Annotated in this window: 42 protein-coding genes (1 of these 42 running past the window's edge); 25 read left to right on the top strand and 17 right to left on the bottom strand. The window is 53.6% G+C overall.

Annotated elements, in window-relative coordinates; all coding sequences use genetic code 11:
- The 7 genes from BMZ14_RS05650 to BMZ14_RS05620 all read left to right on the top strand — a co-directional run.
- On the top strand, positions 1-1103 hold the 3' portion of the coding sequence (locus tag BMZ14_RS05650; protein WP_074795695.1) for a deoxyguanosinetriphosphate triphosphohydrolase. 19 nt of this gene lie to the left of the window's left edge; 1103 of the gene's 1122 nt are visible here — the last part of the coding sequence; its start codon lies off the left edge, out of view; its stop codon occupies positions 1101-1103.
- A 307-nt stretch (positions 1104-1410) separates the two neighbouring features.
- Entirely contained in the window at positions 1411-2490 is a 1080-nt protein-coding gene (hemE, locus tag BMZ14_RS05645) for a uroporphyrinogen decarboxylase (protein ID WP_074795693.1), read from the top strand.
- 112 nt (positions 2491-2602) lie between these two features.
- Entirely contained in the window at positions 2603-3286 is a 684-nt protein-coding gene (locus BMZ14_RS05640; RefSeq protein ID WP_074795691.1) for a response regulator transcription factor, read from the top strand.
- A complete protein-coding gene (locus BMZ14_RS05635; RefSeq protein WP_074795689.1) occupies positions 3273-4541 on the top strand; it encodes a sensor histidine kinase in 1269 nt (422 codons plus the stop codon). Before BMZ14_RS05640 ends, BMZ14_RS05635 begins: the two co-directional genes overlap by 14 nt.
- A gap of 367 nt (positions 4542-4908) precedes the next feature.
- Positions 4909-7659, top strand: a complete 2751-nt coding sequence (locus tag BMZ14_RS05630; protein WP_074795687.1) for a YbcC family protein — start codon at positions 4909-4911, stop codon at positions 7657-7659.
- Positions 7656-9545, top strand: coding sequence for a proton-conducting transporter transmembrane domain-containing protein (locus BMZ14_RS05625; protein ID WP_074795685.1), 1890 nt, complete (start codon positions 7656-7658; stop codon positions 9543-9545). The genes BMZ14_RS05630 and BMZ14_RS05625 overlap by 4 nt, the downstream gene beginning before the upstream one ends.
- A 627-nt stretch (positions 9546-10172) precedes the next feature.
- Positions 10173-11816: a SulP family inorganic anion transporter gene (locus BMZ14_RS05620; protein ID WP_074795683.1), complete on the top strand. Its 1644-nt coding sequence runs from the start codon at positions 10173-10175 to the stop codon at positions 11814-11816.
- Positions 11817-12082: 266 nt separating this feature from the next.
- Here BMZ14_RS05620 and rsgA read toward each other — a convergent pair whose 3' ends face one another.
- The 3 genes from rsgA to BMZ14_RS05605 form a co-directional block, all read right to left on the bottom strand.
- Positions 12083-13000, bottom strand: a complete 918-nt coding sequence (rsgA, locus tag BMZ14_RS05615) for a ribosome small subunit-dependent GTPase A (RefSeq protein ID WP_256208476.1) — start codon at positions 12998-13000, stop codon at positions 12083-12085.
- Positions 13001-13020: 20 nt separating this feature from the next.
- Positions 13021-13362, bottom strand: coding sequence for a 4a-hydroxytetrahydrobiopterin dehydratase (locus tag BMZ14_RS05610; protein WP_074795679.1), 342 nt, complete (start codon positions 13360-13362; stop codon positions 13021-13023).
- A 153-nt stretch (positions 13363-13515) separates the two neighbouring features.
- Entirely contained in the window at positions 13516-14772 is a 1257-nt protein-coding gene (locus BMZ14_RS05605; protein WP_074795677.1) for a M48 family metallopeptidase, read from the bottom strand.
- A gap of 85 nt (positions 14773-14857) precedes the next feature.
- Between BMZ14_RS05605 and orn the strand changes: the two genes are divergently transcribed.
- Together orn and glgP are read left to right on the top strand one after the other, a co-directional pair.
- Complete coding sequence (gene orn, locus BMZ14_RS05600; RefSeq protein WP_074795675.1) at positions 14858-15403, top strand: oligoribonuclease; 546 nt, start codon at positions 14858-14860, stop codon at positions 15401-15403.
- Positions 15404-15492: 89 nt separating this feature from the next.
- Complete coding sequence (gene glgP, locus BMZ14_RS05595) at positions 15493-18048, top strand: alpha-glucan family phosphorylase (protein WP_074795673.1); 2556 nt, start codon at positions 15493-15495, stop codon at positions 18046-18048.
- A gap of 64 nt (positions 18049-18112) precedes the next feature.
- Here the strand turns inward: glgP and glgA are convergent, their stop codons facing one another.
- Positions 18113-19600 (bottom strand): glycogen synthase GlgA, encoded by a 1488-nt coding sequence (gene glgA, locus BMZ14_RS05590; protein WP_074795671.1) that lies wholly within the window; start codon positions 19598-19600, stop codon positions 18113-18115.
- Between the two features lie 101 nt (positions 19601-19701).
- Positions 19702-21942, bottom strand: coding sequence for a 1,4-alpha-glucan branching protein GlgB (glgB, locus tag BMZ14_RS05585; RefSeq protein ID WP_074795669.1), 2241 nt, complete (start codon positions 21940-21942; stop codon positions 19702-19704).
- 154 nt (positions 21943-22096) lie between these two features.
- On the opposite strand from glgB, the gene glgC reads away from it, so the two are divergent.
- The 8 genes from glgC (at position 22097) to mltB (ending at position 35589) form a co-directional block, all read left to right on the top strand.
- On the top strand, positions 22097-23374 hold the full coding sequence (gene glgC, locus BMZ14_RS05580; protein WP_074795667.1) for a glucose-1-phosphate adenylyltransferase: 1278 nt from the start codon (positions 22097-22099) through the stop codon (positions 23372-23374).
- Between the two features lie 86 nt (positions 23375-23460).
- Complete coding sequence (locus BMZ14_RS05575) at positions 23461-25161, top strand: glycoside hydrolase family 57 protein (protein WP_074795665.1); 1701 nt, start codon at positions 23461-23463, stop codon at positions 25159-25161.
- Positions 25162-25389: 228 nt separating this feature from the next.
- On the top strand, positions 25390-27411 hold the full coding sequence (locus tag BMZ14_RS05570; RefSeq protein WP_074795663.1) for an alpha-amylase/4-alpha-glucanotransferase domain-containing protein: 2022 nt from the start codon (positions 25390-25392) through the stop codon (positions 27409-27411).
- A gap of 234 nt (positions 27412-27645) precedes the next feature.
- Positions 27646-27969 carry a ferredoxin FdxA gene (gene fdxA / locus BMZ14_RS05565; RefSeq protein WP_074795661.1) on the top strand — a complete coding sequence of 108 codons (324 nt, stop codon included), beginning with the start codon at positions 27646-27648 and terminating at the stop codon, positions 27967-27969.
- A gap of 25 nt (positions 27970-27994) precedes the next feature.
- Positions 27995-30775 (top strand): PD-(D/E)XK nuclease family protein, encoded by a 2781-nt coding sequence (locus BMZ14_RS05560; RefSeq protein WP_074795659.1) that lies wholly within the window; start codon positions 27995-27997, stop codon positions 30773-30775.
- On the top strand, positions 30772-34410 hold the full coding sequence (locus tag BMZ14_RS05555; protein ID WP_256208428.1) for a UvrD-helicase domain-containing protein: 3639 nt from the start codon (positions 30772-30774) through the stop codon (positions 34408-34410). The genes BMZ14_RS05560 and BMZ14_RS05555 overlap by 4 nt, the downstream gene beginning before the upstream one ends.
- The gene (locus BMZ14_RS15045; protein ID WP_177186920.1) at positions 34400-34549 is read left to right on the top strand and encodes a hypothetical protein; all 150 of its coding nucleotides are present in this window, start codon (positions 34400-34402) and stop codon (positions 34547-34549) included. Before BMZ14_RS05555 ends, BMZ14_RS15045 begins: the two co-directional genes overlap by 11 nt.
- A gap of 44 nt (positions 34550-34593) precedes the next feature.
- Positions 34594-35589 carry a lytic murein transglycosylase B gene (gene mltB, locus BMZ14_RS05550; protein WP_074796473.1) on the top strand — a complete coding sequence of 332 codons (996 nt, stop codon included), beginning with the start codon at positions 34594-34596 and terminating at the stop codon, positions 35587-35589.
- 196 nt (positions 35590-35785) lie between these two features.
- Here mltB and BMZ14_RS05545 read toward each other — a convergent pair whose 3' ends face one another.
- Positions 35786-36451: a thiopurine S-methyltransferase gene (locus BMZ14_RS05545; protein ID WP_074795655.1), complete on the bottom strand. Its 666-nt coding sequence runs from the start codon at positions 36449-36451 to the stop codon at positions 35786-35788.
- A gap of 309 nt (positions 36452-36760) precedes the next feature.
- On the opposite strand from BMZ14_RS05545, the gene BMZ14_RS05540 reads away from it, so the two are divergent.
- From BMZ14_RS05540 to BMZ14_RS05530, 3 genes are all read left to right on the top strand, one after another.
- On the top strand, positions 36761-38146 hold the full coding sequence (locus BMZ14_RS05540; RefSeq protein WP_256208427.1) for a sensor histidine kinase: 1386 nt from the start codon (positions 36761-36763) through the stop codon (positions 38144-38146).
- Between the two features lie 12 nt (positions 38147-38158).
- Complete coding sequence (locus BMZ14_RS05535; protein WP_074795653.1) at positions 38159-38815, top strand: response regulator transcription factor; 657 nt, start codon at positions 38159-38161, stop codon at positions 38813-38815.
- A 203-nt stretch (positions 38816-39018) separates the two neighbouring features.
- Complete coding sequence (locus tag BMZ14_RS05530; protein WP_074795651.1) at positions 39019-39477, top strand: hypothetical protein; 459 nt, start codon at positions 39019-39021, stop codon at positions 39475-39477.
- A gap of 279 nt (positions 39478-39756) precedes the next feature.
- On the opposite strand, the gene BMZ14_RS05525 is transcribed toward BMZ14_RS05530, so the two are convergent.
- The 3 genes from BMZ14_RS05525 to BMZ14_RS05515 all read right to left on the bottom strand — a co-directional run bounded on the left by BMZ14_RS05525 (position 39757) and on the right by BMZ14_RS05515 (position 43938).
- Positions 39757-40830, bottom strand: a complete 1074-nt coding sequence (locus BMZ14_RS05525) for an ABC transporter ATP-binding protein (RefSeq protein WP_074795649.1) — start codon at positions 40828-40830, stop codon at positions 39757-39759.
- Positions 40831-40848: 18 nt separating this feature from the next.
- On the bottom strand, positions 40849-42534 hold the full coding sequence (locus tag BMZ14_RS05520) for an ABC transporter permease (RefSeq protein WP_083396707.1): 1686 nt from the start codon (positions 42532-42534) through the stop codon (positions 40849-40851).
- Between the two features lie 390 nt (positions 42535-42924).
- Positions 42925-43938, bottom strand: coding sequence for a Fe(3+) ABC transporter substrate-binding protein (locus BMZ14_RS05515; RefSeq protein ID WP_083396673.1), 1014 nt, complete (start codon positions 43936-43938; stop codon positions 42925-42927).
- Between the two features lie 83 nt (positions 43939-44021).
- Here BMZ14_RS05515 and BMZ14_RS05510 point away from each other — a divergent pair, with 83 nt between their 5' ends.
- Together BMZ14_RS05510 and BMZ14_RS05505 are read left to right on the top strand one after the other, a co-directional pair.
- Entirely contained in the window at positions 44022-44288 is a 267-nt protein-coding gene (locus BMZ14_RS05510; RefSeq protein ID WP_074795647.1) for a hypothetical protein, read from the top strand.
- Positions 44289-44351: 63 nt separating this feature from the next.
- A complete protein-coding gene (locus tag BMZ14_RS05505; protein ID WP_074795645.1) occupies positions 44352-44672 on the top strand; it encodes a heavy metal-binding domain-containing protein in 321 nt (106 codons plus the stop codon).
- A gap of 135 nt (positions 44673-44807) precedes the next feature.
- Here BMZ14_RS05505 and BMZ14_RS05500 read toward each other — a convergent pair whose 3' ends face one another.
- Positions 44808-45509: an SDR family oxidoreductase gene (locus BMZ14_RS05500; RefSeq protein ID WP_074795643.1), complete on the bottom strand. Its 702-nt coding sequence runs from the start codon at positions 45507-45509 to the stop codon at positions 44808-44810.
- 169 nt (positions 45510-45678) lie between these two features.
- Here BMZ14_RS05500 and BMZ14_RS05495 point away from each other — a divergent pair, with 169 nt between their 5' ends.
- A complete protein-coding gene (locus BMZ14_RS05495) occupies positions 45679-46503 on the top strand; it encodes an SDR family NAD(P)-dependent oxidoreductase (RefSeq protein WP_074795641.1) in 825 nt (274 codons plus the stop codon).
- Between the two features lie 11 nt (positions 46504-46514).
- On the opposite strand, the gene BMZ14_RS05490 is transcribed toward BMZ14_RS05495, so the two are convergent.
- From BMZ14_RS05490 to BMZ14_RS05460, 7 genes are all read right to left on the bottom strand, one after another.
- Entirely contained in the window at positions 46515-47576 is a 1062-nt protein-coding gene (locus BMZ14_RS05490) for an AI-2E family transporter (protein WP_074795639.1), read from the bottom strand.
- A 294-nt stretch (positions 47577-47870) separates the two neighbouring features.
- Positions 47871-48278 carry a GlcG/HbpS family heme-binding protein gene (locus tag BMZ14_RS05485; RefSeq protein WP_074795637.1) on the bottom strand — a complete coding sequence of 136 codons (408 nt, stop codon included), beginning with the start codon at positions 48276-48278 and terminating at the stop codon, positions 47871-47873.
- Positions 48279-48358: 80 nt separating this feature from the next.
- On the bottom strand, positions 48359-50395 hold the full coding sequence (locus BMZ14_RS05480; RefSeq protein WP_074795635.1) for a sodium-translocating pyrophosphatase: 2037 nt from the start codon (positions 50393-50395) through the stop codon (positions 48359-48361).
- A gap of 145 nt (positions 50396-50540) precedes the next feature.
- On the bottom strand, positions 50541-51800 hold the full coding sequence (locus BMZ14_RS05475) for a 6-phosphofructokinase (RefSeq protein ID WP_074795633.1): 1260 nt from the start codon (positions 51798-51800) through the stop codon (positions 50541-50543).
- Between the two features lie 194 nt (positions 51801-51994).
- On the bottom strand, positions 51995-52648 hold the full coding sequence (adk, locus tag BMZ14_RS05470; RefSeq protein WP_074796468.1) for an adenylate kinase: 654 nt from the start codon (positions 52646-52648) through the stop codon (positions 51995-51997).
- 343 nt (positions 52649-52991) lie between these two features.
- A complete protein-coding gene (locus BMZ14_RS05465; protein WP_083396672.1) occupies positions 52992-53153 on the bottom strand; it encodes a CstA-like transporter-associated (seleno)protein in 162 nt (53 codons plus the stop codon).
- A gap of 12 nt (positions 53154-53165) precedes the next feature.
- Positions 53166-55172 carry a carbon starvation CstA family protein gene (locus BMZ14_RS05460; RefSeq protein ID WP_074795631.1) on the bottom strand — a complete coding sequence of 669 codons (2007 nt, stop codon included), beginning with the start codon at positions 55170-55172 and terminating at the stop codon, positions 53166-53168.
- A gap of 214 nt (positions 55173-55386) precedes the next feature.
- On the opposite strand from BMZ14_RS05460, the gene BMZ14_RS05455 reads away from it, so the two are divergent.
- Both BMZ14_RS05455 and BMZ14_RS05450 read left to right on the top strand, forming a co-directional pair.
- A complete protein-coding gene (locus BMZ14_RS05455; protein ID WP_177186919.1) occupies positions 55387-56715 on the top strand; it encodes a cache domain-containing protein in 1329 nt (442 codons plus the stop codon).
- A gap of 25 nt (positions 56716-56740) precedes the next feature.
- Positions 56741-57400: a response regulator transcription factor gene (locus BMZ14_RS05450; protein WP_177186918.1), complete on the top strand. Its 660-nt coding sequence runs from the start codon at positions 56741-56743 to the stop codon at positions 57398-57400.
- The last annotated feature ends 271 nt before the right edge of the window (positions 57401-57671 follow it).

Here is a 57671-nt window from a genome sequence, read left to right as displayed (position 1 = left end):
ACGCGGTCTCGCAGGCGAATTCTCGCGGTCGCCGGCTCGCCGAAGAATCCTCTCGGGGGCGCACTCCGTTCCAGCGCGACCGGGATCGCATCATTCATTCGACGGCCTTCCGGCGACTTGAGTACAAGACCCAGGTTTTCGTAAATCATGAGGGAGACTTGTTCCGCACCCGCCTGACGCACAGCCTGGAAGTCGCGCAAATTGGCCGCTCCATCGCCCGCAATCTTCAGCTTAATGAAGATTTGGTGGAAGCCATTGCTCTCGCGCATGATCTGGGTCATACGCCATTTGGCCACGCCGGGCAGGATGCGCTCAATGGATGCATGAAAGACCATGGGGGTTTTGAGCACAATCTTCAATCCCTGAGGGTAGTGGATGTGCTGGAAGAACACTACGGGGCATTTGATGGCTTGAATCTGTGCTTTGAAACGCGAGAAGGCATCCTCAAGCATTGCGCCAGGAAAAATGCACAAAGACTCGGGGATGTAGGTGAACGTTTTCTAAAGGATCAGCGACCTTCGCTGGAAGCTCAACTGGCTAATCTTGCAGACGAAATTGCTTATAACAATCATGATGTCGACGATGGCCTGCGCTCCGGGCTTATTACTCAGGAGCAGCTTGCGGAAGTAGATATCTTTGCACGACACCTGGCCATGGCCAAAAAACATTACCCTCAAATCTCCGGGCGGCGTCTGGTTCATGAAACGGTTCGGCGCATGATCAACACATTGGTAGGGGATTTGACCAGGCAAAGCGCAATGAACATTTCCGAGGCCCGTCCCGATAGCTTGCCAGCTGTAAGGGAGGCGCCTGCACTGATAGGTTTCAGCGACAAAATACGGCAGGAACAGCAGGAGCTGAAAAAGTTTCTTCGGGACAATCTCTACCGCCACTATAAAGTGGCCCGCATGAGCGCAAAGGCCCGGCATACAGTCGAAATGCTCTTCAATGCTTTTAACCTGGATATACAATTGCTTCCCCCCATATTTCAGTCGAAATACCTTCAGGACGAGCATCAGGCGATTGCAGATTATATTGCAGGCATGACTGATCGTTATGCGATACGAGAATACCGGCGACTGTTTGCAATTGAAGAGAATTGAGGGCACCTCCGTCTGCTCCGGTTCTGTAATTGCTCGATAAGTCCTGGAAAAAATACCTTTTCGAGGTATTTCAAATCCCGCAACATCAGGCTCAGGTGATATCGGAACATCGGTCGTTGCCCGATCGCCGCGAATTGCGGCAGGGATCGTGTACCCGGAAGCTAATCGCTGGTAAAATAAGGCGATTTGGGAGTAGGCAGTGTCGGCGGTATCGGGCGACCTTGTCAGGTAGGCCGGGACGGCACGGCGGATATGGTTTGATCCACCGCGCTGGATTCTGCGAAATTGTGGGGATTAATAGAATCGAATGACGAAATTGAAAAACGACACCCTGTTGCGGGCTCTGCTTCGGCAACCTGCCGATTACACGCCGGTGTGGCTGATGCGGCAGGCCGGCCGTTACCTGCCGGAATACAATCAGACGCGTGCTCGTGCAGGCAGCTTTCTTGACCTGTGCAAGAATCCCGATTTCGCCACTGAAGTTACCATGCAGCCTCTCGCGCGCTTTCCGCTGGACGCTGCAATACTGTTTTCCGATATTCTGACAATTCCTGACGCGATGGGGCTGGGACTTTATTTCGCTGACGGCGAAGGACCCAAGTTCGAGCGACCTTTGCGAGAGGAATGGGAAATTCGTGCGCTTACAGTACCTGATCCCTGGGTGCATTTACGGTATGTGATGGATGCGGTTTCACAAATTCGCAGGACTCTCGACAACAGTGTTCCACTGATCGGCTTTTCCGGTAGTCCCTTTACGCTTGCATGCTATATGGTGGAGGGATGTGGCGGAACCGATTTCCGTCAAATCAAGACCATGTTGTACCAGCGGCCCGATTTGCTGCACCACATTCTCGATATCAACGCCCAGGCGGTAACCAGCTACCTTAATGCCCAGATCGAATCCGGGGCTCAGGTCGCGATGATTTTTGATACTTGGGGCGGGGCACTGTCACATGCTGCTTACCAGGAATTTTCCTTGCGTTACATTGGTCAAATACTTGCAGGGCTGAAACGTGAACAAGGCGGGGAACGAATTCCCAGCATTGTCTTTACAAAAGGTGGCGGGCTATGGCTGGAAAGCATCGCTAACAGCGGCTGCGATGCAGTCGGGCTGGATTGGACCGTTAACATCGGCGAGGCTCGCCGGCGCGTGGGTGACAAGGTTGCCCTGCAGGGAAATCTCGACCCTGCCGTATTGTTTTCCACACCGGAGGTGATAACTGCGGAAGTCGAGAAAATCCTTTCCAGTTACGGCAAGGGCAACGGTCATGTTTTCAATCTTGGTCACGGAATTTCACAGTTCACCCCTCCGGAGAATGCCCGGACGCTGGTGGACGCAGTTCACGCCATCAGCCGCAAACAACGCCAGTCCGACGGCGGCAGATAGAGGAGTTGGGTAACGAGGCAGGTGTATGGAAAGAGTCGTTGTTCCAATGAGGGGTTCTTTCTTAATAGTCGCGTAATACTGCGCGCAAATTTTTTGGAAGGGCTATCTTCTCGTGCATATACTAATTATCGAAGATGATCCGGCGATAGCCAGTAATCTCTACGATTTTCTGGAAGCCCGGGGTCACAGCGTCGATGCTGCGGCCGATGGCATAACGGGTCTTTATCTCGCTGTTACTCAGCGGTTCGACGGAATCCTGCTTGATATCGGATTACCCGGCGCGGACGGCCTCACGCTATGCCGAAAGCTTCGCCAGGAAGCCAATCTTGATACGCCGGTGCTGATGCTGACAGCGCGCGATACACTGGAGGACAAGTTGAAGGGTTTCGACTGCGGTGCTGACGATTATCTGGTCAAGCCATTCGCACTGAAAGAAGTTGAAGCGCGTCTGGTGGCCATGCACAAACGCAGGAAGGGCAAGGTTACCAGCCGCACGCTCGAAACTGACGATCTTTCATTCGACCCGAAAACATTGTCTATTCGCTTTGCAGGCGCAAGCGTCAAACTACCACCCAAGTGTATCGGATTGCTTGCGGTAATTATGGATGAGCCAGGGCGTGTTTTCAGCCGCAAGGAGCTCGAAACGGAGGTGTGGGGCGATGTGCAGGAAACCAGTGATACCCTGCGAAGTCATATGCACGAACTGCGGCGTGCGTTAACCCGGGCTGGTGGCTATGATCCCATTGAAACGGTTCATGGTCTTGGCTATCGCTTAGCGACTCGTGCCCGGACTTAAGCGCGGTTTACGCCTTCGCGTCGCGCTGGCATTCGCCGTATTCTGCATCGTTGTCGTAGGCACTCTCGGGGTCAGTCTTTATATTGCCTCCGACGATATCGAAGAAGCGCACATTGAGCAGATCATCGAAACCGAGATGGACTATCTGCTCCAGCGCTACCGCGAGAGCGCCGATTTCGTTCCGCAAGAGGGGTCCAACCTCGAAAAATACATTATCCATGATCCTGCAGAGGAATCCCGGCTCCCCTCGCACCTGCAAGGGCTCAATTACAGGCGCCACAAGGTGTTCCGCGGGCCTGAGGAGGTCCGCGTCGCGGTACACCACGTCGATGGAGTCAAGTTTCTCGTCGCTTACGAAGTCGGGCTGCACGACCAGCGACAGCAGGAGCTGAGACTACTCATCGTTCTATCCCTTATATCGGTGGTAGGCGTTGCGCTTTTGGTAGGGTATCTGCTGGCAGGCGTACTCGTCAAACAAGTGACTGATCTCGCCGAGCAGGTAAGGCATCTTGCGCCTGGAGATGTGCAGGGACCCACCCTTACCCAGCCGGGTCAGGATGAGGAAGTGGCGCAGCTTGCCCGCGCGCTCGACGACTATCAGAACCGCATTACACGCATGCTGAGACGCGAGCAGGAATTTACTGCCAATATAAGCCATGAGCTGCGCACACCTATTACCACCGTACTGACGAGTTGCGAGTTGCTTTTCACCGAGCCGGATTTGTCCGAAAGAGCGCGGGCGCGCATAAGGATGATCGAGGCTGCGGCTACCCGCATGGGCGAGCAATTGCAAGCTTTGTTATTCCTTGCCCGGGAGCAGGCTCTGGGTATCAAAGAGCCTGTTGCTCTCGCAGAGTGCGTGTACGACGCGGCAGAACCCGTATGCGGGGATATCTATCGGAAGCATCTCACTTTCGAGGTTGCCGTAGAACCAAACGCTGTCCTCACCCTGAACCGGCAGGCGCTCCATACCGCTCTGGTAAACCTTCTTCGCAATGCCGTGCAATATACAAACAGCGGCTTCATACGGGTGAATTTCAGCGGCAACCGCCTGTCTATTTCCGATTCCGGCATTGGCATCGAACCTAGCTACCTGCCTCTTCTTTATGAGCGCTTCTTCCGTGGGTCAACCCAGGGTGAGGGTCTTGGGATTGGACTTGCGATAGTCAAGCGCATCTGTGACCACTATGGATGGCGCATTGAAGTCGAAAGTACCCCCGGTTGCGGTGCGACTTTTCATATCGTATTCCCCTGAAAATCGCTGTCCTGAAGCCTGAGCAGCGATTTGGCTGTCAGGCCGACAGGCAGTGCATTAAAGCCCTGTGGTTTTTCCCGGCTCAGCGAGTTGCCACGAATCCATCTCCGCTACTTTCCCTGTTCTTGAACTGCCAGGCTTTTATACCGGTTAAGCCACAGAAACACGCTTTCCAGCCGGCGCCGATGCTTGTTTAAACCCTGTTTATGTGTAGTGTTTGTCTTCACGAATTCTTCACAAAGCGTGTGTTAATTTGATACCTGAGTAAATTCCTCTGTTATTTTAAGTCGATGAATCGAGTTTGTTTTAATTAAAGGGAATCCTATTAACAGGTCAGAACGCGTCACGAAGGAGAGGAGTAAAAACTATGCCAGCAGCAATAGACAAAGGTGGAAATGTACAGAAAGAGGGAAAGAGGATCGGGTTAGTGATGGATTCTCCAAAACAGTTTGTGACCTCCGGCGCCGCCGCAACTGCAGTGAGCGCACCGGCTAGTCTAGATAAGCGAGCGGATATCAGTGCGGTTCACGTAGAACTGACCGAAACCAAGGCAGAGGCTCCAACTTCTTCGTTTGATGAAGCGGAAGCGCTCCATGACCTGAAGCACTATTTGCCCTCGCAGGCTCCGCTGAAAGACTTTATTCATCATAATACATTACACGCCTTCCAGGACTATCCCTTCCATGAGGGAACGCGTCGCGCAAAAAAAATATTCGGATATTTTCCTTCTCTTCAACTCCGTGAATATAGAGACCTGTACGAAGCCGGACGTATTCGCAAGGATATTCTTGAGCGGATTATCTCCGAGCAGAAGGGTGCACAGTATCTTGAGGATTGGATGCAGCGGCTGCTTGAGAAGGAATATGACGATTCCGTTTCCCCCAGAATAGGCAAACTGAGGGCGAACTGGAAGCGCCATTATCCTATTGACCTGGACCTGATGGTTCACCCGCTTCTGTTCAGAATCCTGTGCAGCTTTCTCGATCAGGGAATTTCAATATGGGGCTTTCCAATCGGCCACAAGGGTTTTCTCGCCGCCATAAAGGAAATGGAGGAAAAGAGCTTTACCAGCTTCTTCAAGACGAAGAGAGCTAAAAAGCTTTTGGTATCCGGAAACCACAAGTTGGAGGATTTGCTCAAGCTCCTGGTGGGGGATGAGACGCTCTACACGCAGTATCTGTTTGACCAGCAGTTTGCCCATCCGGGTTGGTCGGGCATGGTGTCTGCCGTCGAGGATCAGCCTGCCTCTCTCCTGAATCCGAAGAACATTACTGTTCATGACTTGGTTATCTTCGAGCTTTTGCTCGAGATCGACGCGCTCGACTCCTATTTCGGCGAAAGCTGGCAACCCATTGCCCGCATTCTGAAAGAGCGGCCCCAACCGTTGTTCGACGATGTGCCCGAGACTGAGGTCGATACGGTTCTTTCCCTGTGGCAGGATGCTTTCGAGTGGACGTACTACGACCAGGTGTTGGCCGGAATAGCTTTGCAGGACAAGTCCTGGGAAAGAAAGATCGAAAACAGAAGTTTCCAGACATTCTTCTGCATCGATGACCGGTTGACATCGTTCCGCCGGTACCTCGAGCAACTTGATCCGGATTGCGAAACGTTTACCACCGCCGGATTTTTTAACGTCGAGCTGTACTATCAGCCGGAGAACGGCAAGTTTTACACGAAATGCTGTCCCGCGCCGGTCTTCCCCAAATTCCTGGTCAAGGAAATCGGCAACAAGCAGAAGATAAAGAAGGAAGTGCATTTTTCCAAGCTTACGCATTCGCTTTTCCAGGGCTGGTTTATCTCCCAAACAATCGGGTTTGTGTCGGCCCTGAGACTGGCCTTGAACGTATTCAAGCCGGGTGCGATGCCCGCCATGGCCTCCTCTTATTCACACGTGGACAAGAACGCGAGGCTCACCATTGAAAACAAGGACCCGAGCGACACGGAAAATGGATTGCAGATTGGCTACACCGTCGATGACATGATCCAGCGCGTTCAGGGTGTCCTGACCAGTACGGGGTTGAACGGCGTAGATAAAACCTTCGCTCCCATCGTTTACATGATTGGCCACGGAGCATCCAGCGTAAACAACCCTCACTATACCGCCTATGACTGTGGCGCATGCGGTGGGCGGCCCGGATCGGTGAATGCCAGGACGTTTTGTTACATGGCAAACCACCCCAAGGTAAGGGAAGCGCTCAAAGAACGGGGCGTCGTTATCCCGCCTGAAACCCAGTTCCTCCCGGGTCTGCACGACACCACGCGTGACGAAGTCGCGTTCTTCGATGAAGATATTCTCTCCGAGGAAAACGCTGCCAGGCACAGGAGAAACACGCTTGTCATCAACGAAGCGCTCGATCTCCACGCAAAGGAACGGTCCAGAAGGTTGGTATCTATCGATACCAAAATGAGCCCGAAGGAGATTCATGAGGAAATCCGAAGGAGAGCGGTTTCGCTGTTCGAACCCAGGCCTGAGCTCAATCATGCGACGAACGCGGTAAGTATTATCGGCAGACGGAGCATTACCGAAAACCTCTTCCTGGACAGGCGCGCGTCGACCAGCACCTATGACTACCGGACCGATCCTGAAGGTAAGTTCCTCACCATGTCCATGGGCCCCATTGCGTTGGTTATGGGCGGTATTGACCTCGAGTATTTTTTCTCCCGGACCGACAACCATAAGATGGGCGCGGGAACAAAACTGCCGCACAACGTCATGGGCCTGATCGGGGTGGCCAATGGGGCTGACGGCGACTTGAGGACTGGTTTGCCCAGCCAAATGATCGAGATCCACGACCCAGTTCGTCTCCTGGTCATCATCGAACATTATCCCGAGGTGGCATTGAAGGTGATCAAGTCGCAGAAGGCAAACTATTCGTTCTATGAAAACTACTGGGTGCATTGTTTGGCATTGCATCCTGACACAGGTGAGCTTTGGCTGTACAAGGACGGTGATTTCTCGAAGATTTACAAACCCCTGTTGAAAGATCTGGAAACCGTATCGGATCTGAATGCGTTGATGGAACAGGCCAAGAAAGCGGAATCGATCGAAACCCTGGATGCGGTTCAAGAGAATCTACCCGTCTACTTTATCGAGAAGAAGGAGAAGGCAAAAAAATGACGACACTGCTAACCTCGCTGCTTGGGCTATTCATATTCATCCCGCTGGTCGGGTTTGCGCTCACCATGCTCGTGCCGAAAAAGAATGAGGATGCCATTTCGTGGATAGCCTACCTCACTGTCGGTTCGCACATGGTTTTGGCCTGGGTATTCCTGGTCCTCTGGCTGATCGACGGCCACCCGACGTTCCAGACAATTGAGCTTGTCCTGTATGACGCGGAAAGTTACAGGTTTTTCATTTCATTCTATTTCGACAAAATCACCGCGGTTTATCTATTCGTCGGTTCCTTCCTCTGTTTTCTGGTTACCGTCTACTCCAGGTGGTACCTTCATCGCGAAAGGGGGTACAAGCGGTTTTTCAACACGATCCTGTTCTTTTACATCGGCTACAACACCATTATTTTCTCCGGTAATTTCGAAACGCTCTTCATCGGTTGGGAAGTTCTGGGAATCACGTCCTTCCTCCTGATCGGGTTCTACAGGGAGCGGTACCTGCCGGTAAAAAATGCGCTCAAGGTATTCACGGTGTTCCGTGTCGCAGATATGGGTCTGATCCTGGTCATATGGATGAGCCATCATCTATGGCATGAGAACATCACGTTCTCGAAGCTGATGGAACCGGAGTTGGTTGCTCAGACTCTTGAGAGCGACACGACGCTGGGGATGCTGATCGGATTGATGCTTTTACTGGCCGCCGCGGTGAAATCCGGTCAACTCCCGTTCTCTTCCTGGGTGCCCCGGGCAATGGAAGGACCCACTCCATCAAGTGCGATCTTCTATGGCTCGCTTTCGGTTCACTTAGGGGTCTTCCTGCTCTTGAGAACGTTCCCATTCTGGGAAAACCAGCCCGTTGTGGTAGCGCTTGTAATTCTTCTTGGCGTGGCGACAGCCGTAGTCGCGACCCTTATTTCACGCGTGCAGTCCTCGATCAAGACGCAGATTGCCTACTCTTCGGTGGCGCAGATCGGCATCATTTTCGTGGAAGTGGCGTTAGGGTTTTATGATCTTGCCTTGCTCCATACCGCAGGAAATGCATTCCTGCGGACGTATCAGCTTCTGGTTTCGCCATCGGCTGTGACCTTCCTGCTCCGCGACCAGTTCTACAACTTTGTTCCAAGGGAGTATATCGACAAACACTCCACATCCAAGCAGATCGAGTACGGTGCCTATATGCTGAGCGTGAAGGAGTTCAACCTCGATTCGTTCATGTATGTTTTCTTCTGGGACCCTGTGAAATGGATAGGCAGAAAGCTGAACCTGGTGTTATCCGGGACCACCGGTTTCGTTATCGCTACCGCATTTTTCCTCGCCGGTCTCGCCTGTCTGTTCTACGAGCAATCCCTGTCGGCCGGAGTCCAGCAATTCCTCCCGACACTATTTGCCTTCATCGCCCTGATCGTCGTGCTGAAGTCTTTCTCGGAAAGAATGAGTCCGCAGTTGAGCTGGTACTTCGTTGTCATGAATCATCTCTGGATCGCGCTCGCCATCTCGTTCTACGACGAGGTGACGACCCGGGAGATCGTCATTTATATAAGTGGCATCCTCCTTTCAGGTCTTGTGGGATACGCGTGTTTGGCACAACTGAAATCACTCGAGCGGGGGGTGGATCTGAAGGACCCTCAGGGTCAGGGTCATGTGTATGAATATCCCGGACAGGCTTTCGTTTTCCTGCTTGCGTGTTTAGGGTTGATGGGTTTTCCCATTACCCCATCATTTCTGGGGATAGACTTGATTTTCACTCATATTCACACAGATCAGATCGTGTTTGCGGTCATTCTTGCCCTGAGCTTCATCATAGTGGGGCTCTCGCTGGTAAGAATCTACTCCCGAATTTACCTCGGGCCCCACGCCAAGACTTATCATGCCGTTCCGTTTAAAAATTCATGACGTGGACAATGGTTAAGTTAAGCGGATTAAGGTAAAGGTAGCGCAGTCCCGGAGGCGCCCGCGTATGTATGTCAATCACGCAGAACGCGGCCCTGCGAATTTCGGGCGAGTCACTGGCTGATGAAAGAGGAGAATGAAGCCTACCTGTTTTTGATATAACAGGTAGGCCGGTGATCTTTGTGGCAGATTTCCTGACTCCTGCTCTACCTGGTACAGCGTAACAGTGAGTGGCGTCTCAGACGAGCATGACACTCAAGTTTAAATAGTCAGTGCGATTGGAAGAAGGGTGTGCAAATCGCAGGGTTGAATGATGGAAATGTTTGTTTTAATGTTTGACTCCATGCAAAGGAGAGAAATATGCATCCTGCCGCCGAAAACCTGACATATGTCCAAAGAGCGATGGGGATTGTACGGGCAGCCGCATTACTGCGGAGGCGCTTCATTGCCGGGACATTTATTTTTGGAAGCTTAACAACACCGGGTTTGGCGTATTTCAACCCTTCGGGATAAATCCAGTCGCGAAGAATGCGCGGAACGTATCAAACACGAAAAGCAAGTGCAAAACATTATTAAAACCCGTGTTTTTAATTGGGACATTAAAATCCAAATGAATGGGAGCGACATCTGATGAGTTCTACGAATAGTTCTACTGCTAAATTGACAATTCCGAAAGACGGCCTGCCGGGCATGATAGAGAACTTCCGGTACGATTTTATGGCCGGGTTCTTTGTTTTCCTGCTGGCGCTGCCGTTAAGTCTGGGTATCGCCAAGGCCGGTGATTTTCCGCCCGCGATGGGTGTACTTACCGCGATGATAGGAGGCCTGGTTGTTGCGTTTTTTGCCGGTTCACACCTGACCATCAAAGGTCCTGCAGCGGGTTTGATTACTATTGTCGCGGGATGCGTAGCTGAAGTTGGTGGCGGGCCTGAAGGGTGGAAAATGGCCCTGGGAGTCATGGTCGTAGCGGGTGCGCTTCAGGTTGTCATCGGTTTCATGAAGGCTGGCTCGCTGAGCGATTTCTTCCCATTATCCGCGGTACATGGAATGCTGGCTGCCATCGGGCTTATCATCATATCCAAACAGGCTCATATCCTGTTGGGAATAGACCCCGCGACACTGGCCGGAATGGGCCCCGTGAGGCTGTATGCGGAAATTCCCAATTCGATCATGAATCCGAATGGTCCGGTCGCAATGATCGGATTACTCAGTCTGGTTATCCTGTTCGGATTGCCCATGATAAAAAATCCCTTAGTGAAGAAAATTCCAGCTCCAATGCTTGTATTGCTGATAGCGATCCCAGCTGCCATGGTTCTGGATTTCAAGGGAACGCAACCGGCCCACATCCTGGTTCATATCGGTGATTTCTGGAAGGAAATCGCTTTTAATGCCGACTTCTCACAAATTGGAACGGGGGTATTCTGGAAATATGTAATCATGTTTCTTCTGGTTGGAAGCCTTGAGTCATGCCTGACGGTAAAGGCCATTGACAGCCTGGATCCATGGAGGCGTCAGTCGAATTTCAACAAGGATTTGATTGCGGTTGGGGCAGGCAATACGCTTGCAGCGGTAGTCGGTGGGTCCCCAATGATATCTGAAGTCGCACGTAGCTCGGCAAATGTCGGTTTCGGGGCGCGCACTCGCTGGGCCAATTTCTTTCACGGCTTCTGCTTGTTCATCTCGATGCTATTGATGATTCCGGTAATCGAGATGATTCCCAACACCGCCCTTGCGGCCATGTTGGTCTTTGTGGGATATCGTCTTGCATCGCCTGGCTTGTTTTTCAAGACTTATAAAATCGGCAGCGAGCAACTGACCATCTTCCTGGTCACTATTGCCACGACGGTTGCCACTGATTTGCTCGTGGGCATTGCTGCGGGTATCGCAGTCAAGTTCGTCTTTCATATCGTAAACGGGGCTTCATTAGGTAACATTTTCAAGGCCCGTTATCAGTTGAAGGAAAGCGAAACGCAATACTATATGAACGTTCAGGACGCGGCCATATTTTCGAATCTGATCGGTTTCAAGAAAGTGCTTACCCGATTCAAGCCGGGCAAAGAAGTAGTTCTTGATTTCGGCCAGGCTACATTGGTCGACCATACTTTCATGGAATTTCTAGAACATTTCGAAGAGCAATATATCGAGACCGGCGGCTCGGTAACTGTCAAGGGTTTTGAGCGATTTGAACCGTTCTCCAGTCATCCGCTTGCTGGAAGGAAAGTCAAAAAACAGAAAGTCGGCGAAACAACAACGCAGTCACTTGGGGGGGGTTAGCCCAAGCGCATCAAGCCGAAAGTAGCGTGCGAAGGCTCCCTGTCTGCTCAACGCGGGCGGGGAGCCTTTGCTTTTGGCGCTGACTTTGCGCGAGGGGTAAGGTGACCCGCCGAACGGGTTATGTATATTGTCTCGGGATATAAACTCATGGTGTGAAGCGTCGTGAGCTTTAGATAGGCGAGGGAAGGAAAGCGGAGCGAGCTCAGGCTCGGAATGCAACTGAAACAAACGGGTAAACGCGATTCGCAGCCAGTCCTGGAAAGATTCTAGGGCTGGGCGTTGGGCTTGAGGATAGAGGTCGCACCGGGCGGGGGCCTCCATGACATGATCAGCTTGCGGTAAAAATCAAGGCGGCGCGGATCGATTTTTCCTTCCCCCACCGCATGAAGCAGGGCGCAACCGGGTTCGCCTATATGACAGCAATTGTTGAATTTACATTGGCCGATGTAACGATGAAATTCCTTGAATCCCCATACGAGTTCTTCGCTGCTTATATGCTGCAAGCCGAATTGCTGCACCCCGGGGGAATCTATAATGCCGCTGGTTTCGTCGAGCTGATAAAGCCGCGCATGAGTCGTCGTGTGACGCCCGGTATCAAGCGTGGTGGATATTTCAGCGGTGGCGCGTTCAGCTGCGGGGATCAGGGCGTTGATCAGGGTTGACTTCCCCATTCCAGATTGCCCCACTAACGCGCTGAGGTGGCCTCGTAGATAGGGCAGAAGGGGTTCAATATCGGTCTTCGCGCTGAGCTGTAGCAGGGAATAGCCCAGTCTTTCGTAGAGCAAAAGCGTCGCAAACGCGGCGCGCGTGGGTTCGGAGAGGTCAGCCTTATTGAGTACGATCAGCGCCTTGATGTGCTGATTTTCGGCGGCAACGAGACAGCGATTTATCAATTCCTCGCTGAAGCTGGGTACCGCGGCCACCACGATGACTAGCTGTGTCACATTGGCGGCGATTAATTTGTCGCGGGAGCTGTCGCTGCGATGCAGTAGCGTACGGCGTGGCAGGATGGTTTCAATTACGCCCTGGCCTGGGCTCGTCAGCCGGATCTCTACCTGGTCGCCACACGCCGCGCCACCTTTTCTCCCACGCAATACACAAGGAAGCGCTATATCAGTCGCTGTTTTAACGAGAAAATGCCTGCCATACGCGGCAACTATTTCTCCTCGAATGGGAGATGAAATCGGGGAGCGGCAGGCTGAACTCAAATCTGGAACAAGGTGTCGATTTTGGCGGCACAGATAAAATCATTCTCGGACAGGCCGCTGATTGCGTGAGTCGTGTATTCAACACTGCATTTGTTGTAACCGACCATCATGTCCGGGTGATGATCCTCCCGATGCGAAATCCACGCAACGGTGTTCACGAAAGCAATGGTCTGGTAGTAATTCTTGAAATGGTAGTCTTTACGAATTACCTTCTCGAAAAACTCCCATCCTTCGAGTTGCTGCATCAGCACGGTTATTTCCGCGGGCGAAAGCGGCGGCATATTGCCTTCGCATGGCTTGCACTGCTTTGTTGCGAGATCATTGGCGGTGATATTCATTAATACTCCTGCTCGTCAGTGTTAAATCGTTAACCAAATCTTACCAAAACGCCCGGCAGTACAGATATGCTTTAAGCCCTTATGATGCCGCATCCAGGCACGTCATAATGTCGGTCAATCTGATTGGAAGAATGCTGAAACACACGATAAACGTCAATTATGCGCCAGGTTTTCCAGTCGCGCTATTCTCATCGACGCTGGAGGATGGGAATCGTAGAACGCCGAATGGAGCGGATCCGGAGTGAGGGTAGCAGCATTATCCTGATAGAGTTTAGTTAGCGCGCGTATCAGGTCGGAGGCAGAAGCGGTATGCGCCGCATACTCGTCGGCCTCGAATTCGTGCTTGCGGGAATACAGGCTCGCCAACGGCTGAAACAGAAATGTGAAAATGGGCATGACCATGAAAAACAGCAGCAGCGCAATCGCGGTGGAAGGCACCGATGAAACAGAAACACCGAGTCCCTCGTAAAACCAGCGCTGCTCCATCAGGTAGCCCAGACCCCATAAAAAAATGAGGCTCATCGCAAAGCTCCAGGCAATCCGTTTAATTACATGACGGCGTTTGAAATGGCCGAGTTCATGCGCCAGCACCGCTTCAACTTCGGCCGGATCGAGGCGAGAAAGCAAAGTGTCAAAAAAAACGATCCGCTTGGTCTTGCCGAAACCGGTAAAATAAGCATTACCATGGTTGCTGCGGCGCGAACCATCCATTACGAAAAGACCGCTGGATTTGAAGCCGCATTTTCGCATCAATTGCTCGATGCGCTCTTTAAGCGGAGCATCTTCAAGCGGGGTGAATTTGTTGAAAATTGGCGCTATCCAGGTTGGAAAAATGGCGAGAACCATCAGGTTGAAGCCCATCCATGCAATCCAGGCATAAAGCCACCAGCCTGGTCCCGCTTCTTCCATCAGCCATACAACGCAAAATAGCAGTGGCGCCCCAAGTAGCACGCCCAATAGGGTCCGTTTGATCAAGTCCAGAAAAAACATGCGCAACGTCATTTTGTTGAAACCAAACTGCTGCTCAATGACGAATGTCCGATAATAACTTATGGGAAGTTCTACCACGCTCATTATCAATACCGTGCTCACGATAAGCGCCATGCCGTGCAGGAGCGGATCGGCGAGCCAGCCCGACCAGAAAGCAGCCAGGGCGTTCAAGCCACCTCCCAGGGTAAACACCAGTAAAAGCACGGCTTCCAGCAATATGCCGACGTACCTCAGCCGCGTCTTGGCACAAGTATAGTCGGCCGCCTTCCGGTGCGCCTCCAGGTCGATCCGGGATGAAAAAGTCTCTGGCACGCGGTCCCGGTGGGCGAGAACATGACGGATCTGCCTCGTTGCCAGCCACCACTGCGTCAAAACTGTGAGCGTCAGCGCTGCAAGAAATATAACTGTGAAAGTTTGCATGGTTGCGGCGAGAGTGATGAAAGGTGACGGGTCAAAAGCGATATGACACAATCGCACGTTGAAAATTCTGGAAAGCGGTTCAATTATGTCACAAGAGAGCACTAACCTTATCTGGATAGATATGGAAATGAGCGGGCTGAGTCCAGAAACGGATCAGATTCTGGAGGTCGCGCTGGTTATAACCGATTCCCAGCTGAACATACTGGCGGAAGCACCGGTATTGGTGTTATTCCAACCGGAAGTCGTGCTGGATGGCATGGACAACTGGAACAAGTCCACTCATTCCAGATCGGGCCTGATTGATAAAGTTAGGGCATCCAGCCTGGCAGAAGCGCAGGCGGAGTCGCTTATGATCGAGTTTCTGCAGGAGCACATAGCACCGGGGGTCTCTCCCATGTGCGGCAATTCCATCTGTCAGGATCGCCGGTTTCTGGCGCGCCGCATGCCCCGGCTGGAGGCGTATTTTCATTATCGTAATCTCGACGTAAGCAGCCTCAAGGAATTGGTGAAACGTTGGCGGCCCGAAATCCTTCCTGGCTTGACAAAGCAATGCAAGCACGAGGCGCTGGCGGATATTCATGATTCCATCGTTGAGATGAGATACTATCGCGAGCACTTTATCAAGGCATAGCGGCAAAGTGCCGGAAAAACAAAATTGACTTGACTGCGTGCTTTCCCGGTTGAGATATCCCTCCAAACCCGTTTCAAGGAAACTCGAGTATGCCTCCAGGCACCGCATTTACGATCGCTGTCACTCCGAAAATCCCACCCCGTCTCGCACGCCTTGAAGAACTGGCCAATGACCTCTGGTACAGCTGGGATCGCTCTACCCGCTCGTTATTCTCGTCCCTGGACCATGCTTTGTGGGGGGCGGTCGGGCACAATCCGAAAGCTTTTCTCAAGCGCGTGGATGAGTCGAAACTGCTCAGGGCGGCAGAGGATCGCGTCTTCCTTGCTCACTACAACAGCGTACTGTCGGCTTATGATTTCTATCATTCCGGACCCCCAGAAGATTGCGCCCACACCGGCTTGAGCTCCAGCGATCAGGTTGCCTACTTTTGTTTCGAGTTCGGCTTTCACGTGAGCTTTCCAATTTATTCGGGCGGCCTCGGCATTCTTGCCGGCGATCATTGCAAGGCAGCGAGCGACGTGCGCTTGCCGTTGGTCGGCGTTGGACTACTCTATCGTCAAGGGTATTTTTCCCAGACAATAGATAGTGAGGGTAACCAGCAAGTCATATATGCGGATTCGGACTTTGAGGATTTGCCGGTCACGCCGGTCCTGCACGGTAACGGTTCTGAAGTGCGAGTTGAAGTGGAGATGCCGCAACGCAAGGTGGTCGCGAAGATATGGCGCGCCAAAATAGGGCATGTCACGCTTTATCTGCTTGATACCGATCTTCCTGAAAATTCGCAGGCTGATCGCGATATCACGCACCAGCTCTACGGCGGCGACAGGACGATGCGTATCGAGCAGGAGATTCTCCTGGGCGTTGGCGGCACGCGCGCACTGCGGGAAATGGGAATAAGGCCCACGGTATGGCATATAAACGAGGGTCATGCCGCGTTCATGGTGCTTGAACGCATGCGGGACCTCGTGCGGCAGGGACTGCCGTTTCCCACTGCGCTGGAGGCGGTGGCGGCAAACACGATATTCACTACCCATACCGCTGTGCCGGCGGGGCACGATCACTTCAGCGATGATATGATGACCGGATATTTCGAGGGATTTTATAATGACCTGGGAATTTCCAGGGACGACTTTCTCGCCCTGGGCCGCGCTCCGGACAGCAATGATTTCAACATGACCGCGCTCGCCATTCGCGGTTCGCGCTTCCAAAATGGAGTAAGCAAGATACACGGCAATGTGTCGGCACGAATTTGCAGGCACTTGTGGCCGCAGATCGAGCCGGAAGAAAACCCGGTTGCCTATATTACAAACGGTGTGCATGTCCCGACCTTTCTGGCGCCGGAATGGGCGGATTTATTCGACCGCTATCTCGGTCACGAATGGCGCAACAATATTTGTGACGCCAAGTATTGGTCCCGTATCGAGGCAATTCCTGATCACTTATTCTGGAGCGTGCGGCAAACGCTGAAGTCCCAGATGTTTTATGGCGTGCGTGCTCGCCTTGCCCTGCAAAATTCGCGCAATCACGGGTCTGAAGCACATCTCGACCGTCTGCTACGATTCACTGATCCTGTTAATCCGAATATTCTGACAATCGGTTTTGCCCGGCGCTTTGCTACCTACAAACGTGCGACGCTGTTATTCGAGGATCTCGACTGGCTGCGTAGAATCGTGCTTCATCAGGAGCGGCCCGTGATGATGATTTTTGCGGGCAAGGCGCACCCGGCCGATGTGCCGGGGCAGGACCTGATCCGGCGGGTCAGCGAGATTGCACGGTTGCCTGAGTTCCAGGGGCAAATTCTGCTGGTCGAGGACTATGATTTACGCCTCGCCCGGCGGCTGGTGGCGGGGGTGGACGTGTGGCTCAACAGTCCCGTGTATCCATTGGAGGCAAGCGGTACTTCAGGCATGAAAGCAGCAATAAACGGCGGCCTTAACCTGAGCGTACTCGATGGCTGGTGGGGAGAAGGCTATAACGGGAAGAATGGCTGGGCAATCAAGCGAGGGCCGGAAAATATGGCTCCCCACCTTCGTGATAAGGAAGACAGTACCGACTTTTACGAAACACTGCAGGATCATGTGGTTCCACTCTATTATAACCGTGACAAGCTGGGGTACTCGCCGGAGTGGATTAAAATGGCTAAGAACTCGATGATATCGTTACTGCCGCGCTTCAGCGCCGGACGCATGGTAGGCGAGTATGCTCAAAACTTCTACGTGCCGGCCAGCAGGCAAGGATCACATTACGCCACCGCTGACTATAGCGGCGCACAAAAGGTTGCCGACTGGAAAGCTTTTGTGAGGAACGCATGGTGGGGTGTCGCCATCCGGCGCCTTGATGCGCCTGCCAACCGTATCAGCTTCGGCGATACCGTGTATTTTGACGTTGCAATAAGGCTGAATGGGCTCAAACCGGAGGATGTGATCGTGGAGTTGCTGATAGGCCCTCAGCTCCCCCACGCTACCATAAGCGATTTCAAGCACTATAAATTTGAATGTACCGGTGCTGAAGAATCCGATGAGCAGAGGTTTACATTGAATCTAGCGGTGAGTTTGTGCGGCAAGCTGGACTATCGTATTCGCGTTTACCCATATCACCCTTTATTGACGCATCCTCTTGAAATGGGGATGATGTTGTGGCTATAAACCCGCTTCGTCATTCACGTTCCGGATTCTTGCGCTTCAGCAACTTCGGGATACTTCCTGTAATTCAGGATAGCAGGGACAAGTAGATTTTTCGGTAGGCTTCCGCGCTTGCGCGCCAGCTGAAATCCTTGGCCATGCCATTTCTCATTAATTGGCGCCAGACCGTCTTATCATGGTAGGTGTCCACGGTGCGCCGTATAGCGCCGAGAAGATTACCGGAAGTCATGTCATTGAATAAAAAACCACTGGCGCTTCTGTCGGTCAACGTTGCCGGGGCGCAGTCGACCACCGTGTCACATAGTCCACCTGTGGCATGAACCAGCGGGGGCGTACCGTAGCGCTGGCTATACATCTGGTTCAGGCCGCAAGGCTCGAAGCGGGAAGGCATCAGGAAACTATCAGCGCCAGCCTCGATCAAATGAGCCAGTTTTTCATCGAAACCGATACGCACCGCAATGGTACCCGAACGATTTTTCGCAATCCTGGCGAGTTCCTGCTCCAGTATTGCGTCACCGCTGCCGAGAATCGCCAATTGGGCGGGTAAATCAGCTATCTGTGGCGCTATTTTCAGCAATAGATCATAACCTTTTTGATGGGTAAACCGGCCTACGGCGCCGAACAACGGAGTATCCGCCTCGATTCTCAGCCCCAGCAGCTGCTGTAAGGCAATCTTGTTATCGGCTTTGGCTGCGAGATTGGTAATCGCGTAATTTCGCGCAATATGGGGATCGGTCGAAGGGTTCCATTCAGACGCAATGCCATTGACGATTCCACTGATATGCTCATGCCGTGCGGCGAGCAAGCCTTCCATGCCGAAGCCCAGCGGCTCCGTCTGAATTTCACGGGCGTAAGTGGGACTTACGGTAGAGACGTGGTTGGCGTAATAGAGCCCGCCTTTCAGAAATGACATGCTGCCATAGTACTCCAGCCCATTCATATCAAAACTTTCGGTGGGCAAACCCAGTTCAGCGACGGTATCGGGAGGAAATGTTCCCTGAAAAGCGAGATTGTGTATCGTCATCAGCGACGCCGCTTTTTCACCTGAATGGAAATGGAGGTATGCAGGCACCAGTCCGCTCTGCCAGTCATTGCAATGAACGACTTGCGGACGCCAGAAAAGTGGACTTGCATCGCTCGCCAGAAGTGCGCCGATTTTTGAGAGAAGGCCAAAACGCAGCGCATTATCAGTCCAGCTGCGGCCGGAGGTGTCCGTGTACGGGCCTCCTTCCCTGCAGAAGAGCACAGGACAATCGATGATGAATAGTGGAAGACGCGCAGGCCCGTTCTCCCCTCCGCACCCATCCGATGGCAACTTGGCCGATAGCAGTACCGATGGCGGAAATGGGGCCTGGTCAGGGAATTCCGCTATTTTTTGTTTGTTTTTCAGTCCGGCCAAAACCTGAGGATAACCCGGGATAAGCACGCGCGCGTCGAGCTTCAGCTCGCGCAAAGCCGCGGGTAACGCGGCGCTCACATCACCCAATCCCCCGGTTTTGTTCAGAGGATAGATCTCTGGTGTGACAAACAGAACGTTAAGACCGTTGTGCGCCATGATGGAATGTAATAGCCAGAATGAGGCGGTAGATTGCAGGGCTGATTTTCAGCGTGGTCATGGCGATCTGAAAGGCGGCTCTGTCACAGATAATGGGCGCCTCATCCTTTAATATCGCCGCCCCCCTGGTTTTCAGGTGACAGAATAATCCCGGCAAGTGGCGGGAGGCTGATAACGATGGAATGCGAGCGTCCCATCCATGGTTCGCCGGTAGTATCTATCAGCCCCATGTTACCGAGATTACTGCCTCCGTAGTGTGAAGAATCGCTGTTGAATATCTCGCGATAGCTGCTGCCGGCGGGAACACCGAGACGGTAACCTGTGCGAGGCACAGGTGTAAAATTGAGAACGACCAGCAGGAACGAGCCATTGCGCGCATAGCGCAAATAGCTGATGACAGAGTTGTCGGCATCATGGCAATCCACCCACGCGAAGCCGTCAGGTAAAAAATCGAGCTCGTATAATGCGGGAATACCGCTATACAAGCGATTGAGATCTCGCAACGTCATCCGCACGCCGCGGTGTTGTTCGTCTTGCAGTTGCTCCCAGTACAGCTCCCGCCTCGCGTCCCATTCACGGCCCTGAGCGAACTCGTTTCCCATAAAATTGAGTTTCTTGCCCGGATATGTCATTTGATAAGTAAACAAGAGGCGCACGTTGGCGAATTGCTGCCATGCATCCCCCGGCATTTTGCCTAGCAGAGAGCCCTTGCCATGCACGACCTCATCATGTGAAAACGGCAACACGAAATTTTCGGTGTAGGCATATAGTTGACCGAAGGTAAGCTGGTCCTGGTGGAATCTCCTGTGAACCGGATTATTTCGCATGTAGGATAGCGTATCGTTCATCCAGCCCATGTTCCATTTCATGGAAAACCCGAGACCGCCAAGATGAGCCGGACGGGATACCGCCGGCCACGAGGTGGATTCTTCAGCCAGCGTCAGTGCGCCGGGGAACTCCCCATGCACCATGATGTTCAGTTCACGCAGGAAATCGATGGCTTCCAGGTTCTCCCTGCCGCCGTATTTGTTCGGCAGCCATTCGTCCTGCTTGCGGGAGTAATCCAGATACAGCATGGATGCAACCGCATCCACCCGCAGCCCGTCAAAATGAAATTCCGATAACCAGAAATGGGCGCTGGATAGCAGGAATGATTTCACTTCCTTACGTCCGAAATTGAAAATATGCGTGCCCCAGTCCTGATGCAACCCCATGCGCGGGTCTTCATGTTCATACAGGGCACTACCGTCAAATCGGGATAAGGCGAATGTGTCTTGCGGAAAATGCGCCGGCACCCAGTCGAGAATTACACCAATCTCTTCCCGGTGACAGGCATCAATGAGAAATTTCAAATCGCATGGCGAGCCATACCGGCTGGTAGCGGCAAAATAGCCCGTTGTCTGGTAACCCCAGGATTCATCAAGCGGGTGCTCCGAAACCGGCATCAGCTCGATATGCGTATAGCCCATTTCCCGTACATAAGGAATCAGACGCCGGGCAAGTTCGCGGTAAGAGTAAAAACGCCCGTCGGGATGCCGCATCCATGACCCCGCGTGTACTTCATAAATATTCAATGGCGCCTGCAACCAATCCCTTGTTGCACGGTTTGCCATCCACGCGGAATCCCCCCAGCTTATTTCCTCGATGCCCGGCGTACACGCTGCATTATTGGGACGCAATTCGTAACAGTTGGCATAGGGATCTGTCTTTAGGAGAATTGCGCCGCTATCGCGGTTACGTATTTCATATTTGTAGAGCGAATCGGGCTGAAGGCCGGGGATAAACAATTCCCAAACCCCGCTAAAACCATGAACCGCCATTGCGTGCGCCCGCCCATCCCACCGGTTGAAGGTGCCCACGACGCTGACGCGCTCGGCGTTTGGCGCCCATACGGAGAAGAGTACGCCGGCCACGCCCTGGATCTCCGCAATGTGAGAGCCCAGCGTGCGATAAGCCTGACGTAGCCGGCCTTCATTGAAGAGATAAAGGTCATAATCGGAAATTTGCGGCGGGAACGCGTAGGCGTCATAAGTGTCGTACACTTGTGCTTCAGGCCCTGCAATGCCATCCTGGACGCGCAATAGATAGGGCATGGGCGGGAAGGCGGCGCCGCGCCATTCGAAAACTCCGAGGGGGTGCATGCGTGTCATTGGCTTAAAACCACCTCCCATACTGATCCATACATTGCTGGCGTACGGGTAAAATACTCGTACCAAGCTATACTCGTGCTCGATGCGCGCACCGAGATAGCTGAAAGGATCGTGCAACCGCCCCGCCAGCAGCGCTTCCAGCAGTGGATTGACTTCGACGGGCGTATCCTGTGTTATAGGATTGGAATTCATGGGGAATTATAACTTGCGTAAGGGATAACTTGCGTCATGACGAGGGAGACTGAACAGTAGAGGGGTCAAATTTCGCTGCGAAAAAACACCACAACTGCAATAATGTAGTCACAAAGTTACCGGAAGATCCATCCATGCCGACGATTATTAACAAATGAAACAAGAGGCTGACTTGCGTTTTCACAGTCAAATTACGCGTAATTCGATAGCGATGATACTGGCTGGCGGGCGCGGCAGTCGCTTGCGGCAATTAACAGACTGGCGTGCCAAGCCCGCGGTGCCGTTTGGCGGAAAATTCCGCATCATCGATTTTCCGCTGTCCAATTGCGTTAATTCCGGCATACGCCGTATTGGCATTGCAACCCAATACAAGTCGCAGAGCCTGATCAGTCATATTCAGCACGGATGGGGATTTCTCGACGGCCGGTTCCATGAGTTCGTCGAACTGCTTCCGGCCCAGCAGCGTATTGAGGAAACCTGGTACCAGGGTACCGCCGATGCGGTGTACCAGAATATCGATATACTTCGCCGTCATAATCCTGACTACGTGCTGATTCTGGGAGGCGATCACGTATACAAAATGGATTATAGCAAGCTGCTGGCCTATCACGTGGAGAAATCCGCGGATATGACGGTAGCATGCATTGGCATTCCGGTGGAGTCGGCGAGCTCGTTTGGGATCATGAGCGTCAACGATGACTTGCGAGTCACGAGCTTTGATGAAAAACCCAGCGCCCCTTCGCCTATGCCGGGTCACCCCGGGCTTGCGCTGGGGAGCATGGGCATCTATGTATTCAACGCGTCGTTTCTTTTCGAGCAATTGATTCTCGACCATGACGAGCGTTCATCGTCCCATGATTTCGGTCACGATCTGATTCCGTATCTCGTGCCGCGGCACAGGGTATTTGCTCATCGGTTTGCCGACAGTTGCGTCAATATGGTATCCGGCGTGCCATACTGGAGAGATGTCGGCACGATCGATGCTTATTGGGAGGCAAATCTTGACCTTACTCATGTAACCCCCGATCTCAATCTATATGATGATGAGTGGCCGATCTGGACTCACCAGGAACAGTTGCCTCCTGCCAAGTTTGTATTCGATGACGATGACCGGCGGGGCCAGGCATTGGATTCGATGGTTTCCGGAGGTTGCATCATCAGCGGTTCAACCGTTCGCCGCTCGCTATTGTTTTCCAATGTTCAAGTACGCAGCTACAGCAGTATTGAAGATTCCGTGGTACTGCCCAATGTGGATATCGGCCGCAACGTACGTCTGAGGCGCGTGGTAGTAGACAAGCACTGCGTGATTCCTCCAGGCCTGATGGTTGGGTTCGATCCGGAAGAAGATCGCAAGCGGTTTTATGTCACCGAGTACGGCATTACCCTTATCACTCCGGAAATGCTGGGGCAAAAAATACATCATGTCCGGTGACCGCGGTAAAATGACGGGGCATAAATAGAAAGTATTGCACGCGTAGGATTTATTCCGGCGTTTCTTTTCATCGGGTTCAGATAGAAATGCAACCATTAAATCTTGTCTTGCTCTGGCATATGCATCAGCCAGACTATCGCAATTATGAAACCGGCGAATTCATGCTGCCATGGGTGTACCTGCACGCCATCAAGGATTACAGCGATATGGCGTCCCATTTTGAAGCGCATCCGGCGATGAAGGCTGTGGTGAATTTTGTGCCCGTGTTACTCGATCAGATCGAGGATTATGCGGCACAGTTCGCGATGGGGCAGTTGCGCGATCCGCTCTTGCGTTTGCTGGCCACCCCGGATCTGGAACAGGTTTCGACCGAAGACCGGCTGAGGGCATTTGATAGTTGTTTCCGCAGCAATCACGTAACAATGATGCAGCCTTATCCCGCGTACAAGCGCCTGTTTGAATTGCACGAGACCTTGCGGGAACGCGGCGAACCGGAGCTGGCTTACCTTTCGGGCCAGTATCTGGCGGATCTGCTCGTTTGGTATCACCTGGCATGGACCGGAGAGAGCGTGCGCCGGGACAATGAGGTCGTGGTGAAATTGATGACGCAAGAAAAGGGTTTCAGCTATGAGAACCGGATGCAATTATTCAACGTCATGGGGGAGGTGATACAGGGATTGATCCCGCGCTATCGCAAACTGGCTGAATCCGGCCAGATAGAACTCTCCACTACGCCGCATTATCATCCGCTGGCGCCGCTACTAATTGATTTTTCGTCAGCGCTCGATAGTGAGCCCGGCTCGAGCTTACCCGCGGAAGCCGCCTATCCGGGAGGAAAAAGCCGCATCGCTCATCAGTTGACGTCAGCGACGGAGAGTCATGCGAGACGCTTCGGCACTGAACCGGACGGCGTCTGGCCCGCGGAAGGCGCGGTATCCACGCCTCTTCTGGAGATCATGTCCGATCAGTATTGCCGCTGGAGCGCAAGCGGCGAGGCAGTGCTGGCAAACAGTTTGCGCAAGTCGTATCCGGCCCGGTCCCTGCCGGAGCGTGGGCAGTACCTCTATCAGCCGTACCGGGTGGAGGGCAAAGCTGGTAGCGTGACGTGTTTTTTTCGCGATGAGAAACTATCGGACATGATTGGTTTCGAGTATGCGAAATGGTTTGGACGGGATGCCGCCGAGCACATGGTGCATTCGCTCGAAGATATCGCCCGTAATTCCCCTCCCGGAGAGAACCCGGTGGTAAGTGTGATCCTCGACGGAGAAAATGCCTGGGAATACTATCCATACAACGGCTACTATTTTCTCAATGATCTCTACGAGATTCTTGAGAACCATGACTCGATCCGGGTTACCACTTATCGCGACTATCTCGCATTCATGAATCCGGCCGATGTCGTCACTTTGCCCGTACTGGCGGCGGGCAGTTGGGTATATGGAACATTTTCCACCTGGATCGGCGACCGCGACAAAAACCGCGCCTGGGATCTGCTCTGCGCGGCCAAGCATAGTTACGATCTCGTGATGCAAAGCGGGCGTCTGACCAGTGAGGAAATGGCCAAGGCCGAACGGCAATTGGCTTCCTGTGAAAGCTCTGACTGGTTCTGGTGGTTGGGCGATTATAACCCGCCGTACGTGGTATCGAGTTTCGACCAATTGTTTCGCGATAATCTCGCTAATCTTTACGCACTGCTCAAATTACCGGTGCCCGTATCCGTAAATGAACCTATCAGCCATGGCGGAGTTGCTCAGGAATCGGGTGGCGCCATGCGACGTGCTTCTTGAGAGACGTTACACCCGTTGCCTGGCAGCGGAGACTGAAGGCCTCATCGTGCGCTGCCTAGCGTTCCGTTATTGCTCAGCAAGCTGAAGGATTGCAGCAAAGCTTGCTGAAACGACCGTCCCGGACTAAAGGGATATCGCCATGTCCGTTTTGTCTTGTCGTTGGCCTCACTACGGACATGAGCATTCGGGGCAATTCAGGGCTGAAGTTTTTTTCTTGAGGATAAGCCTGTGCCCCGTCCCATCTCGCTGCTTTTCGGCGTTCATGCTCACCAACCGGTAGGTAATTTTCCAGAGGTACTGGCCGATGCGCACCTGCGCTGTTACAAGCCCTTCCTCCATGTGCTTTACCGCTATCCCGAATTCTTTTTTGCGATGCATATTTCCGGCTGGCTGCTGGATTATCTGATTGGGCGCTATCCCGAAGACATGGCGCTGTTGCGGGAAATGGTGGCGCGCGGACAAGTCGAGCTGTTCGGCGCCGGCGATACGGAGCCAGTATTGGCGGCCATTCCAAATCGTGATCGCATTGGGCAGATCCAGACTTTTTCCGACAAGCTGGAGACGAAGCTGGGGCAGCGCCCGCAAGGCGCGTGGTTGACAGAACGAGTGTGGGAAGCAACCGTGATACCCGCGTTAGCGGATTGCGGTGTCCGGTACGTGATCGTGGACGATTACCATTTTCTTTGTTCCGGCAAAACGTCAGAGGAACTGGACGGCTATTTCACTACCGAAGAGGACGGGCGCGAACTCGATCTGTTCCCCATTTCGGAAGCTTTGCGTTACAGGATTCCATTTTCTCCAGCCGCCGAAGTAGTAGCTTACCTCGAGTCCCTGGCTTTAAATAGAACGACTGGCGTCGAGGCAGCAGCCATTTATTTTGATGACATAGAAAAATTCGGTATTTGGCCGGAAACCTACCATTGGGTATATGAAAAAGGCTGGCTCGACAGCTTTATTCAAAGTGTGCTGGCCTCGCCCATTGTTCGCTCCCGGCACTACGGGGATTATCATGGTGCGGGCAAAACCCTTGGAGTGGTGTATTTGCCGACTACATCCTATATCGAGATGAACGGGTGGACTCTCCCGGCGCAGCCCGCCAATATTTACGCCAATCTCGTGCAACAGGCGAAGGCAGCTGGATGGTATGAGGACAACAAGGCGTTCCTGCGCGGGGGCATCTGGAAAAACTTCTTTTCCCGTTACCCCGAATCCAACTGGATGCACAAACGTATGTTGAGCCTTTCGGCGCGGCTTGCATCGTTGCCCGAGCGGCAGCGTAGTGTTGCGATGAGGGATAAGCTCTATGAGTCGCAGGCCAACGATGCGTATTGGCATGGCCTGTTCGGCGGATTGTATTTACCGCATTTGCGCCGGGCGGTGTTTAGGGCATTGGTCGAGCTGGAAGCAATGCTTGATTCCTGCGCCCCACGTCCGGCCTGCTTCGTGGAAGATACCGATCTTGATGGGGCAGAGGAAATGTATTTACAGAACGGCGTGATCCAGGCGGTGTTGAAGCTGGATAACGGGAGCAGCATCTGCGAGCTGGATTCCTACGCGTTGAAGCATAATTTTGGCGATACGTTGCGGCGCCGGAGCGAACACTATTATTACAAGATTCACCAAAACGGGCACGGTTTACATGGCTATAACGGTACCGGAATCGCCTCGGCGCATGAGCGCGTCGGGTTCAAGCATAAAATAGATGTCATGGATCTGGAGCCTGATGATCATGCACGAGGGTTATTCGTGGATCGCTTGAACGGAGGCCTGGTAAGCTATGAGCAAGAACCATTGGTGGACGGCGCGTATTGCCGGGCGGATATGTTTTCGCCGCACGTAAGAAAAAGTATCAAGCTGACAGATAACCGTTTGTGCGTGGCGTATCGTTTTGATGACGAAGCGGACGGCGTGTTCAATACCGAGATCAATCTCGCCATGCCGAGCTGCGACGGCTGGGGCGGACGCTATATTTATCGCGGCGAAGTACCATGCGGGTTCGGTCAATTACTTGAATTATCCGAAATGACCGGTATAACGCTGGATGACGACGAATTGGCCGGAACTATTGAGCTGAGCGTTTCATGCCCTGTTGCATTGAGCAGCCAGCCCTATTATTCAGTATCGCAGTCAGAAGAGGGTTTCGAAAAAATCATGCAGGCTGTGGCGCTGAAGCTGGAGTGGCCGGTAATGGCTGGAGAAGTGGTTATTTCAATGACCTTCAGTTCAAGACACGGTGCCTTGCCTGCATAACCGCCGCATGCAGGGGGCAGGACGGGTTTGCATCCACCGGCCGCTTATTGAATTCATTCTGTTGATGGCGTTCACTTCATTGCCGCATTCTCGAGGGCCGCGGTTGTTTCGTTCATACCGGGTTTTCATCTCAAACCCATGCTGGCAGCCTGGTCTAGGTTGTAGAGTTATAGCGGCTTTCGTAAAATTTCTGGTAAAATTGAGAATTCTCAAAGAGCCCAGCAAGGATCTGTCATGACCTATGTAGTAACTGAAAGTTGTATAAAATGCAAATACACAGATTGCGTGGATGTATGTCCCGTGGATTGCTTTCGCGAGGGGCCCAATTTTCTGGTGATAGATCCCGACGAATGCATAGATTGCACCCTGTGCGTGGCTGAGTGCCCGGTAGAGGCAATTTTCTCCGAGGACGATGTGCCGACGGATCAGCAGCATTTTACCGCGCTCAACGCCGAATTATCCAAAGCCTGGAAGCCCATCATTGAGAAAAAGGATGCGCCTGCCGATGCCGATGACTGGGCAACGGTAACAGGCAAGTTGGACAAACTCGAACGTTGATCCGGCAGCGGTAGATTTCCGCCGCATGTCCTCCATTCTGAATTTCCCCCAAGTTCTTCTCCCCGAGATTTTTGCGGATCATGACGCCGGCTCAAGAGTTGGCGTCACGGTTATTACTCCCAACCGTCGGCTTGCGACGGTACTTAAAAGCGAGTTCAACAAGGCCCGGGCCATCGAAAGAATGTCTGCCTGGGAATCCGCGGATATCCTGCCGATTTCCGCATTCATCGAACGTATCTACGAAGACGCGCTTTACTCAAGGGAGGCGCTCCATCTGCCCATCCTGCTGACACCCGCGCAAGAGCAGGTGTTATGGGAGCGGGCTGTTTCCCGGTGGACGGCGGACACGGCTTTGCTTTCCGTCGTGGAGGCCGCCCGCCTTGCCCGAGAGGCATGGGAGCTTGCTCATGCGTGGCGCCTTATCCCCAGGCTCGGGAACTATCCGCTGAACGAAGATAGCAAGGCATTCCAGGAATGGTCCGGGCATTATGAGAAAATGACCAGACAGGCGCGCCAGATCGACCGGGCGCGACTCTGCGATCTGGTAGCGGAGTTATGCAAAAGCAATGAAATCGGCAAACCGAAGCAGCTGGTCTGCTATGGCTTTGATATTGTTACACCGCAACAGGCAAGGTTGCTGGGCAGGCTTGAGGAGGCGGGTTGTGAAGTGATGGTTGCACCCTTGTTACCTCAATCGCCATCTCGACCAATGCCGGGACAGCAGTGGAATCTCGATGTGCAGCGCGTGGTTTATGACGACCACAGCGAGGAAATCCGCTGTGCGGCAGTATGGGCACGGGAACGGCTCGAAGCAAATGGCTCCGCTCGCATTGGCGTCGTTGTTCCAGGGTTTTCCGAGCACAGAAGTACCATCATGCGCATCTTCAGTTCCGTGATGGAGCCGGATGTACGGCGATCGCTCCCGGGAGCCGCCAGGCCCGTTCCACCGTTTAACGCTTCGCTTGGCCTGGCTCTGATTTCCTATCCGCTGGTAAATGCGGCGTTTCTGATACTCGAACTCGGGGATGAACAGATCGAGTTCGAGCGCGTCAGTCTTTTGCTCCGCTCCCCTTTCCTGGGCGGTGGCGAAACCGAGATGGTTCACCGCGCGCAACTCGATGCCCAGCTACGCAAACGGGCGGAGTCCCTGATCACCCTTGAACGGCTGCTCAACCTGATCGAACGCGAGCCTGGCCGTATAAGCTGCCCGGTTCTGGTGAGAAGCTTGTCAGCCTATGCCGAGTTTCGCAAAGCCAGGCTTTCTGGTTCGCAAGCGCCCTCGAAGCTGGCACGGATAATTTCCGATACCCTGGGTATCGTTGGGTTTCCTGGTGAACGCGAGCTGGATTCGTCTGAATATCAGACACTGAAAAAGTGGCAGGAGGTTCTAGCCGGTTTCGCTGTCCTTGATAATGTCATGCCACGCGCCACCTATAGTGCCGCGCTATTGCGCTTGCGCCATATGGCGGCGGACGTGCTGTTCCAGCCCGAGACACCGGACGTTCCTGTTCAGATACTGGGCGTTTTGGAGGCTGCGGGCATGACGTTCGATCACCTCTGGGTCATGGGCTTGTCTGAAGAGGCCTGGCCGTCACAGCCACGTCCCAATCCGTTCTTGCCGGTTGAACTACAGCGTGCCACTGGATTGCCACAGGGATCGGTGCATGCATCTCTGGAACTTGCAAGCCGCCTTACCAACGCATGGCTGACATCAGCAGATGAGGTAATTTTAAGTCATCCACGGCACGACCGCGGTCACGATGCGCGGGAGCTCGCACCCAGTCCGCTGATAGCAAATATAGCGATTGGAGAGCTTGGGTTGTCGGATTACGCGGGTCACCGCGATTTGATTCATGGTGCGCGCCGGGTTGAGCGCGTGAAAGATGATGACGTGCCTGCAGTGCAAGTGGGCGCCAAAGGCGTTGCAGGCGGGACGGCGGTGATAAAGGATCAGGCCATTTGTCCATTCCGCGCGTTGGCGATCCACCGCTTGGGCGCCGAGGGTACGAAAACCCCTGGCAGTGCGCTGGATGCGATGGAACGGGGTACCTTGGTTCACGATATGCTCGCGCAGGTGTGGAGCCAGCTCAAGACCAGAAGTGCGCTTGACGCTATCGACGCAGAAGACCTTGAAGCGATGCTCACGCATGCTGCGAAAGAGGCTGTCCCGCGCCTCCAACGCGCTCGTCCGGTCGCGCTTTCCGCACGTTTTGCATTAGCAGAGCAGCGGCGTCTTGTGAGACTGGCACGGGAATGGCTCAACGAGGATAAAAAGCGTGGCGACTTCACGGTCGTCGCAGTCGAAGACAAGCGTACCGTAGAGATCGGTGGATTCATGTTGACGACTCGCCTCGATCGGGTAGACGAACTTGATGACGGACGCAGGATTGTCATTGATTACAAAACACGGGCACCCCTCGCGGGTAGCATGCTGGGTGAACGTCCGGAAGAGCCGCAACTGCCCTTGTATCTTGTTGCTGCCGAGCGGGGTGCAGTCGCGGTGGCGTTTGCACAGGTCAAAACCGGGGAGATGCGGTTCACTGCGCTTGCGCGGGACAGCGACCTGCTGCCCGGCGCCAAGGCCTTTTCAGAATCGCGCCATGGAGACCAGCATGGCTCATGGGAAGAGCTGGTTACCGCCTGGCGCATAAATCTTGGGAATATCGCTGCCGATTTCTTCAGCGGACATGCCAAGGTCGATCCCAAGAAATACCCACATACCTGCCGCAACTGCGATGTGCGGCCACTTTGCCGTATTCATGAACGGGTAGGAGACGACGTTATCGAGCAGGAGGAGGCGGAGTGAGAAACGCTTCGCCTATGCCTATGCATAAGACCGGTGTTGCCCCCACCCTCGTGCCGGACCTTGTGCAGAACTTGGTGCCGGATGCCGGAGAGCGTCACCGCGCCATTGATCCCGCCCATTCTTTTGTCGTTCAGGCACCAGCCGGGTCCGGCAAAACCGGGCTTCTGATTCAGCGCTATCTCAAGCTGCTCACGTGTGTTGAGGAGCCGGAAGAGATTGTTGCAATTACCTTCACCCGGAAAGCCGCCGCGGAAATGCGCGAACGCCTGGTGGCGGCGCTTGCGCAGGCCAAAAACACGGGCCATCCGTCTACAACTCCTGAAACGGGGTACGAAAGGCTTACCCGCGAACTGGCTGACGCTGTGTTGCGCCGTGACGCCAAGGTTGGCTGGCATATACTCGATAACCCGGCGCGGCTGCGTATTCAGACCTTCGATTCGTTATGCGCTTCGTTGGTAAGCCAGATGCCTGTGCTCTCGGAGTTCGGGTCACAGCCGCAAAGCATCGAGAATGCCTTCGATTTATATCTTGAAGCCGCGCGTGCAACCATCGATCTGATCGAGGGCGAGGATGCCGCAGCGCAGGATGTCCAGCGCTTGCTGGAGCACCTTGACAACGACGTGGGCCGCATCGAAACACTGCTCGCCGAAATGCTGGCCCGGCGCGACCACTGGCTGCGGCACATTTACGGAAAGGACCGTGAAGAGCTGGAAGCGGCGTTGAGGAGCACCCGGTGCGAGGCGCTGAAACGCTTGTGCGGGCTATATCCTCCCGCCATGCAAGAAGAGTTGGTAGAGCTTGTGCGATATGCGGCGAACAATCTGGCTGATAGCGGCAGGAGCTCGGATATTGCCGGATACGAGCATCTCGGCGGGCTGGGCGCAATGCCGGGTCATGAAGAGCAGGATGCCGCCTGCTGGCATGCCGTCGCCGAACTATCGCTCACAAAAGACGGGTTTTGGCGCAAGCAGCATACTGTAAGAGACGGATTTCCGGCAAGCCTCAACGCTGGGGCCGGAGCCGCGGCAGGAACCGGGAAAGAAATCGCGAAGTCCTGGAAAGACAGGGCGGGCGCGCTTGTTTCGCTGCTGGCTTCAGATGGTGAAGATTTGTTGCGCCAGGCGCTGCATGACGTTCGCCAGTTGCCGCCCTCGGCTTATACGGAAAAGCAGTGGGAAGTGCTCGGGTCGATCACCCGGCTTCTGCCTCGCGCTGTCGGCCAGCTCAAGCTCGTGTTTCAGTTGAGCGGCGAGGTGGATTTCACCGAGGTGACGCAAGGCGCGTTGCGCGCGCTTGGTGAGCCCGAGGCGCCTACCGATCTTGCGCTCGCGCTCGATTACCGCATCCGCCATTTGCTGATAGACGAGTTCCAGGATACCTCTATCAGTCAATATGAGCTTATTTCAAAACTTGTCGCGGGATGGGAGGCGGGAGATGGCCGCACCGTGCTGGCCGTTGGCGATCCCATGCAATCCGTCTATCGTTTTCGCGAGGCAGAAGTCGGCCTGTTCCTTCGGGTCCGCGCCGGGGGGATCGGCAACCTCACGCTGCATCCCATTTCCCTCTCCACCAATTTTCGATCCCAGCGCGGCATCGTGGAATGGGTCAACGAGACGTTTGCCGGGGTAATGCCGGAAAGGGAGAATATCAGCGCCGGCGCAGTCCCTTATACGCCATCGGTGGCAATACGCAACTTGCTAGGCGGTACAGCTGTCACCGTACATCCGTTTTTCAATGACGATCATGTGGCCGAGGCGGCGCAAGTGGTGGAGATTATTGCGCAGGCGCGGCGCAAAAACCCCTCCTCGACGACCGCGATTCTGGTGCGCAATCGTAGCCATCTCAATGAAATCATCCCCCGCTTGAAGGAGGCCGGATTGCGCTTTCGCGCGATCGAAATAGAAGGGCTAAGCCATCGGCCTGTCGTGCAGGACCTGTTGGCCCTGACACGCGCGTTGATGCATCCTGCGGACCGCATGGCATGGCTCGCGTTGCTGCGGGCACCATGGTGCGGCCTGACGCTCATGGATATCCACGCGATCGCTTCGACACATTCGGAACCTCCTCCTGGCAATGTTGATGGTACAAGCGCCGATGGCGGGGTAGGGACGGAAAGCAGCAAGGCGACAAATAGCCGGGTAAGCGGTCAGGCAGTATGGGAATCGATCAACGATGACTACTGCATGGCGCGGGTTTCCGCTGATGGCCATGCCCGGTTGCTGCGTTTGCGTGATGTGCTGAATGAGTGTCTTGCAAATCGCTGCCGTCAATTCCTGCGCGCGACGGTTGAGGGCGCATGGCTTGCGCTTGGCGGGCCCGCTTGCATCGATGATCCGACCGCCTTTGAGGATGCTGCAGCCTACCTTGACTATCTTGAAGCGAACGAGAATGCGGGAAGCGTTCCCGATCTTGCCGCGCTGGAGGAAGGGCTAGCCAGGCTTTTCGCATTACCCGACGTGAAGGCGGACGGCGCGCTGCAAATCATGACTATCCACAAGGCCAAGGGACTGGAGTTCGATTGCGTAATCGTACCCGGTCTTGGCCGCGCCTCCCGCAGCAATGACAAGAAGCTGTTTATGTGGATGGAGCGGTTGCAGGACGACTCGCATACGGAAGCGGGAAACGGGGGGAAGGATTTGCTGCTTGCGCCGATCCAGGAAACGGGGGCGGAGGCCGATCGGATTTATTCCTGGCTGGAGAAACTTGATAATGAAAAAGAGGCGCTGGAGGATGGCCGGCTGCTCTACGTTGCTGCGACTCGTGCCAAACAACGCCTGCACCTGCTTGGGTGCACGAGTGTAGTCCCCGGACGGACGGGTGAATGGGAATTGAAGCCGCCCGCGCGGAAAACATTGCTGAGCAAAATATGGCCAATGGTGGAACGTGTTTATATGGAAGCTGCAGCCCGAGCAAAGCCTTCGGATATGCTGGTTTCCGCAAATGGAGAAGAGCCAGGGAGGAGAAGGGAATATACAATTGATCAGTCCCTGCTCCGCCTCGTGTCCGGCTGGACCCTGCCGTCTGCCCCAGCACCCGTACAGTGGAAAGCCCAACAGCATATCTTGCCTGTCCGGAGAGACATCGAGTACTCATGGGCCGGCCAAACCGCGCGGCTCGTCGGAAACGTGGTGCACCGCTGGTTGCAGCGTATCGCCGAGCATGGGGTAGAGAACTGGGACATCGCCAAGGTTGAGGTTTTGCGTGATACTTTCAGGCGTCAACTGGTCGCGGACGGTATCGTCAACAATGAAGATGATATCGATGCGGCTACCCAGCGAGTGGTGACGGCTCTGACTCATGCGGTGAGCGATCCGCGCGGGCAATGGTTGCTCGGACGGCAACAGGAAGCTCGCTGCGAGCTGCGCATGACCGCCGATTTTGACGGCGAGTATATGGAATTTGTTATCGACCGTACTTTTCGTGATCGGAATGGCCAGCGCTGGGTCGTAGATTACAAGACCAGCAGTCACGAGGGCGGGGACGTGGAAGGTTTTCTCACCAGAGAGCAGGAGCGCTACCGTACTCAACTCGATTGTTACGCTGCACTCATGCGCATGCCGGATGACGAGCCAGTGAGACGAGGACTGTATTTTCCGCTACTGAAGGGTTGGCGGGAATGGGGCGATGAAGGATAAAACCTTAGGGACAACTTCCAATGTAGCGGGACACAATGCCGCGTTGCTGGAAAAAAGAATGGGCTGCCCCGGGATTGCAACGGTAGCGATGAGCTTGACGGGGACAGGCGTTCAAAAATTAAAGAACCTGCATGGATAATGAAAAGGATAAGCATTATCCTGTTTGCTAATTTTGGAGAGTTTATGCGATCGCTATTCTATGCATTTGGATTTTTAACGCTCGCCGGGTGTGCGGCGGGCACCACGGGTGCAACTGCGGCTGCGCCACAACTGCGGCCGGAATACGAATCCTTTATCGGCGAGATGGTGGAGCGGCATGGCTTCAGCCAGGCTGAACTGAAGGGCATTCTCGGTAGGGCGCAGTTTCAGCCAAAGATCATCGATGCAATCTCGCGGCCGGCTACCTCCAAGCCGTGGTATGAATTCCGCCCGCTGCTCGTTACCCCGCAGCGTGTTGCTGATGGTGTTGTTTTCTGGAATAGCCACGCCTCGACGCTGGAGCGCGCGCGCAGGGAGTTCGGTGTTCCCGAGGAAATCATCACTGCAGTGATCGGAGTGGAAACAAACTACGGTGTACAAACCGGCAGGCACCTCGTGCTGGATGCATTGACCACCCTGGCGTTCGACTATCCGAAACGTGCCCCCTTCTTTCGGGAAGAGCTGGAGCATTACCTGTTGCTGGGGCGAGAACAACGAGCGGATATACTGGGTATTAAGGGTTCGTATGCTGGGGCGATCGGCATCCCGCAATTTATGCCCAGCAGTTACCGCCGTTATGCGGTGGATTTCGATAGTGACGGCAAAGTCGATCTGGCTGGCAGCGCCGTGGATGCAATTGGCAGTGTCGCCAATTATCTGAAAGGCTACGGTTGGGAGGCGGAGCAAACAATCGCCGTTCCTGCCCTGGTCAACGGAGGAAACTATGCCGAGGCAATATATGCTGGGGAAAGGCCGCGATATACAGTGGAAAAACTGAGACAGTTAGGTGTCGCACCGGGAGCGGACATAGCCCGGGATCGACATGCTACGCTGATAGAGCTGGAGAATAAGGTCGGAAATGAGCATTGGCTCGGCTTCAATAATTTCTATGTCATTACCCGCTATAATCGCAGCGTGAATTATGCGATGTCGGTATTGCAACTGGCGGAAGAGATTCGTGCGGCACGGAATTCTAATTGAGGCTGGCTCCCCAAATACAGTAGAAGTCTAACAAAGCCAAACGTCCTCCATGAAACTCTGGGCGGTTCAAACAGGCATGGACCACATATTTCACGTATTTCACATATAACGTAATCTTGTCTGTTTTCAATTGTCCGGGGCGCAACCACCAGACACGACAAGATCCGATACCGGCTCGATTGCGTCAAACTCTGTCTTAAATTCGGTCGCGCAGGGTCAGGAGAAAGACACTTTCCTGCAATCGACTAAGACCGCGTTCCTGGAAGCGCGGCTCCTGCGCGAGCACATCCTGTTGCGTCAGCAGGCGTATCCCGGCGTGTTTCTGGTAGAGCGTCTCGACTTCGCCAGCAGATACTGAAAACGGGGGACCTTGCATTTCCTGCTGGGAATAGTTCAGCGTTATCAGCAGGATTTGTGTTGCAGGCGACAGGATAGTCGATAAGCAGCGTGCATAGCGTTCGCGTATTGAAGGGGGCAGCGCGATTAATGATGCTCGGTCGTACACGGCTCTGATTTTCGCCAGCTCCTGTTTGCTCAAGTCGAAAAAATCGCCGCAGAGAATGCGGATTCCGTCAGCCTCGTAGCAATCAAACTTTTCCCCGGCGACATGATGCGGGATATAGTTGTTTTCCTCGAAGAATGCCCGCACGGCGATGACGCTCGATTCCACACCTGTCACTGAGTGCCCCTGCTTGTTTAGCCATATCATGTCGCGGCTTTTGCCGCATAGCGGCACGAACACCTCGGTACCTTCGGCAAGATGTAACTCCTGCCAATATTGGCGCAAATAGGGATTGATCTCGTCTTGGTGAAAACCGGTTTCTTCACGCTTCCAACGTTCCAGCCAATAGTCTTTTTCCATCTTCAAATCTCGTCAGAATGGAGAAGTTTTTTTTCACAAAGCGCCAGCTATGCGTGTACATTATTGTACAAGTAAAGGACTAAAATTCTTCCTCATCTTGTGTGGTAAAACCGCCGCATTTGTGGCGGGTAGGAATCACAAAAAGGACCATCAGAATAGGCATAGCAAGTTTTTTCCGAGAGCTGATCACTTGATTACGGACTGATCGAGGACTTGACCGAATCCGAAAAGAGAAAAAATCAATGAGAAATGATGAAACGTCCTCAATGACCAGTCAGGATAAAAGACACAGGGATGCGGAGCGCTGCTATGGATGAGCATGCCGATGCAGGTCAGGCGCTGCGTGAGCGCCTGAAAGAAATTACCTGTCTCTATGAGATTCGCCGCGGCATGGGGCTGGAACTATCGCTGGATAATGTCTGCCAGCAGATTTTTAAGCACCTGATACCCGCCATGCAGTTCCCGGAAATTGCTTCCGCCATGATCGAACTCGATGGCAGGCGCTTTACTTCCGATAATCACGGCCAGGGCCGCACGCACGAACTGCAATCGAAGATTAATGCCAACAACGAACCTTGCGGCGAGTTACGTGTTTTCTATCCCGAAGACAAGCCATTCCTGGTGCCGGAAGAGCAGCGGCTCATCGACGCGGTCGCCAGCGATCTGGAGAGATGGTTTGAGCGCAAGCAGATCGATGAAGCGCTTCGCGAGCGCCTGAAAGAAATCACCTGTCTCTATGAGATTCGCCGCGGCATGGGGCTGGAACTATCGCTGGATAATGTCTGCCAGCAGATTTTTAAGCACCTGATACCCGCCATGCAGTTCCCGGAAATTGCTTCCGCCATGATCGAACTCGATGGCAGGCGCTTCACTTCCGATAATCATGGCCAGGGCCGCACGCACGAACTGCAATCGAAGATTAACGCCAACAACGAACTCTGTGGTCAGTTGCGTGTTTTCTATCCCGAAGACAAGCCATTCCTGGTGCCGGAAGAGCAGCGGCTCATCGACGCGGTCGCGAGTGATCTGGAGAGGTGGCTTGAGCGTAAACGCCTGGAACAGACACTGGTTTCCATAGCGGAAGAACATCAGCGTTCGATCGGCCAGGAATTGCACGACAATCTCGGGCAGCAGATAGCGGCCATCGGTTATCAAGCCACGGCGCTGGAAAGAAAGATATCCGCGTCCGGGAGTGGGGATGTGGCAACGGTTGCCGCTTCCATCGCGTCGCAAGCGCAGGATGCCGTGATGCAATGCAAGCAGCTTGCGCAGGGGTTGCTTCCATTTGAACTGGAAAGCAATGGCTTGACGGACGCGTTGAGGGCATTTGCTTCGAGAATCGCGGTCACTTATAAGATTACTTGTGATTTTGTATGCAAAAATAATGTCATTATCAAGGATAAGAATTTTGCGCTTAATCTTTACAGGATTGCGCAGGAGGCTACCAATAATGCAATCCGCCACGGACGTGCTCAGCATGTGACAATTTCCCTGGCATCCGAGGAAAAAAAACTCCGCCTGTCGATATGCGATGACGGCGGCGGTTTTGTTGATTTCAATAAAAAAAATGAGGTCACCCCGGGAATGGGTATTAAAATCATGCAATATCGCGCCAGGCAGCTTGGCGCGACACTGGAATTCCTGTCGCCTCATGAAAGAGGGGTGGAAGTGCGGCTGGAAATGCGAGTGGTGTAGGAGTTTCCCTGTATGTCAGCCTTGAAAGCACAAATAATGCTGGTGGACGATCATGCCATGTTGCGGCATGGGATGGCGATGCTCATCAATCTCGAGCCGGATATGGAAGTATTTGCCGAGGCGGGAGACGGCGAGGAAGCGCTGGCCGCCCTCAAGACGGGACATCACGCCGATATCGTTTTAATGGATGTATCTCTCAAGACTCTCTCCGGTTTTGAGGTCATAAAGAACATACATGTTGTAATGCCTGCATTACCCGTGCTTGTCGTCTCCATGCATGACGAAGGCGTGTATGCCGAGCGTGCCTTGCGTGCAGGCGCACGTGGATACGTAATGAAGCAGGAGCCGGGGGACGTGCTGATAACCGCTGTTCGCGAGGTGTTAAGGGGAAATATTTATCTGAGCAAACCAATGCGCGACAGGCTGCTGAATCGGGTTGCGACGGGGCATTCTGAACCTGAACCTTTGATCAACAGTCTGACACCCAGCGAGTTTGAGGTACTGCATTTGATCGGATCCGGGCACAGCAGTCAGGAAATCGCGAGATTGCTCAGCCGCAGTATTAAAACTATCGAAACGCATCGCTTCAACATTCGTACCAAATTGAACTTGAAAGACGGCGCTGATTTGATACGTTATGCCACCCACTGGATTTCCGAAGCGCAATAGCCGGCAATGCTCGCGTTCAGGGCAGGCTGGCGGAATTTTCTTGCCGTCCTTCAAATGCCGTTCTCCAGGCATAGTCAGGCTACTTCTGACATATAAAAGTTGCGTAAGGGTTTCCCTTAGAAAAAAATCAGGGTTTCCCTAATGTACTAGGGCAGCGGACCGGATTAGGATGAAGCTACTTTCATTCTATTTGGGTTCACATCGTGAAAACAAAATCGGGAACATTCGTTGCGGTCTTGTCTGCACTTGGCCTATTGGCTTCCTGCGCACAAATGAGTCCTCTCGAAGCGCAGAATGAGCAGATTCACAAAGCGGAAAAGAATGCAAAAACTTATGTCGATCATGATAATCTGGCTAAGCAATATCAAAATGTCGCCAAGGAAATGCTGGTAAAGGCGGAGGAGCAAAAGAAATTGCTTCAGCATTATGAGGAAAAAAGTTATCTTTATGGTAGACAGGCACAAGATAAGCAATCGCACGCTTTGGCTTTAGTCCATAAATATGAGCAAACCGCGGAGAAGGATATAAAGCAGGCTGCTTTTCACCGGAAAATGGCGTCGGAACTTTCCAAGCGTGATTACGCCGTCCCCGCGGAAAAACAGAGTGAGCCTGGCCGCGAGAGCAATGTCAAGGCGGGATTTGATTCCAAAGATAAGATTTGAAGTAAAGCAGGACGCCAAACGAACATCAGCCAAGCCTTGCGGGCAAGGTTATCCGCGAGGCAGCTGGAGTTCAACACGCTCTACCCCCACTCCCGCATTTCTCACAGCATACAACGCACTTCCCGCCATCTCCGAATTTCCGGTGTTCATGGAAAGCCAGCAATACATGCTACCAGGCCGCAATCGGGGACAAATACGGATCATTCCCGCTACTTCCCCAAGCGCGGATCCTGATTGACTTCCGGCTCATTGGAGTTTTGGGCATCTTGACGCCTGAGGCTATGGTGCAGATTGACGGAACGCCACAACATGATCTGTTTCGAGCCTGATGCCGATCTTTTCCCCTATTGCGTGATTGTGATGGCTGGGTACCAGTGATAGCGCAATGCCGCCTCCGGGCAACCGCAGGGTATACATGATATCGGCACCACGAAAAGCCTTGTGCACCACGGCTGCACGAAGAGGGCTGTCATCGTCGTGCACTATGTCATCCGGACGGATCAGCACATCCACAGCATTTCCCTCCCGGCACAGTTGGCAGTCGGGGGTACATTGATGGGGGAGATCTCCCGCGAGCGTTCCGAGTTCGATTTCAACATGCTGCGAGTCGAGTATCTTGCCAGGGAGAAAAACGCCCTGTCCTATGAAATTTGCGACAAAGCGATTGGCCGGCCTGTGATAAAGGTTGTAGGCTACATCCCATTGCTGGATTTCCCCTTGATGCATGACACCGATTTCGTCGGCAATGGCAAAGGCTTCGTCCTGATCGTGCGTCACCAGAATAGCGGTGGCATTCTGGTTCTTCAAAATATCGCGCACTTCCAGGCTCAAACGTCCGCGCAAGGTTACGTCGAGATTTGAGAAGGGTTCATCCAGCAACAGCAAATCGGGCCGTGGCGCTAATGCTCGCGCTAGCGCCACGCGTTGTTGCTGGCCTCCCGACAGTTGATGCGGGTATTTGTCCGGCACCTCGGCAAGGCCAACGGTCTTGAGCATTTCCCCAACACGTGCCGCTCGCTCCGCTTTCTGCATGCGGTGCAGGCCAAAGCCAATGTTCGCCTGAACCGTGAGATGAGGAAACAATGCGTAATCCTGAAACACCATGCCTATGTGCCGGCGTTCCGGCGGCAAACAAAAACCCGCATTACTCATCACGGCGCCGTTGACTGAGATCTCTCCGGCTGAAACCGGCTCGAATCCCGCAATACAGCGCAGCACGGTAGTTTTACCGCATCCGCTCGGCCCCAGCAGACAACCTATGGCGCCTTTTTCCAGTTTTAGCGATAAATTATTTACTACCGTCTGTGTACCGTAGGCATGGCGGATATCCCGGAGCTCAAGTAGTGGGTTCATTGGGGAGCAGGCCAGGAATTATCTTTCGGTTTGCCGCACAAAGAATATCAGCGGGAGCAAACCCGCCAGCACCAGCGCTACCGCGGGCAGCGCGGCCTGCTCCCATTCTCCTTCCGAAGTCATTTCAAAGATCCGCACGGCCAGGGTATCCCAACCGAAAGGCCGAGTCATCAAGGTGATGGGCATTTCCTTCATTACGTCAACGAAGACGAGCGTGGCGGCAGTGAATATTCCGCTCTTCAGAATTGGCAGGTGTACGCAGCGCAGCGTTGCCCATCCGCTCGAACCCAGCCCCACTGCGGCCTCATCAATGCTGCTGGTGATACGCTGCATAGCGCTGTCGATGGGACTGTGGCTCACAGCGAGAAAACGGGTCATATAGGCCAGCAGCATAGTAGCGAGGGTACCCTGGATAAGTAGTCCCGTCTCTATATGAAATAACTGCATCGCAATTTCGCCCAGCCAGTTATCGAGCCAGGCTATCGGAATGAATACGCCGACAGCCAGAACAGCGCCGGGCAGGGCGTAGCCAACAGTGGAAATGTGTACGGCGGCACGGGTGGCGGGATCGGAATGCCGACGTGCTGCGTAGACCATGAGCAACGCGACCGTACAGGTAAGCGCAGTGGCAAAAACCGAGAGCAGCACCGAATGCCAGAGAAATTCCAGGTAGCGCTGATCGAAATCGCGAGCAAAAACGTGTGTCGCCCAAATGCTCAATTGCATGACGGGCAAAAGAAATGCAAAAAAAAGCGTGCCTGAGGCAAAACCGGCGATCATCCATGCCCGCCAACCGCTGATGGGGATCCGGTCGGCTCTGGCGCTCTGCCTGGTTTCGGCATAGCGCATGCGAGAACGAAAGTGTTGTTCCAGGATGATTATTGCAAAGACGATGACGATCAGCAACGAGGCGAGTTGAGAGGCGGCTGGCAAGGAAAACATTGCGAACCAGGCTTTATAGATGGCAGTGGTGAAGGTGTCATAATTGAAAACGGCAACCGTACCAAAGTCGGCCAACGTCTCCATCAACGCCAGCATTGTGCCACCGGCAATCCATGGGCGCGCCATGGGTAGTGTCAGCTTGAAAAAACCTTGTGTGCGACTAAAGCCCAGCGATTGCGCGGCCTCCAGCGAACGCTTGCCCTGCGTGATAAAGGCATTGCGCGCGAGCAGATATACGTAGGGATAAAATGCCAAGACCATGACAATGATTACGCCCAATCTGCTTCGCACATCCGGAAACCAGGAAAGGTCAGACTTCAGCCACGCGCGCAATGCCGTTTGCACGGGACCGATATAATCGAATAATCCCAGTGCTACGAACGCGGTGACATAAGCAGGAATGGCAAGCGGCAGGAAAAGCGCCCAGGAGAAGAATTTACGACCCGGAAATTCACACACCGCAGTGAACCAGGCCAGGCTTACCCCCAGCAGCGTCGCGCCAGCCGACACCCCTAGAGCCAGCCAGAATGTATTGATCAGCAGATCTGACAGCGTGGTTTCAACCAGATGTTGCCAGACATCTCCCGTTGGAGCGAAAAGCGACGACATGACCGTGCCAACCGGTATCAGCACCAGCGCGGCCACCAGAAAGGGGATCAGGCGCCAGCCTGATGAGGCTCGATAAGTGAAAGCCGAGAAGCTGAAAAAACCATTTCTCGTGCCTGCACTGTTTGCCGTTGGGTCAAGCGTTCCATCTTTCACACCGTTAACCTGAATCCGGCAGTTGGACGGGGTGGAGTGAGCGGTTTTTGGGGTGCAGGGCAAGGCGGATCGCGGAACTGCGCGACCGCGCAGGGCGTAGCCGTACCTTCCGGAGGAAGGTGCGACCCCGCAGCGGGATGCGGCGCCACAACGCGGCCGCGGCATCCCCTACGCTGCCCGATCCCTGCTTCCCAGAGCCCTCTCGTGCAACGCTTCGGCGCGCCCCATTCCAGGGAGCTGCAACGTAGTGATGCGCCGAAAAAACTATGCAATCCGCCCGGTACCGAGTTCACCAAAAAGCTAAAAGTCATGTGGCAAAAAAACGTCTATGAATCATGATACTGTTAAGCTGAAAAATAAGCGGTCAACTGCCGGAATTAGGTTTAGGCCCTATCGATAGCCTGCGCGGTCCATCAGTTTTACCGCTTCAGCCTGCAACTCTCCGGCTTTGTTCACGTTTATGGTGTTCTGTTTAAAGGTGCCCCAGGCGGCGACAGCAGGGTCGGGTTTTACCTCGGGATTGGCGGGATATTCCATGTTCACATCGGCGAAAAGGTTTTGTGCTTTCTCGGACGACAGAAATTCCAGCAACTTGACCGCAGCTTCTGGATGGGAAGCATATCGGGTCACGCCTGCACCCGAGATATTGACATGTACTCCGCTGCCTTCCTGGTTGGCCCAGAAAATTCCGAGCGGCAATGCAGGGTTCTTTGCCATCAAGCGGCCATAATAATAGGAGTTGGCGATCGTAACATCGCATCGGCCGGCAGCGACGAATTCCATCGCCTTGGTTTCGTCGGATAAGGGATCCACGGCCAGGTTGTCGACCCAGCCTTTCACGATTTTTTCAGTCTTGACCTCGCCGTGTTCAGCAATCATCATGGCCACCAGTGACTGGTTGTATACTTTCTTGGAAGTGCGCAGGCACAGCCGTCCCTTCCACTTGGGATCCGCCAGAGCTTCGTAAGTGGAAAGATCCGAGGGTTTCACTTTGTCAGTGTTGTATATAATAGTGCGAGCTCGCACCGATAAACCAAACCACTGTTTCTGAGGGTCTCGTAAATACGCGGGAATGTTTGTTTCAAGGGTTTTGGATTCGACGGGCCTCAACAGCCCTTCCCGGGCTGCTTCCCACAGGTTGCCTGCATCCGAGGTGATCAGCATGTCAGCAGGCGTATTCTTTCCTTCGGCCTTGAGACGCGCGAGTAACGGACCTTCTTTATCAGTAACGAATTTTACCGTGATGCCGGTATCTTTGGTGAAAGCGTCGAACATCGGCTTGATGAGTTGTTCGATCCGGGCGGAATAGACAACGACCTGGTCGGCGTGAGCTACGCTCGCGCCAAACAGCGTGACACAGCAAAGCATTGCGGTAAGATATTGGCTGAAGCGGAAGTTCGACATTGTTATTACTCCATAGCAGCGGAATCAATCAGACATATTATAAATGATAATAATTATCAGCAAAGCATCGCCCTAAATATACCATGGATAAACCACAATCGATTTCCTCTTATGACCGTCTTCAAGAGCTTCTGGCGATTCCCGAGCGGCAGCGTACCGAAGATCAGTGGGACGAGATCAACGAACTCGAGATTACCCTTACTCCCGTCAACCGGACGACAAATCCGGAGCGAAATGTTCGGCGTAAAGCACCCGCTGCGCCTGTGGAGCAGCTTAAGCCCCGTGATGGCGCGCACGGAAAGCGGCCGTTGAAAAAGCTTCGCAAGAGACCTAAGCCTGGTGCACCATAGCGGAGCCTGTCAGCTTCTTCAGCCTCGGTAACCGATAATCAACCAACCTTGATCGGGAGAAATATGCAGCTTACTACTACGCAAAGCATCGATGGAAAGCGCATCTCGAAATACTGCGGCGTCATTGCAGGCGAGGCAATACTCGGCGCCAACTTGTTCAAAGACCTCTTTGCGGGAATCCGCGATCTGGTGGGAGGACGATCCGCAACCTATGAGAAGGAGCTGCAGCGCGCGCGTGACATCGCGCTCGAAGAACTTCGGCAGCGCGCACAGGATCTGGGGGCAAATGCGGTGGTTGGTATCGACTTTGATTACGAGATAATGGGAAAGGATAACGGCATGCTGATGGTTTCGGCTAGCGGAACCGCGGTAATCGTCGAATAAGACTGCTCAGTCAATCATCGAGGTTGCGCAGGTTGTGACCTGACCGGTTGCGCGGCCGTGAGCCCTTTTATGCCGCCGCCGGCCTATGTGGCGGCGGATAAGACGGAGATCCCGGAGGTGCAGGGGAGGGGGCGCCTACCAGGGAACTGCCTGCCCATCGTAAGCGATGAATTTACCGGAGTCCGCCAAAGTGAGGCTGTTGATGACTTCCCGCATGCCGGACACACTCCGGGCGGTGGAGATCAACGCATTTGGCCCGCCCATATCGGTCTTAACCCATCCCGGATGTAACGCCACTGTAATGATTCCCGCGGGCTTCAGGTCGATGGCAAGCGTTTTGATAACCATATTCACCGCCGCCTTGCTGGACCGGTACATATAGCTGCCCCCTCCGCTGTTGTCCGCAATACTGCCCATCTTGCTGCTGATAGTGGCGATTGTCTTTTGACCACCTCGCCTGACTTGCAGCTGAAACGTTTGAGCCATCTTCAGGGTTGCCATGGTATTGATGCGAAACGCATGCGCCCAGTCCTCGTAATCCTTGTCATCAAAAGTCCCGCCTGCATGAGAACCGGTATAGATGCCGGCATTATTGAGAAGCAGATCAATGGGCTCGTCGGCCAAGGCCTGCGCCAGTTGCCCGATCTGGGCATGATCGCCGACATCGAGCCTGTGTATGATGACCTGGGCAGGATGCGTGCTTGCAAGCATGTTCAGCTCATCGGATTGTTCCGGGTTGCGCGCGCAAGCGAAAACACGCCAGCCGTCAGCGGCATATTGCCTGCATAATTCCAGCCCGATTCCGCGGCTGGCGCCCGTTATCAATGCGGTTTTCATATTTTCTCCTCATGGGCATGCCGGCGGGGCAGTTCCGCGACGCACTACGGGGCATACCCGGCCTCCCGATGCTATAAAGTAATATCAGGGGAACAAACATTCCTGATTATTATGTAGGGCAAGTCTAGCGAATGGCAACCGTATCAACAATAAAAAAGGAGCGAAAGATATGACTCAGCAGATTGCGTTGGTGACCGGAGCGTCCAGTGGGATCGGAAGGGCCACGGCGGAACTCCTCGCAAGAAATGGGTACTACGTATTTGCCGTGGCACGGCGCATGTACAGGCTGGAACAGATACGGTCCGATCACATTGAGCCCATCCAGCTGGACGTTATGGATGAAGAGGGCATTCACAGAACTATCAGGCACATTATATCGACCAAGGGGCGGATTGATTTGCTGGTAAATAATGCCGCATTCTGCCAATTAGGCGCTGTCGAATGCGTATCGATGGAAATTGCCCACAGGCAGTTCGAGGTTAACGTTTTCGGCTACGCACGATTCATGCAAGCAGTACTTCCGCATATGCGGGAGCAGAAATCAGGCTGTATTGTCAATATCGTTTCAATATTGAGCCGGATATCCGTCCCGGGTTTCGGCTGGTATTCAGCTTCGAAGTATGCCATTGAAGCGCTGACCGACGCTGTGCGCGGAGAGGTGATGGACTTCGGGATCGACGTTGTGCTCATTGCGCCTGGTTTGATAAAGACAGAATTCGTTCCCAATCAGTTAAGAACGCTAAAGGCTGTTGTACATCCGCCTGCCTACGAAAAACTTCTTGCCGGGGTACGTAATCTTCTCGCTGACGAACCCAAAGCCCCCGGTCCGGAAATCATCGCGAAGGCTGTAGTGGATGCTGTAAAGGCTTCTACTCGCCCGGTACGGCATGCTCTTCCTCTTGATTCCAAAATGGCCATCGCCGCCAGATGGCTGATGGGTGGCCGCCTCTTTGCCTGGGCAGTCCGGCTCCAAATGAAATTTTCCAGGCCATGACGCCGCACCCGTCAGTCGGGGGGGGACACTTCCTTCGATGATGAAAAGAGATCCCATGCAGCGATAAACAATGCTGCGATTACCGGACCAATTACGAAACCGTTGAGGCCGAAAAGAACCAGGCCGCCAAGCGTTGATATGAGGATCACGTAGTCGGGTATTTTGGTATCTCGTCCAACGAGTACGGGCCGTAAAAGATTATCGACGAGTCCGATCACAAACACGCCAAAGGCAATGAGCACGATGCCCTGCCACGTAGCCCCGGTAACCAGGAAATATATCGCTACCGGTACCCAGATCAGCCCGGCTCCAACGGCGGGTATGAGCGAAAGGAAGGCCATCACGAAGCCCCACAGCAATGCCCCCTGAATACCGAGAAGCGAAAATATCACGCCACCCAGTGCGCCCTGAATTGCAGCAACAACGACATTGCCCTTTACGGTAGCGCGAATGACAGTAGTGAATTTGCTGAACAAATGCCGCTTGTGCTCGGTGCTGAGCGGGATCGATTGCTTGATCTTCGATGAGAGCGCGGCGCCGTCGCGCAGCAGAAAAAAAAGCAAGTACAGCATGATTCCGAAACTGATGACAAACTCGAAAGTATTCTGGCCGATACTGAGGGCGTGCATCGCAATGAATTGGCTACCTTCCAGGACGCCGGTTGACAGCATTTCCTGCAGTTCGGAAATGTTTGTGAGTCCGGACTGATCCAGCAAATTGACCAGCCATGGGGGTAGGCCGCTTATGACCTGTTGAAAATAGGCGCCGAAATTCAATTCTCCAGACCGGATCCTCTGATAGACTGCGACCCCCTCCTGCAGCATTGAAGCCGTCATTACTATAACCGGAAGTATTACCGCGATCAGGCATATCAACAGTGTAGTGAGCGCGGCAAGGTTGGGGCGCCGCCTCGTCAATGCCAGCAGTTTGCGATAAAACGGCGTGAAAATGATGGCAAGGACTGAGCCCCAGAATACCGCACCGTAGAACGGCAGGAGAATCCATGCGAATGCCAGTGAGACAGCAATCAACATGAGCAGAAATGTTTTGCGTTGAAGCTCGGGGGTATTCATATCATCCTGAGGCTGAGGGTAAAACGAAAGCTTTCATCAGCTTGTAACCAATCCTACCTTAACTCGGCTAAAAGTAGGGCAGCGGTAACGAGAAAAAATGGAACTGTAATGGGTGCAGTTAAATTGCGAGCGTCAGAAATGATGATACAGGAGACAGGGTAAAAAATAGCGGAATACAGCCGATCGCGGTCCGTTAGCAGTAAGCGGGTGGTTTGAGAAAAGGGATTTTGACGCATGGGGACCGGGCACTTACGGCGGAGTGGGACCAGCGGCAATGCCACGGTCGAGGCTCAGTCAGTGAGCAGCCACCGCAGTTAATCCAGCCTGTGCGATTTGCGCATCCTCATTGGACCTTACACCGCTTACTCCCACAGCGCCGACAAACTGGCCTTTTACTACAATGGGTAAACCACCTTCGATAGGGAGCGTTCCCGGCAGGCCGAGATAACGCACGCGTCCGTCCGCAACGTGTTCTTCCCACACTTTCGTGGGGCGGCGAAACGCAATCGCTGCACGGGCTTTCTGAATCGCGACTTCAACGCTGCCGAACTGCGTATTGTCGAGCCGAAGCAGGTGAACAAGGTGGCCGCCGTCATCGACGATAGCAATTACTACCGGCCAATTGTTGCGTCTGGCTTCCGCTTCTGATGCTGCCGAGATGATTTTTGCGTCATCGAGAGTGAGACTGATTTTATTATTCATGAGAAATATGGGAGATTTAATTTCCACAAAAAAATAAAGCACGCCGGAAGCGTGCCTTATTCGGGTTGAAGCAAGAAGACTTACAGCAGCGGCACAACCAGCAAGGCAACGATATTCATGATCTTGATAAGCGGATTGATCGCAGGACCGGCTGTATCCTTGTAGGGATCCCCGACTGTATCGCCTGTGACGGCCGCCTTATGCGCCTCGGAGCCTTTTCCGCCAAAGTTGCCGTCTTCGATATACTTTTTCGCATTATCCCAGGCTCCGCCGCCGGCGGTCATGGAAATTGCCACGAAAATACCAGTGATGATCGCACCAATCAGGACGCCGCCCAAGGCCACCGGGCCAAGCAGAAGGCCGACCAGCAGGGGCACCGCTACGGGCAGCAATGACGGAACAACCATTTCCTTGATGGCCGCTCGTGTCACCATGTCCACCGCTCTGGAATAGTCCGGCTTGGCGGTGCCTTCCATGATTCCCGGTATTTCCCTGAACTGGCGGCGCACTTCCACTACCACCGATCCGGCAGCGCGGCCGACCGCTTCCATCGCCATGGCGCCAAACAGGTAAGGCACCATTCCGCCGAGAAACAAGCCGATGATCACCATGTGGTCGGACAAATCGAAGTTTACCAATTTGCCTCCAGAGGAGAGCGCATGGGTGTAATCCGCAAACAGCACCAGCGCGGCCAGGCCCGCGGAGCCGATAGCATAGCCTTTTGTCACCGCCTTGGTGGTGTTTCCCACGGCATCCAGAGGATCGGTGATATCACGTATCTCTGACGGCAAGCCCGCCATCTCCGCAATACCGCCGGCGTTATCCGTAATTGGGCCGTAAGCGTCGAGCGCCACAATGATCCCCGCCATAGACAGCATCGAGGTGGCAGCGATGGCAATGCCATATAGGCCGCCCAGCGTATAGGCGCTCCAGATGGAGAGACAAACGACCAGAACCGGGGCTGCGGTAGATTTCATGGAGACGCCCAAACCGGCGATCACATTCGTGCCGTGGCCGGTGCTGGACGCTTGCGCGATATGGCGGACCGGGGCATATTCCGTAGAGGTGTAATATTCGGTAATCCACACCATGGCGGCGGTCAGCACTAATCCGACCAATCCGGCAAGATACAGATTCATCGATGAAACCAGCCTGCCCTCGATCATTACACCCTCGCCCAGCATCGTCGTCGTGATGGGGTAATAGACGATCGCAGCGAGCACACCGGCTACCGCCAGCCCGCGATAGAGCGCGTTCATGATCTTTCCGCCTTCTCGTGCCTTGACGAAGTAGCAACCGATGATGGAGGCGATAATGGAAAAACCGCCTAGCACCAGCGGATAAAGAACTGCATTCGGACCTGCGTCTGTAATCAGCAATCCGCCCAGCAGCATTGTCGCAATGATGGTTACGGCATAAGTCTCGAACAAATCGGCAGCCATCCCTGCACAATCGCCTACATTGTCCCCGACGTTATCCGCGATTACCGCCGGATTGCGTGGATCATCCTCGGGAATACCGGCTTCAACCTTGCCTACAAGGTCGGCGCCAACGTCTGCGCCCTTGGTGAAAATACCGCCCCCGAGCCGGGCAAAGATGGAAATCAGCGAGCTACCGAAAGCGAGCCCAACCAGAGCGTGGGTTGCATCCGATTCTGTCGCGCCCAGGCCCGCCGTAAGAAAAGCGTAGTAACCGGCAACTCCCAGGAGCCCCAAGCCCACCACCAGCATGCCGGTGATCGCGCCACCCCTGAATGCAACGTTCAGCGCGGCATTCAAGCCTTCTCTGGCAGCTTCCGCCGTGCGTACATTGGCTCGCACCGATACATTCATGCCGATATAGCCGGTCAATCCCGATAAAATCGCACCGATGGCGAACCCGACGGCAGTTTGCCAGCCCAGGGCCATGAAAATTGCCACCAGCAGAATCACGCCAACGATGCCTATGGTCGTGTATTGCCGATTCAGGTAAGCGGAAGCGCCCTCTTGAATGGCAGTGGCAATTTCGCGCATGCGTTCGTTGCCGGTTGGCAAAGCCAAAATCCATTTTATTGAAACCACCCCATACAGGAGTGCCGCCATCGCGCAACCAATTGCGATGATTAGACCAGTACTCATTTAAATCTCCAGTTAAAGTCGGCCACCGGAAAACAAATACAAAATTCGAATCTCATGATTCCTCATTAAGTATTGGGTACCCGTGGGTGAATCCGAACGCCAGGTAACAGTTAGTGTATGTAATGCATTACGCGGGACTGAAGCGTCAAATCTTGAAATCACCCAGTTTTTTCGCCACTGCCACGTTCTTCAACCGCACATAGTCCGGCAGGCCATCCTTATAGGGTGGATAGTCTTCACCCCCGATGAGCGGTGCAAGATATTCGCGGCATTTTTCGGTAATGCCAAAGCCATCCTCGGCAATGAAGTCCTCAGGCATCATTTTTTCAACATTCGCGACGTCCGAAAGCTGGGCCATGCCCACTTTCCACTCGTAAGGCGTGCTGGAAATGCGTTCAATGGTCGGCATAACAGAGTTATGTCCTTGAACGGCGAATTCCACTGCCGCCTGGCCCATTGCATAAGCCTGCTCAACGTCGGTTTTGGAGGCGATATGACGCGCCGCACGCTGCAGATAGTCCGCTACTCCCCAATGGTATTTAAGCCCGAGGCCTTCCCTGACGATATTTGCCACGACCGGCGCTACTCCACCCAGTTGGGCATGACCAAAAGCATCACGTATTCCCTGGTCGGAAAGAAATTTTCCGTCATCTCCTTTCACACCTTCGGACACCACCACCGAGCAGTAGCCAAATTTCTTTACATAACTGTCCACCTTGGCAAGAAACTTCTCTTTGTTGAAATTGATTTCGGGGAAGAGAATGACGATGGGAATTTCACGATCGGGACTGGAGGCAAGGCCACCCGCCGCCGCGATCCATCCCGCGTGGCGTCCCATTACTTCAAGTACGAACACTTTGGTCGACGTTGCCGACATGCTGGCTACATCAAAGCTCGCTTCCAGCGTTGATACGGCGATGTATTTCGCTACTGAACCGAAGCCAGGGCAGCAGTCTGTGATGGGCAGATCGTTATCGACAGTTTTTGGCACATGGATGGCCTGGATGGGATAGCCCAGCGTACCGGAAAGTTGGGATACCTTGAGGCAGGTATCCGCTGAATCGCCCCCGCCGTTATAAAAGAAAAACCCGATGTCATGGGCTTTGAATACTTCAATCAGGCGCTCGTATTCCCGCCTGTTCTGTTCAAGGCTTTTCAGCTTGTAGCGGCAGGAACCGAATGCGCCGGATGGAGTGTGGCGCAGCCCGCTAATTGCTGTAGCGGAATCCTGCCCGGTATCGATCAGGTCTTCAGTAAGCGCGCCGATGATCCCGTTACGGCCCGCGTAAACCTTGCCTATCTTTCCCTCGTGCTTGCGCGCCGTTTCGATAACCCCAGCGGCAGAGGCATTAATGACGGCGGTGACGCCGCCGGATTGAGCATAAAAAGCATTTTTTGCTGCCATGTTTCTCCCCTGATTATCTAAATCCTGTTTGTCTTCTGACGGCATATACGCTCGCGCGCTTCACCCGTGGCGCCAGCGCAATAATTCACACGGCAACATTGAAGCTTCTGCCGCTGCGTGTTGCTCTGTTCGCGAATTAAAACAAAAAGGCGGTGATACCACGAAGCCTGAGCCCGCCGGGAGCTGGGTTGAAGTTACTGCAGTGACGCGAAAATGGCGTCGCGGATATTTTCCATCGAACCGGTCCCCGCTATTTTCACAAATGTGGGGGCGCCCTTTCCGCCATTAGCTGACCATCTGGCATAGTATTCTACCAATGGTTTAGTCTGGGCATGATAAATTTCGAGCCGCTTTCTTATAGTTTCCTCCTTATCATCGTCCCGCTGGATCAGCGGTTCGCTGGTTATGTCGTCCCTGCCATCCATTTTCGGCGGATTGAACGTCATGTGATAAATACGACCTGAAGCCGGGTGCATGCGCCGGCCCGACAAACGCCGGATAATTTCTTCATCTGACACGTCGATCTCGATGACGAACTTGATTGGCACGCCGGCGGCCTTCATTGCATCCGCCTGGGGAATGGTACGAGGAAAACCGTCAAAGAGAAAACCTTGCCGGCAGTCTGGCTGCGCAATGCGTGCTTTGACCAGATTGATGATGATTTCATCAGAAACAAGCCCGCCTTCATCCATGATCTTCTTGGCCATGATCCCCAGGTCGGTACCGGCCTTGACCGCAGCGCGCAGCATGTCTCCAGTTGAAATCTGCGGAATGCCGAAACGCTCCTTGATGAAGTTCGCTTGTGTCCCTTTTCCCGCGCCAGGGCCGCCCAACAGAACGATAATGATTATTTCCCCTTTCCAGATAAAGCTCCCACTGATTTGACCAGGAGCTAGAGGATTCGAATAGTTCGGCATTATAGCGCAGCCAGGCGCGATGCTCGAACTTTTTACTCCATCTCGGGATCGGGAAACCGTGGGTCAGATAGGTGACGGTCTTTAACCATTTCGACTACCGTGATCACTCCCCCGAGGCCATTTTGATAACGGGAGAGTTGCAATGTCCGTGAGTGCAAAGGAAACAGGTGTGATTGGCCGCGTGGAGAAGCGAACAATCGAGATTGTGGATTACGTAAATTGGTGGCTCAAACATGGGCGGACACGAATGCCTATGCGGGGGCGAAATCCGAGGTCATTTCGAACGCATTAAAAATTCCTCGTAAGTCATGATGGCCTGATCCGGATGCCTGTAACGCATATGCTCGGCGTAAGCGCTGTATTCAGGTACACCCACCATCAGCCGCAGGCTTTGTGCGACAAAACCCAGGCTTTTCTTGAACGTCATGGATAACATTCGGACATCTCCTTACTTTTCTTTTGAAAAAATCGTTCTGATGCCGAAAAGCAGGATGCTGATCAGTACCAGCATGAACATGGCGGTGAGCGATGCATTGACGTGATCATTAAAAACGACCTGTTGCATCTGCGCGGCGGATTTTGCTGGGGCAAGCAGGACCTCCTCCGCGATGGCCGTCGTATATGAATCAGCATGCGCAAGGAAACCGATGCGTGGATTGGCGTGGAAAATCTTCTGCCAGGCGGCGGTAAGCGTGCACACGATGACCCATGTGGCGGGGATGATCGTGACCCATGCAAAACGGCCGCGTTTGGTCTTGAACAGCACGCAAGTGCAGAGGATCAGCGCAATGCCTGCGAGCATCTGGTTGGCGATGCCAAACAGCGGCCACAAGGTGTTGATTCCTCCCAAGGGGTCGATTACGCCTTGGTAGAGGAAATATCCCCAGCCGCCCACACATATTCCCGTTGCGATCAGGCTGGCACCGAGCGAGTCAATGCGCTTCATAGCCGGAATGAAGCTTCCCAGCAGGTCCTGCAGCATGAAACGTCCCACGCGCGTACCAGCGTCTATCGCGGTCAGGATGAATAGCGCCTCGAACAGGATGGCGAAGTGATACCAGAACGCCATCAAACTCCTTCCACCCATCACATCTGACTGGATTTGCGCCATGCCTACCGCGAACGTGGGCGCACCGCCGGTGCGAGAGATAATGGAATGTTCGCCAACGTCCTTTGCGGTTTGGGTAATCATCTCCGGCGTGACGTAAAAACCCCATTGCGATATGGTTTGCGCTGCTGATTCAGCAGTAGTGCCGATGATCGCGGCTGGGCTGTTCATGGCAAAGTACACCCCGGGTTCCAGGCTGGCGGCCGCAACCAGAGCCATAATCGCTACAAAGGACTCTGTCAGCATTGCCCCGTAGCCGATGAAGCGCGCATCTGCTTCCTGCGCGAGCATCTTCGGCGTGGTACCAGACGAAATCAGGGAGTGGAAGCCAGATATCGCCCCGCAGGCGATGGTAATGAAGAGGAAGGGAAACAGGCTCCCCGACCAAACTGGGCCCGACCCATCGGTAAATTGCGTGAAGGCCGGCATTTTGAGTTCCGGGGAAATGAAGAGCACGCCGATCGCAAGCCCGAGAATGGTACCGATCTTGAGGAAGGTGGACAGGTAATCCCGGGGTGCAAGCAACAGCCACACGGGCAGGACTGAAGCAATGAAGCCATAGCCGATCAGGAGCCAGGTGAGTTGTTCGCCAGTGAGAGTGAACAGGGCAGCCAGCGAGGGAATGTCCTGCACATTCTGGCCACCCACTATCGCGAGCATGAGCAGGATAAAGCCAATCAATGAGACTTCGCCGATGGATCCGGGACGGAAGTAGCGGGCGTAAACGCCCATGAAAAGCGCGATTGGAATCGTGGCGGCAACGGTAAAGGTGCCCCACGGCGATTCGGCCAGTGCTTTGACGACGATCAATGCGAGGACCGCCAGGAGAATCAGCATGATGAAGAAGGTGCCAAACAAGGCGATCATGCCGGGTATCTGCCCGAGTTCGGACTTGATCAGATCACCCAGCGAGCGGCCATCACGGCGAGTGGAAATGAACAGCACCGTGAAGTCTTGTACTGCCCCCCCAAAGACCACGCCACCCAGCAGCCACAGCATGCCTGGCATGTAACCCATCTGGGCGGCCAATATGGGACCGACCAAGGGGCCTGCCCCGGCGATTGCGGCAAAATGATGGCCGAACAGGACATATTTGTTTGTGGGCACGTAATCCAGCCCATCGTTGAATTTATGGGCGGGCGTCACGCGCGTTGGGTCGAGCCTCAATACGCGCTCTGCAATAAAACGGCTGTAGAGACGGTAAGCGATTGTGTAAACGCAGAGAGCGGCAATGACAATCCAGACGGCACCAATTGGTTCTCCCCGCCGCAGGGCAATGACAGCAAATGCCGATGCGCCAATCAGCGCTAGCATAAACCAGCCACCCTTCCTTATTAAATGAGCCATTTCTTTCTCCGACAATTCGTTTGATACTCGAAGTTTTTTTGAAAGCTCCGTTTAGCTCTTCTAGCTAGCTATTAGTGGGCCACAAGGAAGAAAGGAGAAAAATGGCGCTTAGGGTAGGGAGACTCATCAAAATGATGATGCGAGAAATAAAACCGCTCGATATAGTTACACCATGAACCTTCGTCAAAAAATTATCCTGTTTGCGGTTCTGCCGATGGTGCTGGCGTTATGTGCGATCGCGCTGACAGTACGCCACCATGCAATATCGTTGTCCCAACAGCAGCGGGAGGTTATCAAGCCGGCCTATCTCGCCATGAAGGATGCCGAACTAAAAAATTACGTGGAATTTGCGATGCGAGCGATCTCGCATCTCCATGAATCAGGCAGAACGGATGCTGAGGCCTGGGAGGAAGCCAAGGCCATTCTGGAGAAGATGGATGATGGGAAGGATAGCTATCTATTTCTGTATGGCCTTGACGGGACGCTATTGGTGCATCCGAAGCAGAGAGAATCGGTGGGAGAGAACATGTGGAATTTTCAGGATCCTGCAGGAAAATTCCTTATCCAGGATCTGATCCGCATTGCACGGTCGGGGGGTGGCTTTGAAGACTATGTCTGGCCCAAATACTCTACAGGAAGCTTGGATCCTAAACCCAAGCGAGCTTACGTGATTGAGGTACCAAACTGGGGCTGGATGCTCGGTACCGGGGTTTACGTCGATGATATAGACAATGCACTGTCAGAGATTGATTCACGAGTATCCCGCAACATTGAGGATACGATGCTCTGGATTGCAGGAATTGCATTCCTCGCGACCGTTGTAATATTCCTGGGCCTGTTGCGCAACATCAGGGAGCGAACTGTATTAGACGATCGGCTCAGTGAAGCGAACAGTAACCTTGCGGCATTGACGCAGCGATTAATAGATGCACGAGCGGAGGAAGAAAAGAGAATTAAATACGTGCATGGTGGCATTCAATCGATGCTGACAGCGATAAAAGTGAATATCGAAGCTGGCGTGAGGGCCTTGCCGCAGACCCCGGGATCAGAAAAGGAGTCTGCCCCCTTTAGCTCGGCAGCCAAGCAACTCGGTGGTGTCCTTGGTGACCTGCGTAAAATAGTGAAGGGCATTTTTATCATCGATCCTAACCTTCCCTTGAGCGATCAGTTAAATAAACTGACTCTCGACATGTCCACTGTAGCCACACCAATCGAATTCAATACAGTCGGCGAAATAGAATATTTACCTTTGGAGGTCAAGGAAACTCTTTTTATGAGCGCAAAGACGGCGCTTGAAAATATTATCAAGCACGCGGGAGCCAGCCGCGCATCGGTACTTCTCGAGGGCACTGCAAGTTGCGTGAAGATGGAAATTCGTGACAATGGAAAAGGCTTTGATTTAAGGCTTGTTTACAGCAATCCCAATTCGGGTATCGGTTTGCGCAGCATGAAGGAGGACCTGAAGGTCGTCGGCGGAAAACTAGCCGTTACTTCTTCTCCATCTGATGGTACGCGTCTGGTCGCTACCGTTCCTTATCCTTAAATTTCTTTATATCGCTGGCCCTATCATGCCTAATCGAGAGTCTGTCAACATAATGATCGTCGATGATCATCCATTGCTTGTTAAGGGGCTGTCTGACGCCCTGCAAGTCGAACGCGATTTTAATGTAGTGGCTGCAGCCGGAACGTTAGCTGAAGCACGCGATCTCGCACAGTGCAATGCCCTCCATCTGGTAATAATCGATCTTTTTCTACCTGACGGAAATGGCATCAATCTGGTGAGGGAGTTCGGCACCCTCTACCCTGACCTGCCTCTTCTGATCTACACCAGCGACAACGATCCCAGGCATGTGACAGAGGCCAGGAATGCAGGAGTGAGGGGGTATTTGTTGAAAGGTACGGAACTTGAGAAATTAATTCTGGCGATTGAGGTTGTATTAGCTGGCGGGTTTTACCGCGATCCCAATTTGCCAAAAATAAAAGTGATAGACCCACTGCCCGCGCCGGAATTGACCCCAACCGAAGATAAGGTGATGCGAAGGTTCGCGAGGTGGATGACTAACAAGGAGATCAGCGAAGAGCTCAAAATAAAATTGGTTACTGTGAGAAGCCATCGCAATAATATTATGTGGAAGCTCGGTTTATATAATACGCCTCAGCTTTATCGAGAGGCCATAAAACGACATGGCAACCCCGATGACCCCAATTATATTTGGGTTGATCTATAAGTCCATGCAGCTCCCCACCAAGCAGAGCTTTAGTGGGAGTAGGGCATTTTCGTATATGCAAAAATAAATAGCCGAAGTCTCCAGGGGCAAGAGGTTAAACGCGGGTAAAGGGTTTTTACCCCGACTTCACGGACACATCTAAAAAGGCTGATAATGAGTCAGGAGGTGTGTCATGGCAACACGAAGAAAATACGCTACGGAGTTCAAGCGGGAAGCGGTACAGCTAGTTAGGTCCAGTAGTCAGCCGGCAAGTCAGATTGCACGTGATCTG

Origin of the sequence: Nitrosospira briensis (genome assembly GCF_900115125.1) — a bacterium.
Lineage (GTDB): Bacteria > Pseudomonadota > Gammaproteobacteria > Burkholderiales > Nitrosomonadaceae > Nitrosospira > Nitrosospira briensis_A.
Note: the sequence above shows the minus strand (reverse complement) of the source record. Positions and strands in the feature narration are given on the sequence as shown.

Coding starts and splice junctions, on each gene's coding strand:
- hemE (WP_074795693.1), top strand. CDS start 1,411: ATGACGAAATTGAAAAACGACACCCTGTTGCGGGCTCTGCTTCGGCAA.
- BMZ14_RS05630 (WP_074795687.1), top strand. CDS start 4,909: ATGCCAGCAGCAATAGACAAAGGTGGAAATGTACAGAAAGAGGGAAAG.
- BMZ14_RS05625 (WP_074795685.1), top strand. CDS start 7,656: ATGACGACACTGCTAACCTCGCTGCTTGGGCTATTCATATTCATCCCG.
- BMZ14_RS05620 (WP_074795683.1), top strand. CDS start 10,173: ATGAGTTCTACGAATAGTTCTACTGCTAAATTGACAATTCCGAAAGAC.
- BMZ14_RS05610 (WP_074795679.1), bottom strand. CDS start 13,362: ATGAATATCACCGCCAATGATCTCGCAACAAAGCAGTGCAAGCCATGC.
- BMZ14_RS05605 (WP_074795677.1), bottom strand. CDS start 14,772: ATGCAAACTTTCACAGTTATATTTCTTGCAGCGCTGACGCTCACAGTT.
- orn (WP_074795675.1), top strand. CDS start 14,858: ATGTCACAAGAGAGCACTAACCTTATCTGGATAGATATGGAAATGAGC.
- glgP (WP_074795673.1), top strand. CDS start 15,493: ATGCCTCCAGGCACCGCATTTACGATCGCTGTCACTCCGAAAATCCCA.
- glgA (WP_074795671.1), bottom strand. CDS start 19,600: ATGGCGCACAACGGTCTTAACGTTCTGTTTGTCACACCAGAGATCTAT.
- glgB (WP_074795669.1), bottom strand. CDS start 21,942: ATGAATTCCAATCCTATAACACAGGATACGCCCGTCGAAGTCAATCCA.
- glgC (WP_074795667.1), top strand. CDS start 22,097: ATGAAACAAGAGGCTGACTTGCGTTTTCACAGTCAAATTACGCGTAAT.
- BMZ14_RS05575 (WP_074795665.1), top strand. CDS start 23,461: ATGCAACCATTAAATCTTGTCTTGCTCTGGCATATGCATCAGCCAGAC.
- fdxA (WP_074795661.1), top strand. CDS start 27,646: ATGACCTATGTAGTAACTGAAAGTTGTATAAAATGCAAATACACAGAT.
- BMZ14_RS05560 (WP_074795659.1), top strand. CDS start 27,995: ATGTCCTCCATTCTGAATTTCCCCCAAGTTCTTCTCCCCGAGATTTTT.
- BMZ14_RS15045 (WP_177186920.1), top strand. CDS start 34,400: ATGAAGGATAAAACCTTAGGGACAACTTCCAATGTAGCGGGACACAAT.
- mltB (WP_074796473.1), top strand. CDS start 34,594: ATGCGATCGCTATTCTATGCATTTGGATTTTTAACGCTCGCCGGGTGT.
- BMZ14_RS05545 (WP_074795655.1), bottom strand. CDS start 36,451: ATGGAAAAAGACTATTGGCTGGAACGTTGGAAGCGTGAAGAAACCGGT.
- BMZ14_RS05540 (WP_256208427.1), top strand. CDS start 36,761: ATGGATGAGCATGCCGATGCAGGTCAGGCGCTGCGTGAGCGCCTGAAA.
- BMZ14_RS05535 (WP_074795653.1), top strand. CDS start 38,159: ATGTCAGCCTTGAAAGCACAAATAATGCTGGTGGACGATCATGCCATG.
- BMZ14_RS05525 (WP_074795649.1), bottom strand. CDS start 40,830: ATGAACCCACTACTTGAGCTCCGGGATATCCGCCATGCCTACGGTACA.
- BMZ14_RS05515 (WP_083396673.1), bottom strand. CDS start 43,938: ATGTCGAACTTCCGCTTCAGCCAATATCTTACCGCAATGCTTTGCTGT.
- BMZ14_RS05510 (WP_074795647.1), top strand. CDS start 44,022: ATGGATAAACCACAATCGATTTCCTCTTATGACCGTCTTCAAGAGCTT.
- BMZ14_RS05505 (WP_074795645.1), top strand. CDS start 44,352: ATGCAGCTTACTACTACGCAAAGCATCGATGGAAAGCGCATCTCGAAA.
- BMZ14_RS05500 (WP_074795643.1), bottom strand. CDS start 45,509: ATGAAAACCGCATTGATAACGGGCGCCAGCCGCGGAATCGGGCTGGAA.
- BMZ14_RS05495 (WP_074795641.1), top strand. CDS start 45,679: ATGACTCAGCAGATTGCGTTGGTGACCGGAGCGTCCAGTGGGATCGGA.
- BMZ14_RS05490 (WP_074795639.1), bottom strand. CDS start 47,576: ATGAATACCCCCGAGCTTCAACGCAAAACATTTCTGCTCATGTTGATT.
- BMZ14_RS05485 (WP_074795637.1), bottom strand. CDS start 48,278: ATGAATAATAAAATCAGTCTCACTCTCGATGACGCAAAAATCATCTCG.
- BMZ14_RS05480 (WP_074795635.1), bottom strand. CDS start 50,395: ATGAGTACTGGTCTAATCATCGCAATTGGTTGCGCGATGGCGGCACTC.
- BMZ14_RS05475 (WP_074795633.1), bottom strand. CDS start 51,800: ATGGCAGCAAAAAATGCTTTTTATGCTCAATCCGGCGGCGTCACCGCC.
- BMZ14_RS05465 (WP_083396672.1), bottom strand. CDS start 53,153: ATGTTATCCATGACGTTCAAGAAAAGCCTGGGTTTTGTCGCACAAAGC.
- BMZ14_RS05460 (WP_074795631.1), bottom strand. CDS start 55,172: ATGGCTCATTTAATAAGGAAGGGTGGCTGGTTTATGCTAGCGCTGATT.
- BMZ14_RS05455 (WP_177186919.1), top strand. CDS start 55,387: ATGGTGCTGGCGTTATGTGCGATCGCGCTGACAGTACGCCACCATGCA.
- BMZ14_RS05450 (WP_177186918.1), top strand. CDS start 56,741: ATGCCTAATCGAGAGTCTGTCAACATAATGATCGTCGATGATCATCCA.